This is a genomic window from Allobosea sp. 05T438 (assembly GCF_056396025.1).
In genome coordinates, this window is sequence record NZ_JBFTKQ010000005.1 from 110,957 (window position 1) to 166,959 (window position 56,003).

A 56,003-nucleotide genomic window follows, 5' to 3' on the forward strand; every position below is an offset into this window, starting at 1 on the left:
AAGCGCCGCCGCCGCGACCGAAAAAGCCGAGAATTTCAAGCCGATGCTGGCGAGGCCGAAATAGACGAGGAAGATCTGGACGAGCAGCGGCGTGTTGCGGATCGTCTCGACATAGCCGGCGCAAAGCCCGGCAATGAAGCGGTTGCTGCTGCCGCGGCCGATGGCGCAGAATGTGCCGATCGCGCCTCCGATCAGGATCGCCATGAAGGCGAGCTGCAGCGTCATCACCGCACCGTCGAGGAAGAGCGGCCAGCGCTCCAGAACGACGGAGAAGTCGAGGTCGAGACCCATCGCCGCCGTCAGGCCCGGTTCGTCATGCGGTCATAGACGCGGAAGAGCGCCTGATTGCCGTTGCCGCCCTCACCATGGGCGCGGGCCTCGATATACTGGCTGGTGACGAGCGCAGTGCCCGGCAGTGGCACCGAGAGCGCCTGCGCCTGCTCCTGCACGAGGCGCAGATCCTTCAGCATCAGGTCGATGCGGAAGCCCGCCCCGGCATCGCCGGCGATCATGGCAGGGCCGAGCTTCTCGAGCATCCAGGACGCCGCCGAGCCTCCGAGCAGCACGCTGCGCATCTGCTCGAGATCGACGCCCGAGGCGCGGCCGAGCGCGATCGCCTCGCAGACCGCCTGGATGTTGATGCCGCAGATCAGCTGGTTGCAGAGCTTCACCGCCTGGCCGGCCCCCGGAGCGCCGACATGGGTAATGGTCGTGCCCATGCCGCGGAAGAAGGGTTCGGCCCTGGCGAAGGCGGCGGCGTCACCGCCCGCCATGATCGTCAGCGTCGCGTTCTTGGCGCCGATCGGGCCGCCGGAGACCGGCGCATCGATGAAGTCGGTGCTCGCAGCCTTGAGGTCGGCATGGATCCTGCGGACGGCGACCGGCGAGATCGTGCTCATGTCGACGATCAGGCGGCCGCGCGGCGGCGAGGCCAGGAGACCACCCTCGCCATAGACGACATCCTCGACCTGCGGCGTGTCCGGCAGCATGGTGATCGCGATATCGGCCTCGGCCGCAGCCTCGGCCGGGCTCTTCGCCGGCTTTGCGCCTTCCGCCGCCAGCGTCGCAACCGCATCCTCAACGATATCGAAGACGGTGACCTTGTGCCCAGCCTTCAGAAGATTGCGCGCCATCTCCCGGCCCATCGTGCCGAGGCCGATGAAGCCGACGCTGCCCGTCTGGTTCTGTCCCATGCTCTGTTCTCTCGGCATTGTCTCTGGAAACCGGAGCCTCAGGCCCCCTGCGCGCTGCGCGTCTCGGGCCGGTCGCCTTCGCCGGTGACGGCGCGGCGGCGGTACTCGTCGCCGATCGCGAAATGGCGCCGCAGCGTCACCTCGGCACGATCCGGATCGCGCCCGACGATGGTGTCGAAGACGCGCTTGTGGTCGTCGATCAGGTAGCTCTTCATCGAGCCGAACTGCTGGACGAGCTCGCGGCGGCTGCGATGCGAGCGCGCGAGCAGCGTGGACATCGATTCATGCAGCACTGCGAGCGTCGGCGAGCGCGACGCCAGCACGATGGCGCGGTGGAACTCGAAATCGGCCGCACCACCCGCATCCGCATCGTCGATCGTCTCGCCTATGCGGACGAGCGCGCGCTGCAGCCGCTCGAAATCGGCAATGGTGGCCCGCTCGCAGGCCAGGCGCACGGCCTGGCACTCAATCGCGATGCGGGCCTCCATCACGTCGTCGATGAGGTCGGCCTGCTGTGCCAGGGCGAGCGTGAAGAAGTCCTTCAGCATCGAGGCGTCCGGCCGCTTCACGATGGTGCCGACGCGCTCGCGGATCTCGACGATGCCGAGCATGTGCAGCGCGCGCAGCGCCTCGCGCACGATCGGCCGGCTCACCCCGAGCTGGGCGGCCAGTTCGCGTTCGGCCATGAGCCGCTCGCCCTGCTTCAGCGTGCCGTCGAGCAGCCGCTCCCGCAGATAGGCGAAGACGCGCTCGAACCCCGACGCGCTGTCGGTACCTTGAGCATCCATCCCTGAAACCATTCTTCTTCGTTCTGGTAAGACCAGTACGATGACCAGATTGAAAGGTCAATCGGGGGGCGCAATGACGAAAGGGGCGCCCGGCGAGCAGTGCTGCAAAGCTCAGCGCACCGGCGTTCGCGAAGCCTTCATCCTCAGCCGGGCCGGCCCGCTCCGGGCGCTGCTCGCGCTGGCCGTGATGGGCCTCTCGCTCACGGCGCGGTCGCGGGTCGTCTCGCCCCCCTCCGCATCCGGCGCTGAAACGGCTTCCGTCCGATGGTCCGGGCGTGGCATGCAGGGCGCGGCGTTTCCGCCCTTCACCGCCTGCTCGAGATTCCGCCATGTCCCAGACCTCCATCTCCTTCGGCCTGATCGGCGCCGGCATCATGGGCGAGCGCATGCTGCGCGCGGCGCTGGACCAGCCGGCGACGGCCCTGCGCGTCTGCGGCATCTGGGACCCTTCCGCCGAAGCCATGGAGCGGATCGCCACTGCCCTGCCCGCAGTGGCGCAGCAGCCGGACGCCGCTGCCCTGATCGCGGCGAGCGATTGCGTCTACATCGCCTCGCCGCCCTCCTCCCATCTCGCCCACGCCCGCGCGGCGCTCGCCGCCGGCAAGGCTGTGTTTTGCGAGAAGCCGCTTGCCGTCGATCTCGCGGATGCGCGCGCCTTCGTCGCGGAGGCAGGAGAACGCGGCGCGGTGAACTTCCCCTTTGCCTCCTCGCCCGCCGTGGCACGCTTGCGGGACTGGATCGCCTCCGGCGTGGTCGGCACGCCCGAGCGCGTCACGATCGAGGTCGCTTTCGCGAACTGGCCGCGCTCCTGGCAGGTTGATGCCGCCGGCTGGCTCGACGGCCCCGCGCAGGGCGGCTTCACCCGCGAGGTCGTCTCGCATTTCCTGTTTCTGACCCGGCGCATCGCCGGCCCCTTCGCCGACCTTGCCGCCAAGGCCAGCTTCCCCGAAGCCGGCAAGAGCGAACGCCGCATCGAGGCGACGCTGACCGCAGGCGCCCTGCCCGTCACCCTGACCGGCAGCGTCGGCACGACCGCCAAGGACGACCACAACGTCTGGACACTGGAAGGCGACAAGGGCGCGGTGCGGCTCTGCGACTGGTCGCATGCCGAGCGCCGTCGTCCCGACGGCAGCTGGGAGCGCGACCCGGAGGCGCTCTCCCAGAACGAGGCTCGGCCGCTGGCGCTGCGCCGCCAGCTCGAAGGCGTGGCGAAGCTCACGCGCGGGAAGCCGCACCACCTTGCAACGCTGCGCGAAGCGTTCGATGTGCAGGAAATCGTCGAAACGATCCTGAAGAGCGCCTGACGCGCCCATCGGACGGTGGCGGCGCCCCGGCCTCATTCCGGGCGCCGCCTGAACTGGCATAAATTTGCGGCGGAAGGGCCAGGAATCCGGTCCGCGAGATGATTTTACTCCCTGACCCTGAGAATACAGAAAAACACCCTATCTGATGTGAATTGAGCTGCAGCCCGCTCGTAGCGTAAAATCCCTGTTCGAAAGACCGAACGGGGATGGGTATTGCTGTGGCGATTCTGGACGTCATCGATCGACAGGGCCTGAGCCATCACAATGGGTCGTCGCCGACGCTCGCGGAGGCCACGTGATGGCCGCCACGACGAAACGCGTCCCGCTGCCGGCAATCCTGCTCGCCAACGACCTTCTCGACGGCGATGTCGTCTTCGCCGCAGCCGGCGATGCCGGAGCCCTCATCTGGACGCGCGATCCAGCGCCGGCCCTCGTCGCCGCCGACGAGGCCGCGGCGGAGCGGCTGGAGGCCTTCGCTGCCGCCGAGCTGCGCGGCAACAAGGTCGTCGACGCCTATCTCGTTGACGTCGCCATCGAGAGCGGCAGCCCCGTACCGCGCCATTTCCGCGAGCGCTTCAAGACGCTCGGCCCCAGCAATCGTCCCGATCTCGGCAAGCAGGCCGGTGAAGGCATCGCCTCCGCGCCGAAGGGCTGATCCATGTATCGTTACGACGAATTCGACGAGCGTTTCGTCCGGGAGCGGGTGGCGCAGTTCACCGACCAGGTCGCGCGCCGGCTCGACGGCTCTCTGACCGAGGACGAGTTCAAGCCACTGCGGCTCAAGAACGGCGTCTATCTCCAGCTCCACGCCTATATGCTGCGGATCGCCGTTCCCTACGGCACGCTGAACTCGCGGCAGCTGCGCCAGTTGGCCCTGATCGGCGAGCGCTATGACCGGGGCTACGGCCATTTCACCACGCGCCAGAATCTGCAGTTCAACTGGCCGAAGCTGCGCGACATCCCGGCGATCCTCGGCCTGCTCGCCGATGTCGAGATGCATTGCATCCAGACCTCGGGCAACTGCATCCGCAACGTCACCGCCGACCACTTCGCCGGCGTGGCGCAGGACGAGATCGAGGATCCGCGCCCGACCGCCGAGCTGATCCGGCAATGGTCCTCGGCCCATCCCGAGTTCAGCTACCTGCCGCGCAAGTTCAAGATCGCTGTGACCGGCGCCGAACACGACCGGGCCGTGACCAAGGCACACGACATCGGGCTCAGGCTCCGTCGCCACCCCGATACACATGAGGTCTGCTACGAGGTCAGCGTCGGCGGCGGGCTCGGCCGCACGCCGATGATCGGCAAGGTGGTGCGCGACTACCTGCCGAAGCAGGACCTGCTCGCCTATCTCGAAGCGGTCATGCGGGTCTACAATCTCGAAGGCCGGCGCGACAACAAGTACAAGGCCCGCGTCAAGATCCTCGTCCACGAGATCGGTGCCGAGGAGTTCACCCGCCGCGTCGAAGCCGAGTTCGCCGAGCTCAACGGTCCTTCGATCAATGCAGATCCCGACGAAGTCGCGCGGATCGCCGCCTATTTCGCACCGCCGCGCTACGAGGCGCTGCCGTCCGTCAGCAACACGCTGGAGGCGGCCAAAGCCGCGAACCCGGCCTTCGCCCGCTGGGTCGAGGTCAACACCCACAAGCACAAGGCGCCCGGATATACGGCGCTGACGATCTCCCTGAAGCCGCTCGGCCAGGCGCCGGGCGACGCGAGCAGCGAGCAGATGCGCCTCGTCGCCGATCTGGCCGAGCGCTACTCCTTCGACGAGCTGCGCGTTACCCATGCGCAGAACCTCGTGCTGCCGCATGTGCGCCAGCGCGACCTCCCCGCTATCTGGCAGAGGCTCGGGGAAGCGGGTCTCGCAGAAGCCAATATCGGCCTCGTCACCGACATCATCTCCTGCCCCGGCCTCGACTACTGCGCGCTGGCGACGGCCCGCTCGATCCCGATCGCGCAGGCGATCCAGCAGCGTTTCGCCGATGCAGCGCGCCAGCGCGAGATCGGCCCGCTCGGCATCAAGATCTCCGGCTGCATCAACGCCTGCGGCCACCACCATGTCGGCCATATCGGCATTCTCGGCCTGGAGAAGCGCGGCATCGAATCCTATCAAATCACGCTCGGCGGCGACGCCACCGAGAACGCCGCGATCGGTGAGATCCTCGGTCCAGGCCTCGCTGCCGAGGAAGTGCCGGACGCGATCGAGCGGATCGTCGCCGTCTATCTGACCGAGCGAAGCGAGGGCGAAAGCTTCATCGACAATGTCCGCCGTATCGGCCTTGCGCCGTTCAAGGCCGCGTTCCAGGAGACCGCCCGTGCCGCTGCTTGACCGGAATGGAAGTCGGGAAGATCGCTGGACCCGCAGCGAAGGCGCCGCGATCGGCAACATCCCGGCCGCGCTCGTGCCGTGGGAGGCTCTGGCTGAGGCGCTCGAGGCGCGAACGCCCGATCAGCAGATCGGCGTGATCCTGCCCAACTCCGTCCCCTTCGCCGCGCTCGCGCCGTTCCTGCCACGACTTGCGCTGGTCGCCATCGCCTTTCCCGCCTATTCGGACGGTCGCGGTTTCAGCCTTGCCCGCCAGATCCGGCGCGCCGGCTTCGAAGCTGAAGTCCGCGCCAGCGGCCCCCTGATCGCCGACCAGTTCGCCTATGCCCTTTCCTGCGGCTTCGACACCATCGAGCTGCCTGAGGCGAGCGCAGCCCGCCAACCCGCGCCGCAATGGCTGCATGCTCGGGAATCGTTCAGCGCCACCTATCAGCGTGGCTATGGCGAGGCCGGGCGCAACATCCTCGACCAGCGCCGGGCGGCGGCAGCCGCGGCCCCCATCGCGGCGGAGTGAGCATGACGATCTCGACCGCCGCGCACAGCTCCGTCGAACGCCCCGGCGGCGCCGCGGGCATCAACGAGGACGGCCTGAACGCCGAGTTCGAGGCCATGCTGCCCCGCCAGTCTGCGAGCGAGGCACGCGGGCGCTGGTTCGATCTTTGCTTTCGCCTTATCATCCTAGCACTGGCCGCGTTGTGGCTGCTGACTCCACCGGCGGGCGGCGAGCACAGTGCGGCAGATCAGAAGGCCGCAGCGACCACGCAATGATCGACAGACAGCCCGAAACCACCGCGGCGCGCATCGAGCCGCTGGCGACGCTGCCGCTCTTCCACAAGCTGGACAGGCGCAAGGTTGTGCTCGCTGGCGCGACCGAAGGCGCGCTGTGGAAGGCTGAGCTGCTCGCCGCGACCGGAGCGGAGCTTCATGTCTTCGCCGATGGCGAGGCTGGGCTGTTCGCGGGACTTTCGCAGGGCGAGACCGGCGGTCGCGTCCATCTGCACGACCGGCCCTGGCAGGCTGGCGACCTCGTTGACGCCGCGATCGCCGTGGCCGATCTCGACGATGCCCATGCGGTCCGCGCCTTCGTGGCCGCAGCCCGGCAGGCGGGCGTCCCGGTCAACATCGTCGACAAGCCGGAATACTGCGATTTCGCCTTCGGCGCGCTGGTCAACCGCTCCCCGCTGATCGTCGCCGTGTCCACGGATGGCGCCGCGCCGGTTTTTGGCCAGGCGATCCGCACCAAGATCGAGGCTCTGCTGCCGGCAGGGCTGAAGAATTGGGCGCAGGCCGCAGCCGACTGGCGCCCGTCGGTCCAGGCTCGCGAACTTCCCTTCGCGCTGCGGCGCGCCTTCTGGGAGCTCTTCGCCGGTAGGGCGATGGCCGAACCGGGGCGCGCCCCTAGCAAGCAGGACGAGGCGGAACTCTTCGCGCGGCTCGCACTGATCGAGGCCGCGCATGACGGCAAGGGCCGAGTCACACTGGTCGGTGCTGGCCCGGGCGATCCCGAGCTGCTGACGCTGAAGGCGATCCGCGCCCTGCAGAGCGCCGACATCATCCTCTACGACGATCTCGTCTCGCCCGGCGTGCTCGAGCTGGCGCGGCGTGAGGCCAAACGCATGCTGGTCGGCAAGACCGGCTACGGCCCCTCGGTGAAGCAGGGCGACATCAACGCGCTGATCGTCTCGCTGGCGTCACAGGGCAAGCATGTCGTGCGGCTGAAGGGCGGCGACCCCGGCATCTTCGGACGCGCCGGCGAGGAGATCGAAGCCTGCCAGGCTGCCGGTGTTCCCGTCGCGATCGTGCCGGGCATCTCGGCCGCGCAAGGCGCGGCCGCCTCGCTCGGCCTGTCGCTGACCCATCGCGACCATGCGCGGCGCCTGCAATTCGTCACTGGCCATTCGCGCAAGGGCGAGTTGCCTGATGATCTCGACTGGCGCGCCATGGCCGATCCTGCCGCCTCGACCGTGATCTACATGGCGCGTGCCACCTTGCCCGGCTTCCGCGAGCGCGCCATCGCCGCCGGGCTCAACCCGGAAACGCCGGCCGTCGCCGTGCTCTCCGCCACCCGCCCGGACGAAACGCGCGTCGCTGCGACCATCGCGACCCTGCCGGAGCGGCTAGGCGAACTACCGGCGAGCGGCCCCGTTCTGGTCCTGCTCGGCCACGCCTTCGGCCCGGCTCTGGCCGACGCCAATCCGGCAGCTGACCGCCGCCGTGCCTGATAGCGGCCCGGCCTCATCGCCGGGCGGGAACGTCATCGCCGGAGAAGCGTTTTCTCCTCCGGCGCCCAAGTTTGGAAGGCGCACATTGCGCTAGGTCATTGAGAAAAAACCGACAATTCAGTACGTTTCGTTTGTTTTTCAGAACGGATCGAAGCTTGAACCGAGCCTCGCCGTGAACGCAACGGAGCCCTGACATGACGCGACCCGTTTACAGCCGCCTCCTCCGGGCCGGGCTTGTTCTGGGAGCCTTCACCCTCTGCTTCGGCGTCGTTGCCGGAGCCCGCGCCCAGACCGAGCTCCTGAACGTTTCCTACGACCCCACCCGCGAACTGTATCGTGACATCAACGCGGCCTTCATTGCCGAGTGGAACGCGAAGAACCCCGACAAGAAGATCAGCACGATCCGCCAGTCGCATGGCGGCTCCGGCGCACAGGCTCGCACCGTCATCGACGGGCTCGATGCCGATGTCGTGACGCTGGCGCTCGCCGGCGACATCGACGCCATCGCCGAGCGCTCGAAGAAGCTGCCGCTCGACTGGCAGGCGCGTCTGCCGCATAACTCTTCGCCCTACACCTCGACGATCGTCTTCCTCGTCCGCAAGGGCAATCCGAAGGCGATCAAGGACTGGGGCGATCTGGTGAAGCCGGGCGTGCAGATCATCACGCCGAACCCAAAGACCTCGGGCGGTGCACGCTGGAACTATCTCGCCGCCTGGGCCTATGCCGAGAAGGCCTTCAACAAGGACGAGGGGAAGGTGCGCGACTATATCGGCAAGCTCCTCGCCAATGTCCCGGTGCTCGACACCGGCGCGCGCGGCGCGACCACGACCTTCACCCAGCGCGGCATCGGCGACGTCTTCCTGTCCTGGGAGAACGAGGCTTTCCTCGCTCTGAAGGAATTCGGCGCCGACAAGTTCGACATCGTGGTGCCCAGCCTGTCGATCCTGGCCGAGCCGCCGGTCGCCCTTGTCGACGCCAATGTCGACGCCAAGAAGACCCGCGGGCAGGCGCAGGCCTATCTCGAGTTCCTCTATACGCCGAAGGCGCAGGCGATCATCGCCAGGAACTTCTATCGCCCGCGCAACCCGGAAGCCGCCGACAGCAAGGACGTCGCCAACTTCCCGAAGATCGAGCTGGTGACCATCGATGGCGTCTTCGGCGGGTGGAAGAAGGCGCAGCCGACCCATTTCGGCGATGGCGGCACCTTCGACCAGCTCTACAAGCCGGCGCGCTGACGCCATGGCGGCGGCGACGACGAGCTTCCGCTGGCGCGAGCCCAGCATCCTGCCGGGCTTCGGCCTGGCGCTCGGCGTCACCGTCGCCGCGTTGTCGCTGATCGTGCTGATCCCGCTGGCGGCCCTCTTCCTGAAGGCCGCCAGCGCGGGCCCCTCCGACATCTGGGCGGTGGCGACCTCCCCGCGCACGCTTGCGGCGCTCAAGCTTTCCTTCACGGCCGCGCTGTTCGCGGCGCTCGTCAACGCCGTGTTCGGCCTGATCCTGGCCTGGGTGCTGGTGCGCTACGAGTTTCCGGGCCGGCGCCTGATCGACGCGGCCGTCGACCTGCCCTTCGCCCTGCCGACCGCGGTGGCCGGCATCTCGCTGGCGGCGATCTATGCGCCGAACGGCTGGGTCGGGTCGCTGCTGGCGCCGCTGGCCTTCCGCGTCGCCATCCCCTTCACCGATCTCTCCTTCGGCTTCGACGGCAAGGTCGCCTATACGCCGCTCGGCGTGATGGTGGCGCTGATCTTCATCGGCCTGCCCTTCGTGGTGCGCACCGTGCAACCGGTGCTGGAGGAGTTGCAGAGCGATGTCGAGGAGGCCGCGGCGCTGCTCGGTGCCAGCCGCTTCAGGACGATATTCCGGGTGATCCTGCCGCAGGTCGCGCCGGCGCTGCTGACCGGCTTCGTGCTCTCCTTCGCAAGGGCCGTCGGCGAATACGGCTCGGTGATCTTCATCGCCGGCAACGTGCCGATGGTGTCGGAAATCGCGCCCCTCCTGATCGTGATCCGGCTCGAGCAGTTCGACTATGCCGGAGCGGCCGTGGTGGCGACGACGATGCTGCTGATCTCCTTCGCACTGATCCTCGTAGGCAACCTGATCCAGGCCCGCGCCCGCAGGAGGTTCGGCGATGTCTGACGCCATTCTGCCCTCGGCCGTCGCGGCGCAGCCACCTCGCAGCGCCAGCCGCGCACGCGGCGAAAGCCTCGGCGTGCAGATCGTGCTGATCGCGATCTCGCTCGCCTTCCTGCTGCTCTTCCTGCTGCTGCCGCTCGTGACCGTCTTCATCGAGGCCGGCGCCAAAGGCTGGGAAGCGTATCGCGCCGCGATCACGGAGCCCGATGCGCTGTCGGCGATCCGGCTGACGTTGCTCGTTGCGGCGATCGCGGTCCCGTTCAACATCGTCGTCGGCATCGCCGCTGCCTGGACCATCGCCAAGTTCGAATTCACAGGCAAGAACCTGCTGATCAGCCTGATCGACCTGCCCTTCTCGGTCTCGCCTGTGATCTCCGGCCTCGTCTTCGTGCTGCTTTTCGGCGCGCAGGGCTATTTCGGCCCTTGGCTGCAGGCGCACGATCTCAAGATTGTCTTCGCCCTGCCGGGCCTGATCCTGGCGACGGTCTTCGTCACTTTTCCTTTCGTGGCGCGCGAGCTGATCCCGCATATGCAGTCGCTCGGTTCGGCCGATGAGGAGGCGGCGCTGACGCTCGGCGCCTCACCCTGGCGCGTCTTCTTCATGGTGACGCTGCCGAACGTGAAGTGGAGCCTGTTCTACGGCGTCCTGCTCTGCAACGCTCGCGCCATGGGCGAATTCGGCGCGGTCGCGGTCGTCTCGGGCAAGATCCGCGGCGTGACCAACACCATGCCGCTGCACATCGAAATCCTCTATAATGAGTACATGGGAGCGGCCGCCTTCGCGGTGGCTTCGCTGCTGGCGGGCCTGGCCCTCGTCACCCTCGTGCTCAAGACCCTGCTGGAATGGCGCTACGGCGATGCGATCGCCGCCAGCCGCCGCCACTGACCCCGCGGACGAAGGAGCTGGGCCATGTCGGTCGCCGTCACCATCGAGACCATCGAGAAGCGCTTCGAGAACTTCCCGGCGCTGCGCGGCGTCTCGCTCGACATCCAGCCGGGAGAGCTCGTCGCGCTGCTCGGCCCTTCGGGCTCGGGCAAGACCACGCTGCTGCGCCTGATCGCCGGGTTGGAACAGGCCGATCGAGGCCGCGTCCTCTTCGGCGAGACCGACACGCGCGACCTCTCCCTGCGCGACCGCCGCATCGGCTTCGTCTTCCAGCAATATGCACTGTTCAAGACGATGAACGTCGCCGAGAACATCGCCTTCGGGCTGAGGTCCCGGCCGCGCCGCGAACGCCCGAGCAACGATGAGATTCGCAGGCGCGTCAGTGTCTTGCTCGAACTCGTTCAGCTTCCGGGTCTGGAGAAGCGCTATCCGAGCCAGCTTTCCGGCGGCCAGCGCCAGCGCGTGGCGCTGGCGCGAGCGCTCGCGATCGAGCCGCGGGTGCTGCTGCTCGACGAACCCTTCGGGGCCCTCGACGCCAAGGTCCGCAAGGACCTGCGCGCCTGGCTGCGCGAGCTGCACGGCCGCACAGGCCATACCACCGTCTTCGTGACGCACGACCAGGAAGAGGCGCTGGAGCTCGCCGACCGGGTCGCCATCCTCAATGACGGGCGCATCGAGCAGGTCGGCTCAGCCGACGACGTCTACGACCATCCGGCGACGCCCTTCATCTGCGAATTCCTCGGCGAGGTGAACAAGCTGCCGGTCAAGGTCGTCGGCAGCCAGGCCTTCTTCGGCGACCGGCCGGTGCTGGGCGGATTGTCGCAGAACCAGGGTGGCCCGGCCTCGCTCTATGTCCGCCCGCAGCATCTGCGCATCGTCGACGAGACGCCGCTGGCGCTGCCCGGCGTGGTCGAGCATCTGCGCCGCAACGGGCCGCTGCGCCGGGCTGAAGTGGCGGTCGAGGGGCTGAAGAAGCGTCTCGACGTCGATCTCGCCAGCCAGGTCGCGCCGGCGATCGGCGAGCGAATCCGCCTGCGCATCGCCCACGGCAATCTATTCGCGGCGGCGTGAGGGGGATCGCCGTCATGCTCGGGCTTGACCCGAGCATCTCAGGACGGAGGGGCGCCTCTTCCTGCAAGAGATTCTCGGGTCTGCGCTTCGCTTCGCCCGAGAATGACGCCCGGCATCGCGGCAGCGTCATGAAGCCGCCCTCGCCTCGGCCAACCCGTCAGGCTATGCCTGTCGCATAGCGGATCACGCCGACAGGAGATCGCGATGAAAGCACGCGCGAAATGGGTGGAAGGCATGGCCTTCATGGGCGAGGCCGGCAGCGGCCATGCCGTGATGATGGACGGCGCGCCTGAATATGGCGGGCGCAACATCGGCATCCGGCCGATGGAGATGCTGCTGATCGGGCTTGCCGGCTGCACCGGCTTCGACGTCGTCAGCATTCTCAAGAAGGGCCGCGAGTCGGTCACTGGCTGCGAGGTCGAGGTCGAGGCCGAACGTGCCACGACCGACCCCAAGGTCTTCACCAAGATCCACCTCGCCTACCGCATCACCGGCAAGGGCCTGTCGCACGCCAAGGCGGAGCGTGCCGTCACATTGTCGAAGGAGAAATACTGTTCGGCTTCGATCATGCTCGGGGCGACCGCCGAGATGACCTACAGCCTCGAAGTGATCGACGAACTACACAAGGAGGCTGCTGAATGAGCAGGGGCGAACTCGCAGGGCTGATCTCGCCGGAGGCGCTGGCCGCGCGGCTCGGAGACCAAAATCTTGTCGTCATCGACATCCGTACCGCCGCCGATGGCGGAAAGGCCGCCTTCGAGGCCGGGCATATCCCCGGCGCGGTCCATTCCGACTACGCGGCCGCTGGCTGGCGGGCGAAGATCGGCAACGCGCCGGGCATGCTGCCGCCGCTCGACCATCTCGCGGCGCTCGCGGGAGGACTCGGCATCAAGCCGCATGACGACGTCGTCATCGTTCCGGCCGGCACCGCCGCCACCGATTTCGCCGCGGCGGCGCGGGTCTACTGGACTCTGAAGCTCATCGGCCACGGCCAGCAGGCGATCCTCGACGGCGGCTTCAAGGGCTGGACCGCCGATCTGCAGCGGCCGGTCGAACGCGGCGCTTCCGCGCCGAAGAGCACGGCCTCCTATCCCGTCGTGGCGCAGCAGCGCCTGCGCAGCACGACCGACGCCACCCTCGTCGCGTCGCGCAGCAAGCAGGCGAGCCTCGTCGATGCGCGCGGGCCGAGCTATTTCGAAGGGCGCGAGAAAGCTGCCGAGGCGACCCGCGCCGGCCATATCCCCGGCGCCATCCAGCGGGACTATGCCGGCGCCTTCGAGCCCGGCAGCGGCAAGCTCAAGGCGCCGGGCGAACTGGAGAAGCTGTTCTCGACCGTGCCGAAGGGGCCGGTCGTGTCCTACTGCAATACCGGCCATTCCGCTGCGGCGAACTGGTTCGTGCTGTCGGAAGTCCTCGGGCGCGACGAGGTCGCACTCTACGACGGTTCGATGACCGACTGGACGCAGGACCCCGAGCGCCCGGTGGCCACCGGCAAGGCGGCATGACGCGCTTTCGATTGCAAAACTGGTTGAAAAGGTTCAAAGGAAGCGCCGATCGCGTGCTGTGACGCGCGGCGCTTCCTGACATTTTTGACCGAGCCACCAGCCGATGAACGCCGTCGCGCCGAAAATCTCCTTCGTTTCGTTGGGCTGCCCGAAGGCGCTCGTCGATTCCGAGCGGATCATCACCTCGTTGCGCTCCGAGGGCTATGAGCTCTCCAAAAGCCATGCGGGCGCCGACCTCGTCATCGTCAACACCTGCGGCTTCCTCGATTCCGCCAAGGCCGAGTCGCTCGAGGCGATCGGCTCGGCGATGGCCGAGAACGGCAAGGTCATCGTCACCGGCTGCATGGGCGCCGAGCCGGAACAGATCCGCGACGCTTTCCCCAACGTGCTCGCGATCACCGGCCCGCAGGCCTATGAAAGCGTCGTCTCGGCCGTGCATCAGGCGGTGCCGCCGAAGCACGACCCCTTCGTCGACCTCGTGCCCGACCAGGGCGTGAAGCTGACGCCGCGGCACTACGCCTATCTCAAGATTTCAGAGGGCTGCAACAATCGCTGCACCTTCTGCATCATCCCGAAGCTGCGCGGCGATCTCGTCTCCCGGCCGATCGGCGACGTGCTGCGCGAGGCCGAGAAGCTGGCCAAGGCCGGCGTCAAGGAATTGCTGGTGATCTCGCAGGACACCAGCGCCTACGGGCTCGACATCAAATACGCGCCCTCGATGTTCAAGGATCGCGAGATCCGCACCCGCTTCTTCGAGCTCGCCCGCGAACTCGGCCAGATGGGGATGTGGGTGCGCCTGCACTATGTTTATCCCTACCCGCATGTCGATGAGGTGATCCCGCTGATGCAGGAGGGGCTCGTGCTGCCCTATCTCGACATCCCCTTCCAGCACGCCTCGCCGAATGTCCTGAAGGCGATGAAGCGCCCGGCCCATCAGGACCGCACGCTCGACCGCATCCGGAAGTGGCGCGACATCTGCCCGGACCTCGCGATACGCTCCACCTTCATCGTCGGCTTCCCCGGCGAGACCGAGGAGGACGTGCAGTTCCTGCTCGACTGGCTGAAGGAAGCGAAACTGGAGCGCGTCGGCTGCTTCAAATACGAGCCGGTGAAGGGCGCGCCCGCCAACGACCTCGGCCTCAACCTCGTCCCCGAGGAGGAGAAGGAGGCTCGCTGGCACCGCTTCATGAAGGCCCAGGCCGAGATCTCCGCCCGCATCGTCAGGGGCCGCGTCGGCAAGCGCATCCCGGTGATCATCGACGAGGCCGGGCCGACCGTCGCCAAGGGCCGCTCCAAATGGGACGCACCCGAAATCGACGGGAATGTCTTTGTCGCGAGCCGGCGTCCCCTGCGGCCCGGCGACATCGTCACGGTGAAGATCGAGCGCGCCGACGCCTACGATCTTCATGGCGTCGCCGTCTGAGCCCGACCACCCTCAGTTGAAGGTGCAGAGGCGGCGGATGGTGCGGCCGTTGCGGTCGCGCGCCGTGCCGAGACTGCTGCAGGCGTCGGTGGACGCCACGGTCTCGACCTGCGCCACCTGCCGGGGAGGCTCGCTGCAGACCCCGGCCTTGCAGCCGGTCTCGGCATAGCGCAGTCGGACCGGGCCGGGGACGCGCACGCGTCCCTTGTCGACGCCCTGCAGGATTGCATTGGTGTGGGTGGCGGCTGCTTCACCGATCCCTTTGGCCTGCTGAGCCAGCGCGACGCCCGAAAGGGCGACGACAGCGAAGAGGAACGCGGCGGCCTGAAACTTGGACGACATGAGCGTCGGGGTCCTGAATGGTCGCCAGCATGCGCTGGCACCGATTCGTCGCGGCACCCTGTGTCCCGGTTCACGCTTCGCATAAAAAACGCGCCCGGATGGCCGGGCGCATTGCTCCCACTTGGCGTCATTCCGGGGCTTGCCCCGGGAATCTCATGCCGAAAAGTCTCTGGTTTCCGTCATGCTCGGGGCAAGCCCGAGCATGACGGCCTTGGTCGAGCCCGATCAGGGAATCAGAACGGTCGAACCCGTCGTGCCGCGCGATTCCAGCAGGCGATGGGCTTCGGCCGCGTCCTTCAGCGGGAAGGTCGCGTTGACCGGTACCTTGACCTTGCCGCTCGTGACGGCGTCGAACAGGTTCTTCGCCATCGCGATCATGGTCTCGCGCTTGGCCGTGTGGGTGTTGAGCGTCGGCCGGGTGACATAGAGCGAGCCCTTGCTGGCGAGGATGCCGAGATTGAAGGCCTCCACCGGGCCCGAGGCATTGCCGAAGCTCGCCAGCAGGCCGAAGGGCTTCAGCGTATCCAGCGACTTCATGAAGGTGTCCTTGCCGACGCCGTCATAGACCACGTCGCAGAGCTTGCCGCCGGTGATCTCCTTCACCCGCGCCGCAAAATCCTCCTCGCGGTAGTTGATGACGTGGTCGGCGCCATGCGCCTTCGCCAGCTCCGCCTTCTCCTTCGAGCCGACGGTGCCGATCACGGTCGCACCCAGCGCCTTGCCCCATTGGCAGAGGATGAGGCCGGTCGCGCCGGCCGCGGCATGGACAAGGATCGTGTCGCCCGGCTTCACCTTGTAGGTCCGGTGCAGCAGATACTCGGCGGTGAGGCCCTTCAGCATCATGCTGGCGGCGGCCTCGTAGGAGATTCCTTCGGGCAGCGCGACGACAGAAGCCGCCGGCACGATGCGCTCCTCGGCATAGGCGCCGAGCGCCGAGACGACCGCGACGCGATCGCCGGCCTTGAATTCCGCAACGTTCGGGCCGACAGCGAGTACCTCGCCCGCGCTCTCATTGCCGAGCACGAACGGCAGTTGCGGTGCCGGATAGAGGCCCGAGCGGAAATAGGTGTCGATGAAGTTGAGGCCGATCGCCCGGTTCCGGATCAGGATTTCGCCGGGCCCCGGCTGCGGCAGGGTGATCTCTTCGAACTGAAGGACTTCCGGACCGCCGGTCTTGTGGGCGCGAATGGCTTTGACCATGAAATTCATCTCCCTCGGATGGATGGCCGACCATAGTTCATCGCACAGGAAAGCAGCATCCTTGCCGAACGCAGAACGCACCTTGCGACTTTGCGGACCGTGGCCAAGTCGCGGCTCATCGGATAGCGAAGAGCTATGAGCACGCACACCGCCGATCCGGTCGACATCGCCATCGTGGGCGCGGGCGCCGTCGGCCTCGCAGCCGCGCTGGCGTTGAGCCGCGAGGGGCGCAGCGTCGCCCTGCTCGGCCCCGTCGCGACGCCCCGCGACGGACGCACCGTCGCTCTGCTCGACGGCTCCTGGCGCCTGCTGGGCGAGCTCGGCGTCCAGGATGCCCTGCTGGCCAAGGCCGCTCCGCTCACGGTGATGCGCCTCGTCGACGACACCGGCAGCCTGTTCCGCCAGCCGCCGGTCGAGTTCCGCGCCTCCGAGATCGGGCTCGAAGCCTTCGGCTGGAATATCGAGAATGCCGACCTGACCACGATGCTGGCCGAAAAGGCCGGCAAGCTCCACGGCCTGCGGATGATCCCCGGCCTTGTGCGCGCCATCGAGCCGGAGGCCGGCGGAAGCCGCCTCTCCGGAGATGATTTTGCCGTGCAGGCCCGGCTCGTCATCGGCGCCGACGGCCGCAATTCGCAGGTGCGTACCGCGGCCGGAATCGCGAGCCGGGACTGGCGCTATCCACAGGTGGCGCTGACGGCGATCTTCGAGCACCGCCGCGACCATCGCGAGGCCTCGACCGAATTCCATACGCGCCAGGGGCCCTGCACGCTCGTCCCCCTGCCCGGGCGCCGCTCCTCGCTGGTCTGGCTGCTCGAGCCTGCGGAGGCGGAGAGCATCGCCGCGCTCGACGACGCAGCCTTCGCGCTGCGGGTCGAAAAGCAGGTGCAGTCGCTGCTCGGCGCCATGACCGTGAAAGGGCCGCGCGGCAAGGTTCCGATGGGAGGGCTTTCGGTCGATCGTTTCGGCGCCGGCCGCATGGCGCTGATCGGCGAGGCCGCACATGTCTTCCCGCCGATCGGCGCGCAGGGGCTCAATCTCGGCCTGCGCGACGTCGCGGCGCTGCGCGATGCGCTCGAAGGCGCTTCGGACCCCGGCGGCGAGGCCGTGATCGCAGCTTACGACGCCGCGCGGCAGACCGATGTCCGGCTGCGGACCGGCGCGGTCGATGCGCTCAACCGCACGCTGCTGACCGATCTGCTGCCTGCCGACCTGATGCGCGGCGCGGGATTGCTGGCGCTCTCGCGGATCGGCCCCCTGCGGCGCTTCGTGATGCGGCAGGGGCTGGCGGGCGGCGCGGAGCGCTGAAAACTGAGCGTCATGCTCGGGCTTGACCCGAGCATCTCCTGCCGGAGGAGGCTCCTGCTTTTTTTCGGCCAGAGATTCTCGGGTCTACGCTTCGCTTCGCCCGAGAATGACGGCCTGCAACACCCTACTCGTGTCAGCGCCGCTGGCCGCGACCTTCCGCAACCCCTCGGCCCGCTCCCGAAACATTGGTGCCAGCGGGAGCGGCGTCGAGACCAGGCGTCGGCCGCCCGGCTCCTCAACCTGCGCATCGAGCAGGCCGCGGACCGTCATCTGCGGATCGGAGACCGCCTCTTCCAGCGTGCGCACCACGGTGCAGCAGCAATCCAACGGCTCGACCACGGTGCGCCAGTAGTCGGCGCTTTCCCTCGCGATGATCTCCGCAATCGCGGCGCGGGTCGCTTCCGGATCGCGACGGTCGTCGCGCAACCGCTCGTCGAGACCGATCCCGTCGCAGAAACTCTGCCAGAACTTGGGCTCGAGCGCCCCGACCGCGAGAAACCAGCCATCGGCCGTGGCGTAGAGCCCATAGCGCGGGCTCGCCCCGGTCAGGAGCCCCTCGCCGCCATCCGGGAAGGAGCCGGTCACCTGGCCCTGCGCCAGCCCGTACCAGGCGAAGGTCGGCATGGCATCGGCCATGGCGATATCGAGATGGCAGCCCTCGCCGGTGCGCTCGCGCTGGCGCAGCGCCAGCAGGATGTTGAGCACGGCCGGCATGGTGCCGCCGGCAATGTCGGCGACGAGCGGCGGCGGCAAGGGCGGCGCCTCGCCGCGCTTGAGCGACTGGCCGAGCAGGCCGCCGAGCGCCTGGTAGTTGATGTCGTGCCCGGCGTCCTGCGCGCGCGGGCCGTCCTGGCCGTAGCCGCTGATCGAGCAGTAGATCAGCCGCGGATTATGGGATTTCAGCGCTTCATAGCCGAAGCCGAGCCGCTCCATCACGCCCGGCCGGAACTGCTCGATCAGGATATCGGCCTTTGCGATCAGCGGGGTAAGCCGCGCCAACGCGTCCGGCGCCTTCAGGTCGATCTCGACGCTCTCCTTGCCGCGATTGAGCACCGCGAAGGGCGCCGCCGTCTCACCGAAGCGCGGGGGGAATCCGCGCATATCCTCGCCGCCCGGCCGCTCGATCTTGATCACGCGCGCCCCAGCTTCGGAAAGGAAGAGGCTCGCCAGCGGGCCGGGCAGAAGCGTCGAGAAATCGAGGACCAGCAGATCGTCCAGCGGCAGCATCCGGCACCTTGTTGCTTGGGGCCTGCTTGGGAGTTTCCTCAGCCCTCATCCTGAGGAGCCGTGTCGTCAGACACGGCGTCTCGAAGGATGCTCCAGGAGGCTCCGGAGACATCTGGAACATCCTTCGAGACGGCCCTTCGGGCCTCCTCAGGATGAGGGCTCACTTTTCCAAACGGGCTCTCAATGGAAGAGATCGGCTGCTATCCTGCCCGTCTTCACCAGCCACAGGAAGCCCGGCAGCGTGATCATCGACACGACAGTGCCGACGAGGATGCAGGCCGAGGCGCGCTCGATGCCAACGCGATACTGCGTCGCGATCACGAAGATGTTCAGGGCGGGCGGCAGCGCCGCCATGATGATCGCGGCATAGATCCAGTGCGCCGGGATGCCGCCGAGCGCCGACAGCAGCACCCAGACCAGCAGCGGGTGCAGCAGTAGCTTGATCACGACCAGCCCGGGAACCTCGCCCGGCATGGTCTTCATCGGCCTCAGCGCCACCGTGACGCCCAGCAGGAAGAGCGCGCAGGGCGCGGCCGCCTGCGAGAGCCACAGCACCATCCGGTCGACCGCGACAGGTAGCTCGACCTTGAAATAGCTGGCCGCGACGCCGGCCAAGGTCGCGATATTGAACGGATGCGTCAGCACCCGCCAAATCACCTCGCGCGTGGTGGCGAGCACGCTCTTCTTCTCGACACCCGCCAGTGCCATCAGGAAAGGCACCAGCGAGAACAGCAGGATATTGTCGAAGACGAAGATCAGCACGACCGGGGCGCTGGCGCTGGGGCCGAGCGCCGCAAGGATCAGCGGCGGGCCCATATAGCCGATGTTGGAATAGGCCCCGGCAACGCCCTGCATCACCGCCTGCGGCATGTCGCCCTTGTTGTGCTTCAGCCCGAGCGCGAATGACAGGCAGAAGGCGCAGAATGTCGCCGTGGTCGTGCCGGCGATGAATTTCCAATTGGCGAGCTCGCTCAGCGGCTTGTCGGCGATCAGCCGATAGAACAGCGGCGGCAGCGCGACATAGATCAGGAAGAACTGCAGCCAGACGAGCCCCGCCTCCGGCAGCTGCTTGTAGCGGCCGATGGCGAAGCCGAGCAGGATCAGCCCGAAGAAGGGCGCGACCAGATTGAAGATGTTGAGAAGGTCGGCCATCCACAAGCAGTCGGTTCGGGGCTAGAACGCCCGCCGAGGTCGAGCCGCCCGCGGACACCTGCATCTAGCGCATGGGGCAGCGCCAGCAAGGCCATTCCAAGCGTAGACCTCTTCGCCAAGCGCAGAGGAGAGACTTCATGCCTAGGACTTAAAGCTTTCTCGTACTTAGAGGCAAATATTCCTAGTATTTAATACCTAAAACCCCATCGAAAGAACCATGGACGCGCGAAGTCGCCTCCGCCACATTCGCTGCATCGCAGCATGGAGCGCCCGATGACAACAAAAACACCGCGCCAGTTCTTTCGCCCGCTCGCGATCGGCGCACCGGAGCCTTATCGGGAGCTTCCGCTCAGGCTCGAGCGCATGATCCATTTCGTGCCGCCCCATCTGGAGAAGGTCCGCGCCAAGGTCGGCGAGCTCGCCCCCCAGGTCGACATCGTGCTCGGCAATCTGGAGGACGCTATCCCGGTCGAGGCCAAGCAGGCCGCCCGCGACGGTTTCATCGCCATGGGCAAGGCCGTGGATTTCGGCAAGACTGGCCTGTGGACCCGCGTCAATGCGCTGAACTCGCCCTGGTTCCTCGATGACATCACCGCGATCATGGCCGAGATCGGCGGCCAGCTCGACGTCGTGATGGTGCCGAAGGTCGAGGGTCCCTGGGACATCCACTATGTCGATCAGCTCCTCGCCCAGTTCGAGGCGCGCCACGCCCTGCCGAAGCCGATCCTGATCCACGCGATTCTGGAAACCGCCGAGGGCGTGAAGAATGTCGATGCGATCGCGACCGCCTCGCCGCGCATGCACGGCATGAGCCTCGGCCCGGCCGACCTCGCCGCCTCGCGTGCCATGAAGACCACGCGCGTCGGCGGCGGGCATCCGGAGTACAAGGTGATTGCCGACCCCTCCCCCGATGGCGGGCCGCGCGCCGTCGCGCAGCAGGATCTCTGGCACTATACGCTCGCCAAGATGGTCGACGCCTGCGCTGCTGCGGGGATCAAACCCTTCTACGGCCCCTTCGGCGATTTCGCCGATGGCGCAGCTTGCGAGGCGCAGTTCCGCAACGCCTTCCTGCTCGGCTGCGCCGGCGCCTGGACGCTGCATCCCTCGCAGATCGACATCGCCAAGCGCGTGTTCAGCCCCGACCCGGCCGAGGTCGCCTTCGCCAAGCGCATTCTGGAGGCGATGCCGGACGGCTCCGGCGCCGTGATGATCGATGGCAAAATGCAGGACGATGCCACCTGGAAGCAGGCCAAGGTGATCGTCGACCTCGCCCGGCAGGTCGCAGCACGCGACCCCGACCTCGCGCAACGCTACGGAATGTGATTGGACAATACGGCGAGGTCGATTGATTTCGACGCATTTACGACGCATTGCTCTCGCAAGGGCGGCGAGAACGTAAGCCGGCGACGGATCGGCCGGCTCAGTATGGATGAGTCATGGAAGCGCGTTCGGCCAAATTCCGGATCGGGCAAGTGGTCAAGCACCGCATCTACCCCTTCCGCGGCGTGATCTTCGACGTCGACCCGGTCTTCTCCAACACCGAGGAATGGTGGGAGGCGATCCCGGAGAACATGCGCCCGTCGAAGGACCAGCCCTTCTACCATCTCTTCGCCGAAAACGAGGAGACGGAATACGTCGCCTATGTCTCGGAGCAGAACCTCGTCAGCGACGATTCCGGCGCGCCCATACGGCATCCGCGCGCCAAGGAGTTCTTCCGGCGCGACCGGAAGGGACGCTACCGGATCGACCATGCCGAGCTGCACTGAGGCCGCGGCTGCCTGTGCCGGGACGCACAGGCCATCACAATGATCAATGAAAAAGGGCCGGCTCCATCGAGCCGGCCCTTTCCGTTTGGTTCGTGCTCAGCCGATCAGGGCTTGGGCGGGGTCGCCGGAGCAGCACCCGGAGCCGGCGCCGCGCCGGGCGCCGGAGCGGCATTGGCGCCGCCGGCGCCGAGGCGCTGACGCAGCTCTTCCTGGCGCTTGGCCAGCTCGTCCTGAAGCTGCTTCTGCTGATCCTCGAGCACCTTCGGATCGATCGGCGCGCCGTCGAAGCCCTTGGCGAAATCGGCGAGCGGAACGGCGAAGGTCACCTCGCGGGCGCCCTGGTTCTGGACGCTGATGTTGAGCGTGGTGCCCTTCTTCATCGCGTTGATGAAGTCCTCCTTGACCTGCGCCTCGGCGAAGCAGCCGTTCGGGAAGCAGATCGCATAGCGGCCGCCCGTCGGCTGGGCGTTGTCGACGCCGAAGCGGATGCCAGGCTGCAGCATCAGGCCGAGCGGCATCAGGAAGCGGACGATCTTGTTCGGGTCACCCTTCACGTCATAGACCGCGGCCGCCAGCACCGGCTGACCCTGATCCGAGACGAAATCGCGGGTGGTGTAGCAGATTTCCTTATTGGCGGCCTGGTCCTTGCCGCAGACCTTGGTCCAGCTCGTCTGGGACGGCTCGGGCTTGACCTGGACGACGGCCGGGCCGCTGGCAGCGGCGGGCTGCTGCCCGGGGGCAGCCGGCTGCTGAGCCGGCGGGGCTGCAGGGCGGGCCGGGGCGGCGGGGCGCTGCGCCTGCGCGAAAGCCGCGACGGGCGCGAAGCCGACCGCCGCGCTGAGAACCAGCCCTAGAGCAGACGATGACAGGCGAAACGAAGCGGACATTCTCTGTCTTTCCTTATCAGGCGAATTCGGGGATCACGACTTCGCAAGCCGCGCGTCACCACCGACGGCCCAATCGCATGACGGCGCCGGCCATAGCAAGCCGTGCACATCAAGGGTGATTGAGGCGTTTGAATGACACCCGGACTCGGCTTTAGCGACTTCGCGCGCTGGATTCCAGCCCGAATAGCTAAGTGACGGCCGGCAGCCCATGCTATTCTTACGTAGGGAATCAGGTCTTACGATGGATTTTTGTCGATCGCCCTTGGCGATGAGCCGCCGCAGGGTCAACGCTATGCTCGCCTTGAGCCCGCTCGCCCTGTTGGCGCGCGGCGGCTCGGCCTTGGCTGATTCGGCCCCCGTGCAGCACGCCATAGCGATGCACGGCCAGCCTGCCCTGCCCCCTGGTTTCGCCCATCTGCCCTATGCCGATCCGAAGGCTCCGCGCGGCGGACGGATCATCTTCGGCCTCCAGGGCACCTTCGACAGCCTGAACCCCCTGATCGTTCTCGGCGTCGCGCCCGATGCCGTGCCGAAATATGTGCAGCAGAGCCTGCTCTTCCGCTCGGCCGACGAGCCTTTCACCGCCTATGGCCTGCTGGCCTCGCAGGTGGAGCTCGACGCTGATCGCAGGAAGCTCGCCTTCGAGATCGACCCTCGCGCAACCTTCGCGGACGGCACGCCCGTCACCGCCGCGGACGTGCTCTTCACCGTCGAGATGCTGAAGACGAAGGGCAAGCCCTTCCACCGCTCCAGCCTCGCGCGCATCACCAAGGCATCGGCACCCTCGCCGAAGCGGGTCGAGTTCGAGCTCGGCGACGGCTCCAACCGCGAATTGCCGCTGGTGATCGGCGCGCTGCCGATCTTCGCCAGGCACGCGACGAATGCCGAGACATTTGGCGATACGAGCTTCAAGCCCGCGCTCGGCTCCGGCCCCTATGCCGTCGGCGAGGTCCGGCCCGGCGAATCGCTGACGCTCAAGAGGCGGAAGGATTTCTGGGCCGAGGACCATCCGCTGACCCGCGGCCTCTTCAATGCCGATGAAATCCGCTACGATTTCTACCGGGATTCCAACGCCCTGTTCGAGGCGTTCAAGGCCGGGCTCTACGATGTAAGACTCGAAGGCGATCCGACGCGCTGGATGACCGGCTACGATATCCCCGCGGTGCATGACGGGCGCATCGTTCGCCAGACCCTGCATTTCGACACGCCAAAGGGCATGACGGGGCTCGTCTTCAACACACGCCGCCCGGTGTTCTCCGACGTCCGGGCGCGCGAGGCGCTCGGCCTGCTGTTCGATTTCGAATGGGTCAACCGCAACCTGTTCCACGGCGTCTATCGGCGCGCCGGCAGCTTCTTTTCCGATTCACCCCTGTCCGCCCTCGGCGTCCCCGCCGATGGCCGCGAGAAGGCCTTGCTCGCCGCTTTCCCAGATGCAGTGCGCGAGGATATCCTTTCAGGCACGTGGAAACCCTCGGAAACCGATGGATCGGGCCGGGACCGCGAGCAGGCGCGCAGGGCGCTCGACCTGCTCAAGGGCGCCGGCTATGCGCTCCAGGACGGAGCCTTGCGCAACGGCAAGGGCGAACCCTTCGCCTTCGAGATCACCGTCACCAGCCGCCCACAGGAACGGCTGGCGCTGAACTACGCGCAGTCGCTCGGCCGCCTGGGGATCACCGCCACTGTCCGGCTGATCGACGACGTCCAGTACTGGCGGCGGCTCTCTGCCTTCGACTTCGACATGATCCAGTGGACCTGGCCGGCCTCCGCCTCGCCCGGCAACGAGCAGATCGGGCGCTGGGGCGCGGCGAACGCCGAGCGCAAGGGGTCGCTCAACTACGCAGGGGTGAGATCGCCCGCCGTCGATGCGGTGCTGCAGGCCCTGCTCGGCGCCCGCGAGCGCGAAGATTTCGTCGCCGCTGTGCGGGCGCTCGACCGGCTGCTGCTGTCCGGCTTCTACGTCGTGCCGCTCTACTACCTGCCCGACACCTGGCTCGCCCTTGCGCGGGACGTGGTGATGGCAGGGCGCCAGCCGGCCTATTTCCTCTCCAGTGAAACGCTGGCGCGCCTTCCGGCCACGCCCGCTCCTGCGAATTGAAGGGCCGTCGATGCGAGCAGAACAGGACGAGGCTTCCGCCCTGCTCGACGGGCTCGATATCGATACGCTGCTGAAGGCCCTGACGCGCAGGCGCGGCTATGAGGCCGCCCTGCGCGACCCGCCGGGGCGGCGCGGCTGGAGCGATGTCAGCCCGGCCTCGATCAATTTCCTGCAGCTCGATCAGCGCATCGACCAGCTCGCAAGGCTTCTTGCCGCCAACAAGGGACAGCCGGGCGCGAGCGTCGCGATCCTGGCGCCTTTGGGACCCGAGGCGGTCGTTTCCGTGCTCGCCAGCCTGCGTGCCGGCCTCTCCCCGCTGATGCTGCCGCTGCACGGCAACGAGCTTGAACTGCTGCGCCTCATCGAGGCTTCAGGCGCGGTCATGGCGCTCGGCGTCAGTCGCGTCGGGCCATTGCGGCCGCTGTTGATGCTGCGCAATCTCGCGATGCGCGCCTTCAGCACCCGCTTTGTCGGCGGCTTCGGTCCGGACGTGCCCGATGGCGTCGCGCCGCTCGACACCCTCCTGGCCAATGCGAGCCTGCATCCCCTGCCCGGGCCGGTCGAGCGCCCTTGGCTGCAGGTCGCCGATGCCGTCTCGCTTCAAGGCCCGCAGCGGATCTCCGAGCGGGAGATTCTCGGCAAGGCGCTCGAGATCTCGCGGGCGCTGAAGCCGATGACCTCCTCGCGGATCGTCAGCACCCTGGTCGGAGGCGATCTCGCGGCGCTCGCCAGCGGGCCGGGCATGGCGATGCTCACCGGCGTCGAATTGCTGCCGCTCGGCCTGTTCCACCTCGGCGATCTCCAGGCCTGCATCGAAGGCGGGCGCAGCGTCCATCTCGTGCTGCCGGGCAATATGGAGCCGGCACTGGCCCATTCGCGACTGGCGGGCCATCCGGCGCTCGCCAGCCTTGTTTTCGTGCAGCGGACCGGCAGTCAGCTCTCCTATCCGGCAATTGATCGCCCCGATCTCGCCATCGTCGACATCGCGGTGCATAGTGCTTCGGACATCACCGTCACCAGGCGCCAGACGCCCACGGGCTGAACAGCGCGATGACGATGATGGGGCGCGCATTCTGCGGAGTGTTCACCATGCTTTCCGTCGGTCTTGTCTTGCTTTCGCTCTCCGCGAGCCCGGCACTTGCCGTGGCCGACAAGGTTCCGCGCTTCGATATCAACGCCTCCTGTGGCAGCGCCGATAAATCGGCCACGGGTATCGGCCGCCCCGCCAGCGCCTGCCGCGACGACGAGGAAAAGGCCCGCACCGCGCTGGAAGCGCGCTGGTCGGAATACCCCGCCCAGGCCCGGACGACCTGCACCGAAGGCGCGAGCCTCGGCGGGCCGCCGAGCTATGTCCAGCTCATCACCTGTCTGGAGTTGGCGAAGAAGTAGACTTGCCGCCGGAGAGCGCCGCGGCGCGCAGCAGCGCGTAGAGCACCAGCGCATTGAGCAGATGCCAGAGCCAATGCGTTCCGAGCGGCACAGCGCTGCAAAGCAGCCCGTCGATACTGCGCATCGCCAGCGAAACGGCGAAAACCACGCCGGCCAAGGCCAGAAGCTTGCGCTGGCCGCTCAGGGCCGGATCGCGCGGCATGGCGAGCGCGATGCCGACAAGCCCGAGCAGGAAGGCCGCATAGCCGGCGGAGCCTGCCACCATCGCCGGCAGAACCGCACGCCCCGCCCAGGAGAGAACGAGCGCGAGGCCGAAGAACGCAAGCGTCCCGATCGCCGTGATCAACCCGGATGCACCGAGAAACCGGCTGAGCGCGAATGCGAAATAACCGAAGGCGAAGAGCTGGATCGGCACGACATCGGCCAGCACCGTCCAGCGATTCGGCATGGTATGGAACAGGAAGGAGCCGGCTCCGATCGCGAAGACCAGCAGGATGAATGTGAGCGCGATGCCGTCGCGCCCTTCCTGCCGGCGCCATAGCCGAAAGGCCATCAGCGCCGCCGCCAGAAAGGCGACGTTCGTCACCGCATTGACGGGCTCGGCCCAGAAGCTCGCATCGAGTCTTTCGCAATAGCCGAACCGCATCGATCCGCCCGTCCCTTGCCCGCCTCAGCGAACCCCGCCGTTGCGACAGCGTCATGTCGCGTGCCGACTGTTGCCTTGCCGCAGCCGGTCCGCAAAGCTCACGCGCTCATGCCGGGGAACACCAATATGCGCAGCCTTCGCCTTTCATTGTCCGCAAGCCTCCTGCTCGCAGCCGGAGCCACTGCCCCGGCGTTTGCCAACCCCCAGACCTGCGCGAACCTCTGGACCGCCCGTAACGAGATCTACAAGGCGCAGGGCTACTGCTTCCGCACGCAGCGCGCGATCGCGGCATTCGGCAACGCGGGTTGCCAGTACGACAATATCGAGGACGTGCCGCTTTCCGCCAATGACCGCCGCGTGATCGCCGACATCGTCCGGCAGGAACGGGCGCTGCGCTGCCCGCGCTGACCCAAAATCGTTCACGGCGATTGCCTGTGGAAGGCAGGGCTGCCCTGCGTCCAGCGGGGGCGAGGCCGTGCTAGAAGCCCCGGTCGCGCGCCTGCGCCCGACCAAACAAGGCGATTCACGACCGGCATGACGACAGCGATCGAGATGGGAACGACAAGGACCGGCGAGCCCGGTCTCATCGATCTCGCCGAATTGCTGGCGACGCGCCTGCTCGTCCAGGGCAATTCGGGCTCGGGCAAGTCGCACCTGCTGCGCCGCCTGCTGGAGCAGAGCGCCCCGCTCGTCCAGCAGGCCATCATCGACCCGGAGGGCGATTTCGTCTCGCTCGCCGACCAGTTCGGCCATGTCGTTGTCGATGCCGAGTGCGGCGAGGCGGAGCTGCAGCGCGTCGCGCTGCGCGTGCGCCAGCACCGCGTCTCGGTGGTCCTGAACCTCGAAAACCTCGAGGCGGACGAGCAGCTGCGCGCCACGGCAGCCTTCCTCGGCGGGCTCTTCGACGTCGACCGCTCGCTCTGGTTCCCGATGCTGATCGTCGTCGACGAAGCCCAGCTCTTCGCCCCGGTGATGGCGGGCGAGGCCTCGGACGAGGCGCGCCGACTCTCGCTCGGCGCCATGACCAATCTGATGTGCCGCGGCCGCAAGCGCGGCCTTGCCGGCGTCATCGCGACGCAGCGCCTAGCCAAGCTCGCGAAGAACGTCGCGGCGGAAGCCTCGAACTTCCTGATGGGTCGCACCTTCCTCGACATCGACATGCAGCGCGCCGCCGACCTGCTTGGCATGGACCGGCGCCAGGCCGAAATGTTCCGCGATCTCGAACGCGGCCAGTTCGTGGCGCTCGGCCCTGCCCTGTCAAAGCGCCCGCTGCCGATCAGGATCGGCACCGTCAGCTCCGTCGATCGCGGCAGCGCGCCGGGGTTGATGCCGCTGCCCGAACAGGCGCCGGCGGAAGCAGGCAAGCTGATCTTCACGCCCGGCGAGGACGAGCCGCCGCCGATGGCGCGGCCGGTCCGCCCGGCGCCGCGCCCACGCCCGGACCCGAACGAGGTGCTGCGCCGGATCGAGACTTACCGCCCGGCTCCGCAGACCGAGCCCGAGCCCGAGATCGAGCTGGAGCCGGAAGAGCGCGAAGCGATCATGGTCGAGATTCTGCGCGAGCTGATGGCCGACCCTGAAGCACGCTCGCGCCAGGTCGCGGTGCTCTATCAGGATTTCACCGTGCGCTGCCGGATGCGCCGGCTCGGCCGGACGAATCTGAGCCTGGAGGAGTTCCGCCGCAGGCTCGCCGTGGCGCGGGCCGGCGTTAGCGACAGCGTCGCGACCAGCGAGGGCTGGCAGGCGGCAGTCGTGGCCTCGGGCACGCTGCCGGAAGACCTGCAGGGGCTCTTCCTCTACATCGCCCGCACCGCCATCGAGGGCAGGCCCTGCCCCAGCGATGCCGAGCTCGCCGAAGTCTATGGCAGCCACTCGCCCAGCCGGGCGCGGCGCCTGCTCGGCTATATCGAAGAGCGCGGCCTGATCGTCTGTCATGTCGACTTCCGCGGCCTGCGAACGCTCGCCCTGCCTGCGCTCGGCGTCGAGACCGCGCCGGGCCAGGCTCAGCCGCGCACGGCCGGGATGCCGCGCAGCGCCCGCGGATAGAAGCCAGCGCCGCGCGCTCGGTGACTTCAACTCACGAATGCTGTTCCAGCCGGCCGACTAATCACGCCGGCTTCGCACCACCATGTTCTGACCTCCACAGGAGATCTGGATCATGGAATATCGGCGTTTGGGCCATTCGGGGCTGAAGGTTCCCGCCCTGAGTTTCGGCGCGGGCACCTTCGGCGGACAGGGGCCGCTCTTCAGCGCCTGGGGCAACACGGACGCCAAGGAAGCGCACCGCCTCGTCGATATCTGCCTCGATGCCGGGCTGAACCTCTTCGACACAGCCGACGTCTACTCGAACGGGGCGTCCGAGGAAGTCCTCGGCGAGGCGATCAAGGGCCGCCGCGACAAGGTGCTGATCTCGACCAAGACGACGCTGCCGATGGGCGACGGCCCGAACGATGCCGGCTCCTCGCGCAGCCGCCTGATCAAGGCGACCGAGGACGCGCTGCGCCGGCTCGGCACCGACTATATCGACCTGCTGCAGTTGCATGCCTTTGACGCCGGCACGCCGGTCGAGGAGGTTCTCTCGACGCTCGATGCGCTCGTCCGGGCGGGCAAGCTTCGCTATGTCGGCGTCTCCAACTTCTCCGGCTGGCAGCTGATGAAGTCTCTGGCCGCCGCCGAGCGTCATGGCTGGCCCCGCTATGTCGCGCATCAGGTCTACTACTCGCTCGTCGGGCGCGACTACGAATGGGAGCTGATGCCGCTCGGCCTCGACCAGAGCGTCGGCGCGCTGGTCTGGAGCCCGCTCGGCTGGGGCCGCCTCACTGGCAAGATCCGGCGCGGCCAGCCTCTTCCGGCCGGGAGCCGGCTGCACGAGACAGCCGAGTTCGGCCCGCCGGTCGAGGACGAGCAGCTCTACGCCATCGTCGACGTGCTCGATGCCATCGCGCAGGAGACCGGCAAGAGCGTACCGCAGGTCGCGATCAACTGGCTGCTGCAGCGCCCGACGGTCTCCTCGGTCATCATCGGCGCCCGCAACGAGCAGCAGCTGCGGGACAATCTCGGAGCCGTCGGCTGGAACCTGACGGCCGAGCAGGTTGTGCGGCTCGATGCCGCGAGCGTCCGTACGGCGCCCTACCCGTACTTCCCCTATCGGCGGCAGGAGGGTTTCGGCCGTCTCAATCCGCCGCTGGTCTGAGCCGTTATTGCGAGGAGCAGGGCGACGAAGCAATCCAGGGGGCCGCAGGACGGACCACGTCAGCCGGATCCCCCCTGGATTGCCTTGCTTCGCTCGCAATGACGGGCTGCTCCGTGCGAGCGCGCTTCGGGAGATGACCGCCGCGCAAAACTTGACCACCCCGCCCCCGAACGTGCATGACCTGTGGCCGTATTCACGGGTCCGGCCATGCGCGTTCTGTTGATCGACAACTACGACAGCTTCACCTGGAACCTGGTCCACCTCATCGGTGGCCTGGGGGCCGAAGTCGATGTCTGGCGCAACGACGCGCTGTCGGTCGAAGAAGCGCTGGGCGGCGAGCATGATGCGATCGTGCTCTCGCCCGGCCCCTGCACGCCAAACGAGGCCGGAATCTGCCTCGATGTCGTCCGGCAAGGCGCCGCCCGCAAGCCAATTTTCGGCGTGTGCCTCGGACTGCAGGCGATGGGGCAGGCCTTCGGCGGCGACGTCGTGCGGGCGCCCGTGCCGATGCACGGCAAGGTCTCGCCGATCAGGCACAGGGCACGCGGCCTGTTCCGCGGCATCAACGGGCCGCTGCAGGCGACGCGCTATCACTCCCTCGTGGTCGATCGCGATTCCTGCCCGACTGTCTTCGACATCGAGGCCGAAACCGATGACGGCCTGATCATGGCGCTCTCGCACCGGGAGCTGCCGGTCCACGGCGTCCAGTTTCATCCGGAGAGCATCGCCTCCGAGCATGGCGCGACGATCCTGCGGAATTTCCTCGATCTCGCCCAGCGATGGCGCAGCGAGCACGAAGCCGCCGCCCTGACCCCATCAGCCTGATTTCCGCAGAGTTTCCATGGACGACTTCAAACCCTTCATCGCCAAGGTCGCGACCGGAGCGACACTCTCGCGCGAGGAGGCGCGGGACGCCTTCGACACGATCCTCTCCGGCGAGGTCACCAACGCGCAGTCCGCCGCCTTCCTGATGGCGCTGCGCGTCCGCGGCGAGACGATCGACGAGATCGCCGGCGCCGTCGGCGCGATGCGCGGCAAGATGCTGCCGGTGAAGGCGCCGGCCGAGGCGATCGACATCGTCGGCACCGGCGGCGATTCGTCCGGCTCCTACAACGTCTCGACGCTGGCTTCGATCATCACGGCAGCCTGCGGCGTGCCCGTCGCCAAGCACGGCAACCGCGCGGCTTCCTCGCGCTCCGGCGCGGCCGACGTGCTCACCGCACTCGGCGTCAAGGTCGGCCTCGATTCGGCCGGGACGGAGCGCTGCATCGCCGAGGCCGGTGTCGGCTTCATGTTCGCGCCGACGCATCACGCCTCGATGCGCCATGTCGCGCCGGTGCGTACCGAGCTCGGCACGCGCACGATCTTCAACCTGCTCGGCCCGCTCTCGAACCCGGCCGGGGTGAAGCGCCAGCTGATCGGGGCCTTCTCCGAAACCTGGCTGGAGCCGATGGTCAAGGTGCTGGCCTCGCTCGGCTCGACTCGCGTATGGGCCGTGCACGGCTCCGACGGGCTCGACGAGATCACCACGACCGGGCCGACCCGCGTCGTCTCGCTGGAGAACGGCAACGTCGAAAGCTTCACCATCAGCCCCTCCGATGTCGGCCTCGAGCCGGCCAGGCCGGAGGAGCTGCGTGGCGGCACGCCCGAGCAGAATGCGGCCGCGCTGAACGCCGTGCTCGCCGGCGAGAGGACCGGCTTCCGCGATATCGCCGCCTTCAATGCCGCGGCAGCACTGCTCGTCGCCGGCAAGGCTGCGAACCTGAAGGACGGCTTCGCCCAGGCGACGGCCGCCCTCGACTCTGGCAAGGCCAAGGCGACGCTGGGCGCCCTCATCAAAGCCTCGAACGCGTGAGGGCGGCATGACCGACATCCTCGCCAAGATCGAAGCCTACAAGCGCCAGGAGATCGCGGCCGCCAAGGCCGCCGTGCCGCTGGCCGAGATCGAACGCCGCGTCCGTGCCGCCGGCAAGCCGCGCGGATTCGCCGATGCTCTCGCCGCCAAGCTCGCGGACGGCAAGCCGGCCCTGATCGCCGAGATCAAGAAGGCGAGCCCGTCCAAGGGGCTGATCCGCGCCGATTTCGACCCGCCTTCGCTCGCCCGTGCCTATGCCGCCGGCGGCGCGGCCTGCCTCTCCGTGCTGACCGATGCGCCCTCCTTCCAGGGTCAGCCGGAATTCCTGACGCAGGCGCGCGAGGCCTCCGGCCTGCCCGCCCTGCGCAAGGATTTCCTCTACGAGCCCTATCAGGTCTACGAAGCCCGCAGCTGGGGCGCCGACTGCATCCTGATCATCATGGCTGGTGTCGACGACGACACCGCCAGGGCGCTCAACGAAACCGCGCGCGAACTCGGCATGGACGTGCTCGTCGAGGTTCATGACGACGCCGAGCTCGACCGGGCGCTCAAGCTCGAGAGCCGCCTGCTCGGCATCAACAACCGCGATCTGCGCAGCTTCCACGTCGATCTCGCGGTGACCGAGCGGCTGGCGCCGCGCGTCCCCTCCGACCGCATCGTCATCGGCGAGAGCGGCATCTTCGCCCATGCCGACATCGCCCGCCTCAACAAGGCCGGCGTCAACAGCTTCCTCGTCGGCGAGAGCCTGATGCGGCAGGCGGATGTCACGGCCGCGACGCGGTCGCTGCTGACCGGCACGGCGCAAGAGAGCGCGGCGTGAGCCGGCTCAGCCACCTCGACGCCCAGGGCCAGGCGCATATGGTCGATGTCGGCGACAAGGCCGAGACGACCCGCATCGCCGTCGCCGAAGGGAGCGTCGTGATGGCGCCCGGGACGATCGCGATCGTGCGCGACGGCAACGCCAGGAAGGGCGACGTGCTCGGCACGGCGCGCCTCGCCGGAATCATGGCCGCCAAGCGCACACATGAGCTGATCCCGCTCTGCCACCCCCTGCTGCTCAGCAAGATCGGGGTCGATCTCACGATCGACGAGGCATTGCCGGGCGTGCGCGTGCGCGCCGAAGTGAAGATGAAAGGCCAGACCGGCGTCGAGATGGAGGCGCTCACAGCCGTCTCGGTCGCCTGCCTGACCGTCTACGACATGGTCAAGGCGGTCGACAGGGCGATGCGGATCGAGAACATCCGGCTCATGCACAAATCCGGCGGCCAGTCCGGCGACTACGACGCAAAGGCTTCGCAGGAAGGAAGTCGAGCATGATGTCATCCGAAAACCGGTCCCCACTATTCGCTGCCGCGGACCTGCGGTTCGGCATCCTGCTCTGATGGCGCTCACCCCGGTCCCCGTCGCGCGCAAGGCGCTGCTCGACAGCATTCCAGGGCCGACCGGGGCCGAAACCCTGCCGCTCGCGCAATGCGCCTGGCGGGTGCTTGCCGGTGAGGTCAAGGCGCTCCGGACCCAGCCGCCCTTCGCCAATTCCGCCATGGACGGCTATGCCGTGCGCGGCGACGACATGGCGGCGGGCATCTCGCTCGCGGTGATCGGCGAATCCGCCGCTGGCCGGGCCTTCGAGGGCTCGGTCGGGCCGGGACAGGCCGTGCGCATCTTCACGGGCGCGCCAATGCCTGATGGCGCCGATACCGTCCTGATGCAGGAGGATGCCGACGGCGTCGACAGCCCGGCGATCCGCGTGCGGGTGCCGCCCGCCAAGGGCAAGTTCCTGCGCGCAGCCGGGCTGGATTTCCGCGAAGGCGACGTCCTGCTGCCCGCCGGGCGCGTGCTCGACAGCGCTGCGCTGGGCCTCGCCGCCGCGATGGGACATCCGACCTTGCCCGTCCGGCGCAAGCCGCGCGTCGCGATCCTTGCCACTGGCGACGAGTTGGTGGCTCCGGGCGAGCCGGTCGGGCGCGACCAGATCGTCGCCTCGAACTCCTTCTCGCTCGCTGCACTGGTCGAGAAGGCCGGCGGTGCCGTTCTCGATCTCGGCATCGCCCGCGACGACCACGCCGACCTCGCGGCCAAGATCGGCCAGGCGCGGGACGCCGACGCCGACGTCCTCGTCACGCTCGGCGGGGCCTCGGTCGGCGCGCATGACCTCGTGCAGGAGGCGCTGACGCGGGCCGGCATGTCGCTCGGCTTCTGGAAGATCGCGATGCGGCCGGGCAAACCCATGATGACCGGCCGACTCGGCCGCATGGTCGTGGTCGGCTTGCCCGGAAACCCGGTCTCCTCGATCGTCTGCGGCCATCTCTTTGTCCTGCCGCTGATCGAGGCTCTGCTCGGCATTGGGGAGGCCGACCGCGACCGCAGCATCCCCGCCCGCCTCGGCCGTGACATGCCGGCCAATGACGAGCGCGAGGACTATCTGCGCTCGGAGCTCGCACTGACGCCGGATGGCTGGGTGGCGACGCCCTTCGACCGGCAGGATTCCTCGATGCTCGGCACGCTGGCACGGGCGCAGGCATTGACGATCCGGCCTGCCCATGCCGCGCCGGCAAAAAAAGGCGACATCTGCCGCATCCTGCCGCTGCGCTAGATCACCGCTCATCCTGTCGGACGCGATCGTAGCGATCTGTATAGGGTTATCGCATCGGATCTGCCCGAAAAGTGGATTCCACTGTTCGCTTCGATGCCGGAGCCCGCTTGCGGAACACAAGTGGAACGCGTATGGTGTTCCTGCTTTGTTTCGAATCTAGCCTTCGAGAAGGCCGGCGGGGATCATGCTGACACGCAAGCAACACGAACTCCTGCGCTTCATTCAGGAACGCTTGCGTGAGAGCGGGGTGCCGCCCTCCTTCGACGAGATGAAGGATGCGCTCGATCTGCGCTCCAAGTCGGGCATCCACCGGCTGATCATGGCGCTAGAGGAGCGCGGCTTCATCCGTCGCCTGCCCAACCGGGCGCGTGCGCTCGAGATCATCAAGATGCCCGACGGGCTCGGCGCCCCGCAGCAGCGGCAGCGTTTCAACCCTGCGGTCGTCCAGGGCGGCCTCGGCTCGCAGCCGAATCTCACCAAGCCACGCCCTGCGTCCGATGAGGACAGCCGCTCCTCCATCGCGATCCCGGTCATGGGCCGCATCGCCGCCGGCACGCCGATCTCGGCGATCCAGAACCGTAGCCACACCGTCTCGCTGCCGCCCGACATGCTCGGCTCCGGCGAGCATTACGCGCTGGAAGTGCGTGGTGACTCGATGGTCGAAGCCGGCATCCTCGACGGCGACACCGTCATCATCCGCAAGCAGGATTCGGCCAATACCGGCGACATCGTCGTGGCGCTGATCGATGATGAGGAAGCGACGCTGAAGCGGCTGCGCAAGCGCGGCTCCTCGATCGCGCTCGAAGCCGCGAACCCTGCCTATGAGACGCGCGTGCTCGGGCCGGACCGGGTCAAGATCCAGGGCCGCCTCGTCAATCTGATGCGGCGCTACTGAAGGCGCTCGACCTCGGCTTCGCCGTCGGCGGAAGCCGGTGTCACACTCGGAGGCGCTGTCGAGGCTTGCGCAGGGCGCTGCTCACGGCGGCGGCTCCAAGGGCGGTCGGCAGCGTTCTGCTCCGAGACATGGCTGCTCCACCCCGATCCTGTTCGATAGAGCGAAGTCGCGCCGTCGCGCGATAACGCCATTCGCTCGATCAGCCGTGCCTTGCAGGTTCCGCTCCAGGGGATGGCGGTGACGACGAGGTCAGCCCGCATGCAGTCCTCGATAAGCGCCAACCTGTCGCGCGTGTAGGAAACGGTGCGCTGATCCGGCGTCCGTGCGACGCAGCCGAGCGCATCGCAGCTAATGCCGGCCCGCAGCGTCGGATCGTCCGGCGAACGGCGATCGCCATCAGCAGCGAGCCATTGCTGCAGCACGAAACGGCTCGGCTTGCCCGCAATCGCGAGGCGGCCATCCGGGCCCCGCACCGCCAGCCCCGAACCGTCGCGTTCGATCAGGATTTCCGGCCGCTCCGGCTTGCCGGCGATGGCCACGCCGAGCAGGAGCGGCAGCGCCGCCAGCCAGCGCCAGGGCGTGGTCCAGAGCGTCAGCCACAGCAGCGCCAGCACGAAGCAGGTCAGCACCGCCGGCCCGAAGGCTGCGATCATCACCGTGGAATGGTCGATGCTTGCGACCCAGTGCGCCACCTTGAGCACGACATCGGAAGCCAGCCCCATCAGCGCCCAGGCGGGCCAGTCCAGTCCGAAGGGGTAAGCCAGCACGCCGAAGACGGCCGCCGGCATGACGAAGAGCGAGACGAAGGGCAGCGCCATCGCATTGCCGAGCAGGCCGAAGGGATTGAAGGTCTGAAAATGATAGGCGCCGAAGGGCGCTGTCGCGGCCGTTGCCAGCAACGTGGTGACGACGATGCCGAGTGCCGCGGCCCAGACCGGCCCAAGCGGCCACGGCAAGCTGGGCGGCGGCTGGGAGCGCTTTCGGCTCTCCCAGCGTTCGGCAAAGGCGATCAATGCCGCGACGGCTCCGAAGGACATCTGGAAGCTCGGCCCGAGCAAGGCCTCCGGCTCGCGCAGGAGCACGATCATGGCCGCAAGCGCGAGATTGCGCATGCTCAGCGCCGCACGATCGACAAGGATCGCGCCGAGCATCACCAGCGTCATGATCAGCGAGCGCTCGGTCGCGACATCGCTGCCCGAGAAGATGCAGTAGGCGGTCGCGCCGAACATCGCTGCGGCCGCTGCGATCTTCTTGATCGGCCAGCGCAGCGCGGCGGTCTGGGAGAGCGCCAGCAGGGCGCGCACCAGCCAGAAGATCGTCCCGGCGGCGAGCACCATGTGCAGGCCGGAGATCGAAACGATGTGGTAGATGCCGGCGGCGCGCAGGTCGTTGTTCGTTGCCTCGGTGATCAGCCCGCGCTTTCCCGTAACGAGGGCGGCGGCGACCGCTCCACCCTGTCCGCCACCGCCTTCCGCGATGCGTTGGGTCAAGGCATTGCGCGCCCTGTCGATGGCGACATCGACGGCAAGACGCGTCGGCATCGGATGCGGCGATGGCACCAGGGCAATCTTGCCCGCGATGCTGCCGACTGCGCCAATGCCCCGGAAGAAGGCATCGCGACCGAAATCGTAGCCGCCGGCCCGTGCCGGCCCGGGCGGAGGCAGCAGCCGCGCCGTCGCGACGACATGATCGCCCGGCGCCACGGAACCGGCGCGGATATTGACGCGCACGCGCCTTGGGCGCTCGGCTGCCGGCATCCCGGCGAATTCCGTTACCAGCAGGACGATACGGGCGCCGCTGTCGCGTGCCTCGACGCTCTCGACGAAACCCGTCACCTTGCCGATTCGTTGACGCTCCAGCATCGGCGCCGCGACATCCGCCGTACGCCAGGCACCGGCGGCAAAACCCGCGAAGGCGGCGGCCACCGCCAGGGAGGCCATCGAGGCTAGCCGACGGGTTCGCAGCACGAACGCGAAGATCGCACTGAGCGCGAAGCCAGCCAGAGGCGCCCATAAAGCCGGCTCACGGTCGGCCKCGAAATAGAACAGGATGCCGGCACCCGTCGCCACGGGCAGCCACAGGAACGGACGGCGGCGCTCGGCCTCGAGTTCGAGCGCCTGACCGAACCGGGCCTGCCAGTCTTGCAGCCAGACTTCGAAGCGAACGGAGGTCAGCCAGCTTGGCAGCAGGCGCAGAGGCAAGGCCTCGGCTCGCGCGCCGCGCGGCTTGTCCTGCCCCGGCGGCCCCGGCTGCATTCTCCGCCCCTCCCCGCCGGCGCTGCGATTTGACCGCTTAACCTTTCCGGCCAAGCCATGTTACAGGGCGCGCGCCGGTTGTCATGTCATGACCTGCGCCATTTCCCTGTCTTGCCCCGGACGGCTCCCGCCGCCCGGTCGGAGTTGCCTTCCATGAGCAATGCCGTCGTCACGCGCTTTGCGCCCTCGCCCACCGGATTCCTGCATATCGGCGGAGCCCGCACAGCGCTGTTCAACTGGCTCTATGCCCGCCGCCAAGGCGGCAAGATGCTGCTGCGCATCGAAGACACCGACCGCGAACGCTCGACCGATGCCGCCATCGCAGCGATCCTCGACGGGCTGGAATGGCTCGGCCTCGATTGGGACGGGCAGACCGTCTATCAGTTCCAGCGCGCGGCGCGCCACCGCGAGGTGGCCGAGCAGATGCTCGCCGCCGGAAAGGCCTATTACTGCTACGCCAGCCCGGCCGAGCTCGAGGAGATGCGCGAAAAGGCACGAGCCGAGGGCAAGCCGCTGCGCTATGACGGCCGCTGGCGCGACCGCGACCCGTCGACCGCGCCGGACGGCGTCAAGCCCGTCATCCGCCTCAAGGCACCCCAGACCGGCGAGACGGTGGTGAACGACGAGGTGCAGGGCCGGGTCGTCTGGCAGAACGAGAATCTCGACGACCTCGTGCTGCTGCGCTCGGACGGCACGCCGACCTATATGCTCGCCGTCGTGGTCGACGACCACGACATGGGCGTGACCCATGTCATCCGCGGCGACGACCATCTCACCAACGCCGCCCGCCAGACCCAGATCTACGACGCGCTCGGCTGGGATGTGCCGAGCATGTCGCATATCCCGCTGATCCACGGGCCGGACGGCGCCAAGCTCTCGAAGCGCCACGGCGCGCTCGGCATCGATGCCTATCGCTCGATGGGCTACCTGCCGGCGGCCCTGCGCAACTATCTGGTGCGGCTGGGCTGGAGCCATGGCGACCAGGAGGTCTTCTCCACGCAGGAAATGATCGACGCCTTCAACCTCTCATCGATCGGCCGTTCACCGGCCCGCTTCGACTACGCCAAGCTCGAGAACCTCAACGGGCTCTACATGCGCCAGTCGAGCGACCGCGAACTCCTCGATGCGCTCAAGGTCATCCTGCCGGAGATCGGCCCGGCGCGCGGTATCGGCCAGACGCTGTCGCCGGAGCTAGAAGCGAAGTTCCTAGCAGCCATGCCCGGCCTCAAGGAGCGCGCCAAGACGCTGGTCGAGTTGCTCGACAGCGCCTTCTATCTCTATGCCCAGCGCCCGCTGCAGCTCGACGACAAGGCCAAGAGCCTGCTCGACGAAGCCGCGCGGCAGCGCCTGCCGAAGATCGCCGAGAAACTCGCCGCGGTCAGCGATTGGGCGCCTGCGCCGCTGGAGGCGGCCGTGCGCGCCTATGTCGAGGAGAGCGGCATCAAGCTCGGCCAGGCGGCGCAGCCGCTGCGCGCCGCGCTGACCGGCCGCGCCATGTCGCCCGGACTCTTCGACGTGATGGCCGTGCTCGGTCGCGACGAGACGCTGGCGCGGCTCGCCTACCAGGCCTGAGCTGTCGTAAATGGGGCATCGCCGCTGCCGGGCGGTGCCCCTCTTTCAGCTTTCAAGCTTGCGCACGCCGCCTCGCGGTGGCGGCGTGCTCGCTGCTCGCGCAGATATGATCCAGGCGCGGTTCCAATCGCCTTTCGGCTTGGTTGAATGCACTGGGCAAATGGTCTAGTGACGCGCAAGTGCGTTGCGCGGCCACACCGTGGCGGGGCACGAATATTGCTTGTATATCAGCCACATGGGTCTCCTTCCACCTCCCCTTCCGACATCATCCCGTCACATCGCGGGCCTCGGATGGGAAAAGGCTGGCGCGGAAGCGCCGGCGGATAGGCGAAACAGGTGCTGAACAGCAGCGAGCCTTGAAAGGATCGGTATCGATGAGCGGAAACACGAGCCAGCTCCAGGTCGGCGACAAGACCGTCGACATGGCGATCAAGCAAGGGTCGGTCGGCCCTGCCGTCATCGACATCGGCAAGCTCTACGCCCAGACGGGCATGTTCACCTACGACCCCGGCTTCACCTCGACGGCGAGCTGCGAGTCGCAGATCACCTATATCGACGGCGACCAGGGCGTGCTGCTCTATCGCGGCTATCCGATCGAGCAGCTCGCCGAGCACGGCGACTTCCTCGAGACATGCTATCTGCTGCTCTACGGGGAACTGCCGACCGCCGCGCAGAAGGCGGATTTCGACTACCGCGTCACGCGCCACACCATGGTGCATGAGCAGATGGCCCGCTTCTTCCAGGGCTTCCGCCGCGATGCCCACCCGATGGCTGTCATGGTCGGCTCCATCGGCGCGATGTCGGCCTTCTATCACGACTCCACCGACATCTCAGACCCGCATCAGCGCATGATCGCCTCGATGCGCATGATCGCGAAGGTGCCGACGCTGGCGGCGATGGCGTTCAAGTACACCGTTGGCCAGCCCTTCGTGTATCCGCTGAACTCGCTGGACTACACCTCGAACTTCCTGCGCATGTGCTTTGCGGTCCCGGCCGAGGAGTACAAGGTCAATCCGGTGCTGTCGCGCGCGCTCGACCGCATCTTCATCCTGCACGCCGACCACGAGCAGAACGCCTCGACCTCGACCGTGCGCCTCGCCGGATCCTCGGGCGCCAACCCCTTCGCCTGCATCGCGGCCGGCACGGCCTGCCTGTGGGGGCCCGCCCATGGCGGCGCCAATGAGGCGGCGCTCAAGATGCTCGAGGAGATCGGGACCGTCGACAACATCCCGAAATACATCGCCAAGGCCAAGGACAAGAACGATCCGTTCCGCCTGATGGGCTTCGGCCACCGGGTTTACAAGAACTACGACCCGCGCGCCAAGATCATGCAGAAGACCACGCATGAGGTGCTGAACGAACTCGGCATCAAGGACGACCCGTTGCTGGACGTCGCCATCGAGCTGGAGCGAATCGCGCTGCACGACGAGTACTTCATCGAGAAGAAGCTCTATCCGAACATCGACTTCTATTCGGGCATCACGCTGAAGGCGATGGGCTTCCCGACCTCGATGTTCACCGTGCTCTTCGCCGTCGCCCGCACCGTCGGCTGGATCGCGCAGTGGAAGGAGATGATCGAGGATCCGTCCCAGAAGATCGGCCGCCCGCGCCAGCTCTATACCGGCGCGCCGCAGCGCGATTACACGCCGATCGGCCGTCGCTGATCCCGGCGCAGCACGAACGCCAGCAAGGGCGCGGTGGTCTCCACCGCGTCCTTATTGTTTCGGAAGATTGATCAAAGCCGTGTGGGTGATCCGCGAGCGCGTCTGGGTAGAGTCGCGTCTTCCAACGGAGATCCGTGCATGACCGAAAACCATCTTCTCGACCGCCGCGCCTTCCTGATCGGCACCGGAGCCGCGAGCCTCGCCGCCACGCAGGCGCAGGCCCAGGCCGCTTACCCGTCCCGTCCGATCACGCTGGTCGTACCCTTCGCCGCCGGCGGCTCGACCGATATCGTCGCCCGCCTCGTCGGCCAGAAGATGAGCGAGCTGCTCGGTCAGAACGTGGTGATCGAGAACCGCGCCGGGGCCGGCGGCAATGTCGGCTCCACCGCCGTCGCCCGCGCCGCGCCGGACGGCTACACCCTCCTCCTCGGCACCATCTCGACCCATGCCCTCAACCCGGCGATCCTGAAGACCGTCACCTTCGACGCGGTGAAGGACTTCACCCCGATCTCGCTGCTCGCGATCGTTCCCAACGTGATGGTGGTGAACCCCAACTTCCCGGCCAAGACCGTGAAGGAAGTGCTGCAGGTGCTGAAGGACAATCCGGGCAAGTACTCTTATGCCTCCTCCGGCGTCGGCACGCCGCTGCACCTCTCCGGCGAGCTGTTCAAATCGCTCGGCGGCGTCCAGATGAACCATGTGCCCTATCGTGGCGCCGGCCCGGCGCTGAACGACGTCGTCTCGGGTGCGGTGCCGATCATGTTCGACAACCTGCCCTCTTCGGCCGGCTTCATCCGTAATGGCCAGCTTCGGGCGATCGGCGTCACCACCAAGGAGCGCGTTGCGTCCTTCCCGGACGTGCCGACCATCGCCGAGAGCGGCCTGCCGGGCTACGAGACCTATACCTGGAATGCGCTTTTCGGCCCGGCCAACCTGCCCCGCCCGATCGTCGAGAAGATCAACCAGGCCGCCAACCAGGCGCTCAAGGACGAGAACGTGAAGAAGAAGCTCAACGACGTCAGCGCCGACATCGTCGGATCCACGCCGGAGCAGCTCGGCGAGCACGTCAAGACCGAACTGGCCAAATGGGCTCCGATCGCCAAGGCGTCCGGCGCGGTCGTCGAATAAGCCGGCTTACAAACTCAAGCCTCGCGGCGAGCCTGCGAGGTGACCAACGCCAACGCCGCCTCGACGGCGTTGGCGGCCGGACTGGGCCCCGCCGAGCGCATGATGGTCTCAACCTCGGCGAAGGCGTCCAGCTGCGCCTGCCGTTCGGGCCCCTCGGCGAGCGCCGCCAGCAAATGCCGGCCCAAGGCCTCCGCCGTCGCATCATCCTGGATGAACTCCGGGACGACGTTCCGACCAAGGATCAGGTTCGGCAGGATCACGCTCGGCAGCTTGATGAGCCGCCGGGCCAGCACGGCCTCCCAGCCTGCCCCGCGATAGGCTGCTACCGTCGGCACGCCAGACAAGGCCAACTCGAGCGTCACGGTACCGGAGGCGGCCAGGGCCACGCGGGCTTCTCGGAAGGCGGCGAGCTTGGCGGCCTCGCCGCTGACGATCTCCGGCGCGACCGACCAGCGCGCCGCGGCCTCAGCGATCATCGGTTGGAGCCGCGCGACGGCCGGCAAAACGAAGCGCGCCCTGGGAACAGCCGCCGCGACCCGTGCGACCGCCTCGCCAAAAACCGGCATCAGATGATGGATTTCCGAGCGCCGGCTGCCGGGCAAGACCAGTACCTGCGGCTGCGCCGCATCATCCCGGGCACCTTGCTCGGCCAGGTTCGGCCGCAATTCGGCGAGACGCTCCATCAACGGATGGCCGACATAGATCGTCTGAGGACCGTGCAGCCGTGCGAGAGCAGCCGGTTCGAACGGCAGCAGCGCCAGGATACGATCGACATGCGGCGCCATGCGACGTGCCCGGCCGGAGCGCCAGGCCCAGACGCTCGGGCAAACCCAGTGCGCGATTGGGATATGAGGGGCCCGAGCCCGAACTTTCTTCGCCACGCGCAGGCAAAAATCCGGACTGTCGATCGTCAGCAGCAGATCGGGCTGAAAATCGGCAATCCCACGGGCAGCATCCTCCATCCGCCGCAGTAGCAGCGGCAGGCGCGCGATCACCGGGCCGAAGCCCATCACCGCGATGTCGGCTTGCGGAAAGAACGGCAACAGTCCCGCTTGCGGCAGACCATGATCGCCGACCCCGCGCAGCTCGATGGGGCGATCGCCCAACCGCTCGTGCAGGGCCGCCAGGAAGCGCAGCGCGAGCGCATCGCCTGAGGCCTCGCCCGCAATGATGGCGAGCTTGAAGGGTCGCATCAGGCGATGCCTTCGATGAACAGGCCGAGCTGATCCGCCTGCCGCCCAAGCGCCGCGCGGTCGCCGACCAACACCTCGCCCGCCTTGAGCCCGATGCCCGACAGGCCGGCGTCGGCGATGTTACGCAGGGTCTCCGGGCCGATGGCCGGCATATCGACGCGGAGATCCTGCCCCATCTTCGGGGCCTTCACGAGAACGCCATCGCCCTTGCCGATCTTGAGGCGTCCCCGCGCCACGAGATCGGCCACGCGCTTGATCATCGCGTCAGTGCCCTCGGCAGCTTCGATCGCGATGACCCGGTGGTCGGCAAGGATCGCCGCCTGGCCGACATCGAACGGCGACAGCGCCGCCAGCAGCGAGAACCCGCGCTCGAGCAGGGCCTGCTGCACGGGCGCAGCCTGCCTGCGGCCGAGCGCCCCGCGAGGCGCGGTCAGCTCCGGTGCGATGTCCGCCGGGCCGTGGACGCGGAAGCCCTGCTCCTCGAAGAAGCGGACGACACCACGCAAGAGATGGTCGTCGCCGCCCTGGAAGGCGCGGGCGAAGTAAGACAGATATTTCAAGGTCGAGGCTTCAGGCCGCAGCGCCCCGAAGCTGGGTCGCGGCAGGCTTCCCAGCATGACGATGTCGACGATGCTGCGTCGGCGCAGCTCGCCGAGCAGGCTGCCGAGCTGGCCGAGACGGTAACTCTGCACATCGGCATCGCCGAAAGCAGCTGGGTCGGCCGCGCCCTCCAGTGCCGCGATGAAGGGACGCTCGCCATGGTCGGCGAGGTTGCGGGCCAATCGGAGCGGGTACTCGCCGGCACCCGCGATCAGCACGAGCGGGCCGCGTGCGGCTCCMGCGGCGCTCACCGCTCCGTCGGAGCGACGTCGCGCGGCATGCAGAGCGCCTTGTCGCCACCTTCCCTGATGAAGTCCAGGATCTCGTGGACCAGAGGGTGCGAAGCGAACTCGGCCGCGACGTCCTCGACCCGTTCGGTCAAGGTTCCTTCATCGGCGAACAGCAGGCGGTAGGCGCGGCGCAGCTCGTGGATCTGCTCGCGCGTGAAGCCCCGGCGCTTGAGGCCGACGAGATTCAACCCGACGAGGTGGGCGGGGTTGTCGCGGATGGTGCCGAAGGGAATGACATCGCTCAACACCCCGGCGCCACCGCCGATGAAGGCATGATCGCCGATACGGATGAATTGCTGCAAACCGGCGCCGCCACCGACGATGACGAAGTTGCCGATCGTGACATGGCCGGCACACATCACGTTGTTGGAGAAGATGACGTTGCTGCCGAGACGGCTGTCATGGCCGACATGCGAGTTGGCCAGGAAGAAGCAGCGGTCACCGACGGAGGTCACCATCCCGCCGCCTTCCGTCCCCGGATTCATCGTAACGCCCTCACGGATCTGGCAATCCGCGCCGATGGTCAGCGTCGAGGGTTCTCCCCGGTACTTCACGTCCTGCGGCGGATGACCGATCGAGGCGAAGGGATAGATCCGCGTGCGCGGACCGATCGTGGTGCGGCCGGCGACGGAGACGTGGCTGACAAGTTCCACGCCCTCCCCCAGCACGACATCCGGCCCGACCGTGCAGAACGGTCCGATCCGGACCCCCGCACCGAACTGCGCCTTGGGGTCGACCACCGACATGGGATGGATGGAGGGGCTCATCGGGAGCTGGTCCTGATCTCGCAACACCGTGGCCTCAGACGACCATCGCCGAAATTTCGGCCTCGGCCACGAGCACGCCTTCCACCCGCGCCTCGCCGCGATAGAACCAGATGTTGCGCTTGCGGGCGAGCTTGGTGAGATGGAAGCGCAGCGTGTCGCCCGGGATGACCGGCTTGCGGAACTTGGCCTTGTCGATCGTCGTGAACAGGACCGTCTTGACCTCCTGCTCACCGACAGCCCGAGCATTGACAACCAGCACGCCGGCGGTCTGCGCCATGGCCTCGATCATCAGCACGCCCGGAAAAACCGGGCGCTCCGGGAAGTGGCCGGTGAACTGCGGCTCGTTGACGGTGACGTTCTTGATACCCACGCCGGAATCGTCGCCGTTGATCTCTACAACGCGGTCGACCAGCAGGAAAGGATAGCGGTGGGGGATGCTGGCCATGATCTTCTGGATGTCGATCACACCCAGCGTCGTCGTCGCCTCGCTCATCGTCTGTCTTCTCCTGGGCCCCGTCCCTGAGCGGCGGCTCGCATTCTCTTCAACATGGTCGACTGCGAAAACCGTTTCCGCAATCGGCAGCAATTCCAAAGCGTTCCGCCCGTTTGCCGGAAACAGGGCAGCTTCGGCAACAGAAATTTCTCAGCACTGCGAAAGAAAGAACCCGAGCTTGTGCGCCGCTATCCGGCAGCCTGGCTTCATTCCTCGGGCGTTTGGGATTTCCGGCCGCGCTTCGCAACCAGCGTCTTGAGCAAGGCACTCTCCCGCGCCCATGCCAGCGCCGGCTGAGCCGGATAGCCGCCATACCGCGAGCCGCGCGGAACATCGCCGGCGACACCGCTCTGAGCGGCGATCTGGGCACCAGCCCCGACCGTGAGATGTCCAGCCAGGCCGACCTGCCCGCCCAGCACGACGAAGTCCTCGAGCGTGGAGGAGCCGGCGAGGCCGGTCTGAGCACAGATCACACAATGGCGGCCGATGACGCAGTTGTGCCCGATCTGTACGAGGTTATCGATCTTCGTACCTTCGCCGATCACCGTATCGCGACTGGCGCCGCGGTCGATGCAGCTGTTGGCGCCGATCTCGACGTCATCCTGGATGATGACGCGGCCGACCTGCGGCACCTTCATATGCCCTTTCGGGCTCATGGCGAAGCCGAAGCCATCCTGCCCGATGCGGGCGCCCGGATGGATGATCACGCGGTTGCCGATCAGTGCGGACTGGATCGTGCTGCCTGCTCCGATCGAGCAATTGCGCCCGATCCGAACCTGCGGACCGATCACCGCATGCGACGCAACGACAGTGCCCGCCCCGACTTCCGCGCCGGGGCCGATGACGGCCCCCGGGTCGATCGTCACGCCGGGCTCGATAACCGCCGTGGCATGAACGATGGCGCCGGGCGCCACGCCTTGGGAAGCGAACACGGACTCCGGCCGCAAGGCCGTGGGAAAGCACCGCGCCAGAACCTTGGCGAAGGCATGATACGGCGCAGGCGAAACCAACGCGACCGTGCCCGCAGGAACGCGGTCGGCGAAGCGCGGCGAAACCAGGCACAGGCCCGCTTTCGTTGCCGCCAGCGCCTCGGTGTACTTGGGATTGTCCATATAGGCCACGTCGGACGGGCCGGCCATTTCCAGGGCCGCCGCCCCCTCGACGCGACGCGACGCGTCGGCGCCTGCGGGCAATTGCGAGCCCGAAATGCCTGCGACCTCGCTGAAATCGAGCGAGGTCGCGAAAGGAAAGAAGATGGGATCTGCCATGACTGGGTCCGGAGCGGGGCGCTGGGCCCCGCCGCGTCAGAAGCGGGTGCCGCCCGAGAAGCGGAAGGCCTGGAGACGATCGCCGCCGTACTTGCCGGCCAATCCGGTAGCCGGGTTCACGCCGTACTGACCGTCGTCCTTGGTCAGAGCATAGGCGTAGTCGAACCGGATCGGGCCAAGCGGCGACTGCCAGAGCAAGCTGACGCCGACCGACGAACGCAGGACGTTCTTGTCGCGAATACAAGCGATGTTGCTCTGCGCACCGCCGGTGACGACGTTGAACTGACGCGCCTCCGAACCCGCCGGGCAGTTGAAGACAACCGCCTTCGAACCGCCGTCGTAATTGAACAGCGTGCCGGCGTCGGCGAAGACCGCGCCCCGCAGACCGATATCGCGCGGCAGGCCGAAGATCGGGAACTGCACTTCGACGGTGCCGCCGAAATAGGTCGTGCCACCCACGGCGTTCGCGGTCGGGTCGTTCAGCACGTCGCGCGGCCCGATGCCGGACGGCGCGAAACCGCGAACCAGTGTCGGTCCGAGGAAGTAGTGGTCGACCATGCGCAGGTTGCCGCTGGTCGCCTGAACGTGGCCGCCCTGAACGCGGACGAAGCCGACGACGTCGTCGAAGATCTCGCGATAGTAGCGCGCATCGGCCGCGACACGGAGGAACTTGGAGTCGCCACCGAGGCCGGCGAATTCCGGCTTCAGCTCCGCGATGAAGCCGTTGCGCGGGCTCTGCACGCTGTCGAGCGAGTTGTAGTTGAAGTTCAGGCCGACGAGCGAAGTCAGGGTGTCGCCCTGCGCTTCCTTGACCGCCACCGTCGCTTCGCCGTTGGTCACGCAGTTGTAGATATCGGTGGGGCCGCCCGTCGGCGTAATGCCGGGGATCGGGTAGGTACAATCGTTATAGGGACGATTTGCCTCGTTCGGAATGGTGATATTGGTMTGGTAGAGCGAGTAGCGCGGCGTGATCGAGAACTCTTCCGTGATCGGGAAGGTGAAACGCACCTGACCACCGGTCACGCGGCTCTCGAAACGGCCGGTGTTGTAGTTGTCATTGTACTTCGAGAACAGATCGATACCGGCCGCCACGCGATAGCCCAGGAAATAGGGCTCGGTGAACGAGAAATCGATGCCCTGCGTGCGCTGGCCGACCGTGCCCGCGATGCGAACGAACTGACCGCGGCCGAGGAAGTTCGACTCCGACAGCGAGATTTCGCCGATGACACCGTCCGAGGTCGAATAACCGCCGGCGATCGAGAACGAACCGGTCGCCTTGTCCTCGACGTCGATGTTGAGGATGACACGATCCGGCGCCGAGCCGGGCTCGTTGGTGATCCGGACCTTGTTGAAGAAGCCGAGATTGTTGAGACGGCGCTCAGCGCGGTCGATCATCACCTTGTTGTAGGCGTCGCCCTCGCCGAGATCGAGCTCACGGCGAACCACATAGTCGCGGGTACGGGTGTTGCCGCGCACGTTGATGCGCTCCACATAGACCCGCGGCCCCTCGTCGACGACGTAGGTGATGCCGATCGTGCGGCCGGACGCGTCGCGATCGCCGCGCGGGCGGACCTGAGCGAAAGCATGGCCGCGACGAGCAACCTCGGTCGTCAGCGCAACCAGCGACTTCTCGACCGCCTCGGCATTGTAGGTATCGCCTGCCGACGTAGCGACGTAGCGCTGAAGCGCCGCCTGATCGACATCGCGCAGCGCGGAATCGACGGCAACGTTGCCGACCTTGTATTGCGGACCTTCCTCGATCTGGATGTCGACGACCCAACCGCCAGCCGCATCGTCGAAGCGAGCCGTGTTGTTGACGACCTGGAAGTCGGCAAAGCCGTTCTTCAGGTAGAAACGCCGAATGAGATCGAGGTCGGAGCTGATCCGGTCCGGATCGTAAACGTCGGAGGTCTTGATCCAGCTCAGGAAATTCGACTCGGTGGAGCTCATCAGGCCGCGCAGCCGGCTCGCCGAGTATGCCTCGTTGCCGCTGAAATTGATCGACTTGATGCCGGTCTTGCCGCTCTCGTTGATGGTGAAGACCACGTCCTGGCGACCATTCGGCAGCGGCGCGATACGGCCGCTGACCGAGGACAGGCCATAGCCGGCGCGGCGATAGGCCTCGCGCAGGCGCTGGATGTCGGAATCGATGAGCGCCTGGCTGAGCGGACCACCGGCGCGCGACTGCACCAGCGGCGCAAGCTGATCGCTCTTCAGGCGACGGTTACCCTCGAAAGCGACACGGTTGACCGTGCCGTTCTGCTCCTGGACCGTCACGACGGTCTGCGAACCGCGGCGGCTGACCTGAACATTGCTGAACAGGCCAGTGGCAAGAAGGCTCTCGCGAATCTCCTGGGGGTTCTCGCGCCCGGCGGCATAGGAGCGAATGGTCTCCGCATCGACGCGCCGATTGCCGTGGACGACCACAGCCTGCGCAAACGCCACACCACCACTCACGGCCAGCATCAAAGCCGAAAGTCCGATCGATCGAGAGAGCCGCAGTTTGGTCGGCCGGCTCTGTTGGGTCGACGTCATCGGGTCGCCTATTCCATATCTCTGGTCACCACCCCAAACGGGGACCGCCGTCAGACGACGGCAGCACGGGGACATTGCGGTTCAATCGCTTCTACAAAGTTTCCGGCAGGGTGCAAACCGGGATCATCGTTAACAAAAGATTTTTAACGACCTCGTTGCGGACGAGCCACGCGGCTTGCCGCGATTTTGCCCCAAAGCGCCACGGCGCCCGGATTTCAGAGCATTCCACGCACGTGGACAATGTCGTTCCAGGTCACGAACAACATCAGCATCAGCACCAGCGCAAGCCCCAGCCGGAAGCCGATCTCCTGCGCGCGGGGGCTCAGCGGGCGGCCGCGCAGCGCCTCGTACAGGTAAAACATCAGGTGGCCGCCATCGAGCATCGGCACCGGCAGAAGATTCATCAGCCCGATCGAAACGGACAGGATCGCCGCGAGATTGAGCAGTCCGAGCAAGCCGCCACTGGAAGCAACCAGGCCGGAAACCTGTGCGATCCGAATCGGCCCCGAGAGCTGGTCGGTGGATTCGCGCCCCTTCAGCAGCTTCGCGATATAGTCGTAGGTGCGGGTGACGACGAACCAGGTCTCGGCACCGCCCATCCGCAGGGAATCGATCGCGCCGAAGCGCTGCGTCGTCCAATCCTCGGGCTTCGGCGACGCCCTGACTCCGATGACGCCGATCCGCTGCGTCCCGACCGGCGTCTTGAGCTCGGACAGAGCCGGCGTGACCGGCAGATCCAGCGCACTGCCGTTGCGGTCCACTGTGACCGTCAGGCGCTCCTCCGGCCGGGAGGAGATGATGCGCTGCATTTCGGAGAAGCTGTCGACCTTGTGCCCGTCGATCGCAATGACGATGTCGCCGGCCTTGAGCCCGGCGCTCTCCGCAGCACTCCCCGCCACGACGGCATCGACGCGCGGGATCAGGACCTGCTTGCCGAACAGGAAGACCGTGCCCGCGAAGATCAGAATCGCCAGCAGGAAATTGGCGATCGGGCCGGCGGCGACAATGGCTGCGCGTTCGGCGATCGATTGTGCCGGAAGCGAACGGGCGCGCTCCTCCGGCGTCATTCGCCGGACGGCCGCGTCATCGGGGGCGCTCGCGGCATCGGCATCGCCCGAGAATTTCACATAGCCGCCGAGCGGAATCAGCGCGAAGCGCCAGCGCGTACCGTGGCGATCCGTGAAGCCGAACAACTCCCGCCCGAAACCGATAGAGAAAGTCTGCACGTCGACGCCGCACCAGCGGCCGACGAGAAAGTGCCCGAGCTCGTGAACGAAGACGACAAGCGTGAGAACGAACAGGAACGGCAGCAGATAGCCGAGCGCGAAATGCCCAGCATTCCAGAGTGACGCCGCAAATTCCATCGAGCTCTCCCGTTCCTCGTCCTTAGGTGGCAGTGAACGGCGCTTGCGACAAGAGCGAGGCGGCTCGGCGCCTGGAATCTTGGTCAACGGCCAGCGCGGCCGCGATATCGCGCGGGGCTTCTCTTGTCACAGGCATGGCCGCGCAGACCGCCTCGACGAGCGCGGGGATTCCGGTAAAGCGCAGCCGCCCGGCCAGAAACGCTGCGACGGCCACTTCATTTGCGGCGTTCAGCACAGCGGGCATGGCGCCCCCTTCGCGCAATGCGGCGATCGCAAGGCCAAGCGCCGGAAACCGGTCGAGATCCGGTCTCTCGAAACTCAGCGGTGCCGAGGTCGCCAAATCGAGGAACCGCGCCGGCGGCGCATCGAGGCGGCCATCGATGCCGAGACAATGGGCCGCAGCAACCCGCATATCCGGCAAGGCCATGCCCGCACTCACCGAGCCGTCCCGGAAAGTAACCAGCCCGTGGACGATCTGCTGGGGATGGACGAGCACGTCGAGCTGATCGGCTTCCAGCCCGAACAGGAAGCGGGCCTCGATCAGCTCGAGCCCCTTGTTCATCATGCTCGCGGAATCGACGGTGATCTTCGCGCCCATCGCATAATTTGGGTGCTTCAGCGCCTGCTCGGGTCCGGCCGCTGCGATCCGCTCCGCGCTCCAGGTCCGGAAAGGACCGCCGGACGCAGTCAGGGTCATGCTGTGGACCGCGGAGAGAGGCTCCGCCCCGAGAACCTGGAACAGCGCGTTGTGCTCGGAGTCGAGCGGCAACAAGCGGGCAGCGACCTGGGCCGCCCGGATCATGACGGCCTCGCCGGCACAAACGAGGCTCTCCTTGTTGGCGAGCGCGATCGTTCGACCGGGCAAGAGCGCAGCGAAAGTCGCCTCCAGCCCCGCCGCTCCTGAAATCGCGCTGACGACGATATCGGCAGGGCGCGCTACCGCCTCCAGCACGGCCGTTCGCCCTGCCCCGCTCGCAATACCCGTGCCCGTCAGCGCCTCCCGCAATGCCGGCCCGCCGGCCTCATCAGCCAATGCGGCGAAGGAAGCTCCCGTTTCGATCGCGACTTGCGCCAGCGCGGCCGCATCCTGCCCGCCGACAATCGTTCGGATCGCCAGCCGTTCCGGGTTTTCCGAGACGATGTCGCGGACCGAACGTCCGACGGAGCCGGTCGCTCCGAGAAGGGTCACAGTACGAAGCGGCATCGGCTCAGATGTTGAGATGGATCGCGAAAAGCGCAAGCCCGGCCAGTACGAGGACAGCCCAGTAGCCGTCGAGCCGGTCCAGAAAACCGCCATGCCCGGGGATCAGCTTGCTTGAATCCTTGGCATCGAAGCGGCGCTTCAGCGCGGACTCGAACAGATCGCCCGCCTGGCTGACAATCGATCCGGCCAGCGATGCGGCAATGACCGGGCCGGCTGCAGTCAGCCCTTCGAACACTGGCGACAGCCGCCAGACCAGATAACCCCCGATCGTCCCGGCCACCGCGCCTCCGATCGCACCGGACCAGGTCTTCTTCGGACTGACGCTCGGCATCAGCTTGGGACCGCCGAGGCTGCGCCCCGTAAAATAGGCGGCGATGTCCGTGAACCAGACCACCGCGAAGCTCCACAGGATAAGAGCAAGCCCGATGCCCGGCAGATCGCGCATGGCCGGCGTGACCAGCGCAAAGGCGAGCGCATAGGCGAGCCCGCAGAACTCCAGCGCGAGGCGAGAGCGCACGAAAGGCGTGGCCAGCGCACCCAGCAGCGCCGCCGCGGCCGCCGCGCCCGCCAGCGCAGCCGGGCTCGCAGGAGAGAAGGCCAGGGCGAGGCCGGCAACGACCACGCCGATGCCGGCCGGAACCGCATTGCCGCGGCTGACGATGGCCAGCCATTCATAGGCCACGACGCCGGCCACCAGGGTCCAGATCAGGCGAAACGGCCAGCCACCCCAGATCGTCACGAGCAGGATCAGCGCGGCGAGCACGAGCGCCGAGACGACCCGGAGCTTCAGCTCGCCCGGGCCCGGTCGCGGCGCAGCTGGAACAGGCTCATTCACGCGACGCCCACGCTGCGGCCGGCGGGAGCGGACACACCGCCGAAGCGGCGCTCGCGCTGCCGGTATTGCGCCAGAGCGTCCTCGAACACGGCGCGATCGAAATCCGGCCACAGCACCGGCACGAAGACGAACTCGGCATAGGCGGCCTGCCACAGCAGGAAGTTGGAGATGCGCGTCTCGCCCGAGGTGCGGATCACCAGCTCGGGATCCGGCAGGTCATGGGTATCGAGATGGCCGCCAATCGCAGCTTCGTCAATCGCGGCCGGGTCGATGCGCCCCGCCACCGCATCGGCGGCAAGGCGCCGCGCCACGCGCACGATCTCGTCGCGCGAGCCGTAGTTGAAGGCGATGACCAGAACCAGGCCGGTATTGGCGCGGGTGCTGGTCTCGGCATGCTCGACGAGCCGGCGCAGATCGGCGGCAAGGTTCTCGCGATTGCCGATGATGCGGACCCTGACATTGGCCGCCGACAGCTCCGCCAGATCCTTTTCGACGAAATGCTTGAGCAGCCCCATCAGGAAGGTAACTTCCGCATAGGGACGGCGCCAGTTCTCGGTCGAGAAGCTGTAGAGGGTCAGGACCGAGAGGCCGAGATCGCTGGCGTTGCGGACGGTGCGACGCAGCGCCTCAAGCCCGCGGCGATGGCCCTCCTGACGCGGCAGGCCGCGCATCTGCGCCCAGCGGCCATTGCCGTCCATGATGATGGCGACATGGGCCGGGTTGGGCACATCTGCCTCACGCTGACCGGATGACATGCGGATGTGCCTCGCTCGGCCGGAAGGGCGCAGGACAGATCCTGCGCTGGGGATCAGACGTGCAGGATTTCCTTTTCCTTCGCCGCGAGCGCCTGATCGATCTCGGCGATGTGCTGGTCCGTCGCCTTCTGGACAAGGTCGGAATTGCGGGCGGCATCGTCCTTGGTCATGTCGCCGTCCTTCTCCAGCTTCTTGACGACATCGATGCCGTCGCGGCGGACATGGCGCACCGAGACCTTGGCCTCCTCGGCATATTTATGCGCGACCTTGACCATCTCCTTGCGGCGCTGCTCGTTCAGCTCGGGGATGCGGATGCGCAGCACCTGGCCTTCCGTCTGCGGGTTGAGGCCGAGATCGGATTCGCGCACCGCCTTGTCGACGGCGTTGACCATCGAGCGGTCCCAGACCTGGACGCTGAGCAGGCGCGGCTCCGGCACAGAGACCGTGGCGAGCTGGCTGAGCGGGGTGCGGGCGCCATAGGCCTCGACCTGGATCGGGTCGAGCATGTTGGCAGAGGCGCGGCCGGAGCGCAGCGAGGCGAGGTCGCCCTTGAAGGACTGCACCGCACCGGCCATGCGGCGCTTGATGTCGGCGAGGTCGAACGTCGTCTGGGCCATTTCAATCGGGACCTTGCAGATAATCCAAAATCGGCGCGACCATGGCGGCGAGGCCGCGCAGGGTCAAGAATTACATGCTCGAACAGCATGTTCCCCCACGCCGGGCAAGGGGAAAGCGGCGGATCGAGCTGAATCGCGGTGAAGCGGCAGGACGGGCTGGTCCGCCGCCTCGGGATACATAGATCAGTCTAGAGGCTCGCAGCGCCGCAAGCCAGCACCGCCGGCAAAGAACCACGGAGAAAAACGTGCCCCGCCTGAACCGCATCGTCGAGACCGCGCTCTATGTCGACGACCTCGACCGCGCCCGCGACTTCTATGAAGGCAAGCTCGGCCTCGCGCCCCTGCTCAAGACGAAGACCCTGTTCGCCTATGATGTCGGTGGCGCGAGCGTGCTGCTGCTGTTCCTGCGCGGAGCATCGTTGCAGACCCAGAGCTTCGACAACGGGAGCATTCCGCCGCATGACGGCAGCGGCGCGCTGCACATCGCCTTCGCCATCGATGCCGAGGAGCTGGCCGCCTGGGAGGCGAAGCTGGATCAGCTCGGCATCGTGGTCGAGGGACGCATGCAATGGGAACGCGGCAGCAAGAGCCTCTATTTCCGCGACCCGGACGGGCACATGCTAGAACTGGCGACTCCCGGTCTCTGGCGGTCCTACTGAACGAGGAGGCCTCCGCTCAGGGCGTTACGTAGGTCGCCCTGCCCTCGCCGCGCAGCACGGCCGCGAGCGCCCCCGTCTCGGCAATCGAGAAGACGACGATGGTCAGGCTCGCATCGCGAGCGAGCGCGAAGGCGGCCGTGTCCATCACCTTGAGGTCGCGCCTGATCGCATCCTCATGGGTCAGCGTGTCGTAGCGGGTCGCAGCCGGATCCTTCTTCGGATCGGCACTGTAGACGCCGTCGACCTGCGTCGCCTTGAGCAGATGGCTGCAGCCGAGCTCCGCCGCGCGCAGGGCCGCGCCTGTGTCGGTGGTGAAGTACGGGTTGCCGGTGCCGCCGCCGAGGATAACGACCTTGCCATTGCTGAGATGGTCGAGCGCGCGCTTGCGGGCGTAGCTCTCGCAGAGCGACGGCATCGGCACCGCCGACATCGCGCGGGCCGGCGCGCCGGCGGCTTCGATCGCGTGCTCCAGAGCCAGCGCATTCATGACAGTGCCGAGCATGCCGATCGAATCGGCAGTCGTCCGATCGAGCCCCTTGTTGAGGCCCTGCACGCCGCGGAAGAAGTTGCCGCCACCGACGACGATGCCGATCTCGACACCCTCCCGCGAGGCGTGGGCGATGTCGGCGGCGAGCGCCGTCAGCGTGTGGCCATCGAGGCCGGAACCCTGCGGCCCCGCAAGGGCTTCGCCGGAGAGCTTCACGAGAACACGTTGGGGTCTCATCGATATCTCTCCGTCAGTTCTGGGCTGGCCGCGATTCGATGCGACCCCCTTCCTACAAAAAAGGCCGCGCAACGCGCGGCCTTTTTCGCATTCGTTCCCAGGCTTGTCAGCCCGTGGTGCCGCCGGCGGCTGCGACTTCGGCCGCGAAGTCCTGCTCTTCCTTCTCGATGCCCTCGCCAAGCGCGAAGCGGGCGAAGCCGGTGAGCTTGACCGGAGCGCCGACCTTGCCCTCGATCTCCTTGAGGACCTGCGAGACCGACTTCGAGCCGTCATGGATATAGGCCTGCTCCAGCAGGCAGTATTCCTTGGCGTAGCTCTTCAGGCCGCTCTCGGTGATCTTCTCGAGCACGTGAGCAGGCTTTCCGGCGTTCTTCTCGGCCAGGATCGCCTTCTCGCGCTCCAGAACCTCCGGGGCGACGGAAGCGAGGTCGAGCGCAACCGGGTTGGTCGCCGCGACATGCATGGCGAGCTGGCGGCCGAGCGTGGCGAGCTCATCCGAATTGCCGGTCGACTCCAGCGCGACGATAACGCCGATCTTGCCGAGGCCGTCGGCGATCGCGCCGTGGACATAGGAGCCGATCACGCCCGCGGAAACCTTGAGCGAGGAAACGCGGCGCAGCGTCATGTTCTCGCCGATGGTGGCGATGGCATTGGCGATCGCGTCCTGCACGGAGCCGCCGC

At 67.2% G+C, this 56,003-nt stretch carries 55 protein-coding genes (2 of these 55 running past the window's edge); 32 read left to right on the forward strand and 23 right to left on the reverse strand.

Features of this window, described 5'->3' with window-relative positions; all coding sequences use genetic code 11:
- The 3 genes in view from AC1DIN_RS13100 to AC1DIN_RS13110 are tightly spaced (at most 20 nt apart) and all read right to left on the reverse strand, a layout consistent with a single transcriptional unit that may run on beyond the window.
- Positions 1-291, reverse strand: partial view of an amino acid ABC transporter permease gene (locus AC1DIN_RS13100; protein ID WP_476765154.1) — the 5' end (the start) only. It extends 393 nt beyond the left edge of the window; only the first 291 of its 684 coding nucleotides appear in the window; its start codon is at positions 289-291; its stop codon lies off the left edge, out of view.
- 8 nt (positions 292-299) lie between these two features.
- Positions 300-1,211 carry an NAD(P)-dependent oxidoreductase gene (locus AC1DIN_RS13105; protein WP_476810132.1) on the reverse strand — a complete coding sequence of 304 codons (912 nt, stop codon included), beginning with the start codon at positions 1,209-1,211 and terminating at the stop codon, positions 300-302.
- Between the two features lie 20 nt (positions 1,212-1,231).
- Positions 1,232-1,981: a FadR/GntR family transcriptional regulator gene (locus AC1DIN_RS13110; protein ID WP_441470511.1), complete on the reverse strand. Its 750-nt coding sequence runs from the start codon at positions 1,979-1,981 to the stop codon at positions 1,232-1,234.
- A 329-nt stretch (positions 1,982-2,310) separates the two neighbouring features.
- Between AC1DIN_RS13110 and AC1DIN_RS13115 the strand changes: the two genes are divergently transcribed.
- The 13 genes from AC1DIN_RS13115 to rimO all read left to right on the forward strand — a co-directional run bounded on the left by AC1DIN_RS13115 (position 2,311) and on the right by rimO (position 14,851).
- Positions 2,311-3,285, forward strand: a complete 975-nt coding sequence (locus AC1DIN_RS13115; RefSeq protein ID WP_476810133.1) for a Gfo/Idh/MocA family protein — start codon at positions 2,311-2,313, stop codon at positions 3,283-3,285.
- Between the two features lie 298 nt (positions 3,286-3,583).
- Positions 3,584-3,940: a DUF2849 domain-containing protein gene (locus AC1DIN_RS13120; protein WP_476810134.1), complete on the forward strand. Its 357-nt coding sequence runs from the start codon at positions 3,584-3,586 to the stop codon at positions 3,938-3,940.
- Between the two features lie 3 nt (positions 3,941-3,943).
- The gene (locus AC1DIN_RS13125; RefSeq protein WP_476810135.1) at positions 3,944-5,614 is read left to right on the forward strand and encodes a nitrite/sulfite reductase; all 1,671 of its coding nucleotides are present in this window, start codon (positions 3,944-3,946) and stop codon (positions 5,612-5,614) included.
- On the forward strand, positions 5,601-6,125 hold the full coding sequence (locus AC1DIN_RS13130; protein ID WP_441470515.1) for a DUF934 domain-containing protein: 525 nt from the start codon (positions 5,601-5,603) through the stop codon (positions 6,123-6,125). The genes AC1DIN_RS13125 and AC1DIN_RS13130 overlap by 14 nt, the downstream gene beginning before the upstream one ends.
- 2 nt (positions 6,126-6,127) lie before the next feature.
- Complete coding sequence (locus AC1DIN_RS13135) at positions 6,128-6,379, forward strand: hypothetical protein (RefSeq protein WP_476810136.1); 252 nt, start codon at positions 6,128-6,130, stop codon at positions 6,377-6,379.
- Complete coding sequence (gene cysG / locus AC1DIN_RS13140) at positions 6,376-7,833, forward strand: siroheme synthase CysG (RefSeq protein WP_476810137.1); 1,458 nt, start codon at positions 6,376-6,378, stop codon at positions 7,831-7,833. The genes AC1DIN_RS13135 and cysG overlap by 4 nt, the downstream gene beginning before the upstream one ends.
- A 194-nt stretch (positions 7,834-8,027) precedes the next feature.
- On the forward strand, positions 8,028-9,068 hold the full coding sequence (locus tag AC1DIN_RS13145) for a sulfate ABC transporter substrate-binding protein (RefSeq protein WP_476810138.1): 1,041 nt from the start codon (positions 8,028-8,030) through the stop codon (positions 9,066-9,068).
- 4 nt (positions 9,069-9,072) lie between these two features.
- A complete protein-coding gene (gene cysT, locus AC1DIN_RS13150; RefSeq protein ID WP_476810139.1) occupies positions 9,073-9,969 on the forward strand; it encodes a sulfate ABC transporter permease subunit CysT in 897 nt (298 codons plus the stop codon).
- Entirely contained in the window at positions 9,962-10,852 is an 891-nt protein-coding gene (gene cysW / locus AC1DIN_RS13155; RefSeq protein ID WP_476810140.1) for a sulfate ABC transporter permease subunit CysW, read from the forward strand. The genes cysT and cysW overlap by 8 nt, the downstream gene beginning before the upstream one ends.
- Before the next feature lie 24 nt (positions 10,853-10,876).
- On the forward strand, positions 10,877-11,923 hold the full coding sequence (locus tag AC1DIN_RS13160) for a sulfate/molybdate ABC transporter ATP-binding protein (RefSeq protein ID WP_441470521.1): 1,047 nt from the start codon (positions 10,877-10,879) through the stop codon (positions 11,921-11,923).
- Between the two features lie 204 nt (positions 11,924-12,127).
- Entirely contained in the window at positions 12,128-12,565 is a 438-nt protein-coding gene (locus AC1DIN_RS13165) for an OsmC family protein (protein ID WP_476765146.1), read from the forward strand.
- A complete protein-coding gene (locus AC1DIN_RS13170) occupies positions 12,562-13,428 on the forward strand; it encodes a sulfurtransferase (protein WP_476810141.1) in 867 nt (288 codons plus the stop codon). Before AC1DIN_RS13165 ends, AC1DIN_RS13170 begins: the two co-directional genes overlap by 4 nt.
- Positions 13,429-13,531: 103 nt before the next feature.
- Entirely contained in the window at positions 13,532-14,851 is a 1,320-nt protein-coding gene (gene rimO / locus AC1DIN_RS13175) for a 30S ribosomal protein S12 methylthiotransferase RimO (protein ID WP_476810142.1), read from the forward strand.
- Positions 14,852-14,863: 12 nt separating this feature from the next.
- Here the strand turns inward: rimO and AC1DIN_RS13180 are convergent, their stop codons facing one another.
- The gene (locus AC1DIN_RS13180; RefSeq protein ID WP_476810143.1) at positions 14,864-15,193 is read right to left on the reverse strand and encodes a hypothetical protein; all 330 of its coding nucleotides are present in this window, start codon (positions 15,191-15,193) and stop codon (positions 14,864-14,866) included.
- Positions 15,194-15,418: 225 nt separating this feature from the next.
- Positions 15,419-16,393: a quinone oxidoreductase family protein gene (locus AC1DIN_RS13185; protein WP_476810144.1), complete on the reverse strand. Its 975-nt coding sequence runs from the start codon at positions 16,391-16,393 to the stop codon at positions 15,419-15,421.
- Positions 16,394-16,528: 135 nt separating this feature from the next.
- On the opposite strand from AC1DIN_RS13185, the gene AC1DIN_RS13190 reads away from it, so the two are divergent.
- The gene (locus AC1DIN_RS13190; RefSeq protein WP_476810145.1) at positions 16,529-17,701 is read left to right on the forward strand and encodes a UbiH/UbiF family hydroxylase; all 1,173 of its coding nucleotides are present in this window, start codon (positions 16,529-16,531) and stop codon (positions 17,699-17,701) included.
- 84 nt (positions 17,702-17,785) lie between these two features.
- On the opposite strand, the gene AC1DIN_RS13195 is transcribed toward AC1DIN_RS13190, so the two are convergent.
- Positions 17,786-18,928: a CaiB/BaiF CoA transferase family protein gene (locus AC1DIN_RS13195; RefSeq protein ID WP_476810146.1), complete on the reverse strand. Its 1,143-nt coding sequence runs from the start codon at positions 18,926-18,928 to the stop codon at positions 17,786-17,788.
- Between the two features lie 180 nt (positions 18,929-19,108).
- Complete coding sequence (locus AC1DIN_RS13200; RefSeq protein ID WP_476810147.1) at positions 19,109-20,080, reverse strand: AEC family transporter; 972 nt, start codon at positions 20,078-20,080, stop codon at positions 19,109-19,111.
- A 273-nt stretch (positions 20,081-20,353) separates the two neighbouring features.
- Here AC1DIN_RS13200 and AC1DIN_RS13205 point away from each other — a divergent pair, with 273 nt between their 5' ends.
- Positions 20,354-21,403, forward strand: coding sequence for an HpcH/HpaI aldolase/citrate lyase family protein (locus AC1DIN_RS13205; RefSeq protein WP_476810148.1), 1,050 nt, complete (start codon positions 20,354-20,356; stop codon positions 21,401-21,403).
- 113 nt (positions 21,404-21,516) lie between these two features.
- The gene (gene hspQ / locus AC1DIN_RS13210) at positions 21,517-21,846 is read left to right on the forward strand and encodes a heat shock protein HspQ (protein ID WP_441470531.1); all 330 of its coding nucleotides are present in this window, start codon (positions 21,517-21,519) and stop codon (positions 21,844-21,846) included.
- A gap of 104 nt (positions 21,847-21,950) precedes the next feature.
- Here hspQ and AC1DIN_RS13215 read toward each other — a convergent pair whose 3' ends face one another.
- Positions 21,951-22,733, reverse strand: a complete 783-nt coding sequence (locus AC1DIN_RS13215) for an invasion associated locus B family protein (protein ID WP_441470532.1) — start codon at positions 22,731-22,733, stop codon at positions 21,951-21,953.
- A gap of 268 nt (positions 22,734-23,001) precedes the next feature.
- On the opposite strand from AC1DIN_RS13215, the gene AC1DIN_RS13220 reads away from it, so the two are divergent.
- The 3 genes from AC1DIN_RS13220 to AC1DIN_RS13230 are packed head-to-tail and all read left to right on the forward strand — an operon-like array spanning position 23,002 to position 26,217.
- The gene (locus AC1DIN_RS13220) at positions 23,002-24,828 is read left to right on the forward strand and encodes an extracellular solute-binding protein (protein WP_476810149.1); all 1,827 of its coding nucleotides are present in this window, start codon (positions 23,002-23,004) and stop codon (positions 24,826-24,828) included.
- Positions 24,829-24,838: 10 nt separating this feature from the next.
- Positions 24,839-25,870: an AMP-binding protein gene (locus AC1DIN_RS13225; protein WP_476810150.1), complete on the forward strand. Its 1,032-nt coding sequence runs from the start codon at positions 24,839-24,841 to the stop codon at positions 25,868-25,870.
- Positions 25,871-25,917: 47 nt separating this feature from the next.
- On the forward strand, positions 25,918-26,217 hold the full coding sequence (locus tag AC1DIN_RS13230) for a hypothetical protein (protein ID WP_441470535.1): 300 nt from the start codon (positions 25,918-25,920) through the stop codon (positions 26,215-26,217).
- Here the strand turns inward: AC1DIN_RS13230 and AC1DIN_RS13235 are convergent.
- Positions 26,189-26,863 (reverse strand): ceramidase domain-containing protein, encoded by a 675-nt coding sequence (locus AC1DIN_RS13235; RefSeq protein ID WP_476810151.1) that lies wholly within the window; start codon positions 26,861-26,863, stop codon positions 26,189-26,191. The genes AC1DIN_RS13230 and AC1DIN_RS13235 overlap by 29 nt on opposite strands.
- Before the next feature lie 126 nt (positions 26,864-26,989).
- On the opposite strand from AC1DIN_RS13235, the gene AC1DIN_RS13240 reads away from it, so the two are divergent.
- From AC1DIN_RS13240 to lexA, 9 genes are all read left to right on the forward strand, one after another.
- Entirely contained in the window at positions 26,990-27,271 is a 282-nt protein-coding gene (locus tag AC1DIN_RS13240) for a YARHG domain-containing protein (protein WP_476810152.1), read from the forward strand.
- 126 nt (positions 27,272-27,397) lie between these two features.
- Positions 27,398-28,909, forward strand: a complete 1,512-nt coding sequence (locus AC1DIN_RS13245; protein WP_476810153.1) for a helicase HerA domain-containing protein — start codon at positions 27,398-27,400, stop codon at positions 28,907-28,909.
- 112 nt (positions 28,910-29,021) lie between these two features.
- Positions 29,022-30,056 (forward strand): aldo/keto reductase, encoded by a 1,035-nt coding sequence (locus tag AC1DIN_RS13250; protein WP_476810154.1) that lies wholly within the window; start codon positions 29,022-29,024, stop codon positions 30,054-30,056.
- A gap of 207 nt (positions 30,057-30,263) precedes the next feature.
- Positions 30,264-30,881: an anthranilate synthase component II gene (locus AC1DIN_RS13255; RefSeq protein ID WP_441470540.1), complete on the forward strand. Its 618-nt coding sequence runs from the start codon at positions 30,264-30,266 to the stop codon at positions 30,879-30,881.
- Between the two features lie 16 nt (positions 30,882-30,897).
- Complete coding sequence (gene trpD, locus AC1DIN_RS13260; RefSeq protein WP_476810155.1) at positions 30,898-31,911, forward strand: anthranilate phosphoribosyltransferase; 1,014 nt, start codon at positions 30,898-30,900, stop codon at positions 31,909-31,911.
- Positions 31,912-31,918: 7 nt separating this feature from the next.
- Entirely contained in the window at positions 31,919-32,731 is an 813-nt protein-coding gene (gene trpC, locus AC1DIN_RS13265; protein WP_476810156.1) for an indole-3-glycerol phosphate synthase TrpC, read from the forward strand.
- Complete coding sequence (moaC, locus tag AC1DIN_RS13270) at positions 32,728-33,228, forward strand: cyclic pyranopterin monophosphate synthase MoaC (protein ID WP_476810157.1); 501 nt, start codon at positions 32,728-32,730, stop codon at positions 33,226-33,228. The genes trpC and moaC overlap by 4 nt, the downstream gene beginning before the upstream one ends.
- 64 nt (positions 33,229-33,292) lie before the next feature.
- Positions 33,293-34,504 carry a molybdopterin molybdotransferase MoeA gene (locus AC1DIN_RS13275; protein ID WP_476810158.1) on the forward strand — a complete coding sequence of 404 codons (1,212 nt, stop codon included), beginning with the start codon at positions 33,293-33,295 and terminating at the stop codon, positions 34,502-34,504.
- Between the two features lie 184 nt (positions 34,505-34,688).
- The gene (gene lexA / locus AC1DIN_RS13280) at positions 34,689-35,399 is read left to right on the forward strand and encodes a transcriptional repressor LexA (protein ID WP_476810159.1); all 711 of its coding nucleotides are present in this window, start codon (positions 34,689-34,691) and stop codon (positions 35,397-35,399) included.
- On the opposite strand, the gene AC1DIN_RS13285 is transcribed toward lexA, so the two are convergent.
- Positions 35,393-37,654 (reverse strand): ComEC/Rec2 family competence protein, encoded by a 2,262-nt coding sequence (locus AC1DIN_RS13285; RefSeq protein WP_476810160.1) that lies wholly within the window; start codon positions 37,652-37,654, stop codon positions 35,393-35,395. The genes lexA and AC1DIN_RS13285 overlap by 7 nt on opposite strands.
- Before the next feature lie 153 nt (positions 37,655-37,807).
- Here AC1DIN_RS13285 and gltX point away from each other — a divergent pair, with 153 nt between their 5' ends.
- From gltX to AC1DIN_RS13300, 3 genes are all read left to right on the forward strand, one after another.
- On the forward strand, positions 37,808-39,226 hold the full coding sequence (gene gltX, locus AC1DIN_RS13290) for a glutamate--tRNA ligase (protein ID WP_476810161.1): 1,419 nt from the start codon (positions 37,808-37,810) through the stop codon (positions 39,224-39,226).
- Between the two features lie 374 nt (positions 39,227-39,600).
- Complete coding sequence (gltA, locus tag AC1DIN_RS13295) at positions 39,601-40,890, forward strand: citrate synthase (RefSeq protein ID WP_441470548.1); 1,290 nt, start codon at positions 39,601-39,603, stop codon at positions 40,888-40,890.
- A gap of 138 nt (positions 40,891-41,028) precedes the next feature.
- Positions 41,029-42,018, forward strand: coding sequence for a Bug family tripartite tricarboxylate transporter substrate binding protein (locus AC1DIN_RS13300; RefSeq protein ID WP_476810162.1), 990 nt, complete (start codon positions 41,029-41,031; stop codon positions 42,016-42,018).
- Positions 42,019-42,032: 14 nt separating this feature from the next.
- Here AC1DIN_RS13300 and lpxB read toward each other — a convergent pair whose 3' ends face one another.
- From lpxB to frr, 11 genes are all read right to left on the reverse strand, one after another.
- Positions 42,033-43,211: a lipid-A-disaccharide synthase gene (lpxB, locus tag AC1DIN_RS13305; protein ID WP_476810163.1), complete on the reverse strand. Its 1,179-nt coding sequence runs from the start codon at positions 43,209-43,211 to the stop codon at positions 42,033-42,035.
- Positions 43,211-44,062, reverse strand: coding sequence for an LpxI family protein (locus AC1DIN_RS13310; RefSeq protein WP_476810164.1), 852 nt, complete (start codon positions 44,060-44,062; stop codon positions 43,211-43,213). Before AC1DIN_RS13310 ends, lpxB begins: the two co-directional genes overlap by 1 nt.
- Positions 44,059-44,868, reverse strand: a complete 810-nt coding sequence (gene lpxA, locus AC1DIN_RS13315; protein ID WP_476810165.1) for an acyl-ACP--UDP-N-acetylglucosamine O-acyltransferase — start codon at positions 44,866-44,868, stop codon at positions 44,059-44,061. Before lpxA ends, AC1DIN_RS13310 begins: the two co-directional genes overlap by 4 nt.
- Positions 44,869-44,902: 34 nt before the next feature.
- Positions 44,903-45,361 carry a 3-hydroxyacyl-ACP dehydratase FabZ gene (gene fabZ / locus AC1DIN_RS13320; RefSeq protein ID WP_441470553.1) on the reverse strand — a complete coding sequence of 153 codons (459 nt, stop codon included), beginning with the start codon at positions 45,359-45,361 and terminating at the stop codon, positions 44,903-44,905.
- Positions 45,362-45,567: 206 nt separating this feature from the next.
- On the reverse strand, positions 45,568-46,629 hold the full coding sequence (lpxD, locus tag AC1DIN_RS13325; RefSeq protein WP_441470554.1) for a UDP-3-O-(3-hydroxymyristoyl)glucosamine N-acyltransferase: 1,062 nt from the start codon (positions 46,627-46,629) through the stop codon (positions 45,568-45,570).
- Between the two features lie 36 nt (positions 46,630-46,665).
- Entirely contained in the window at positions 46,666-49,164 is a 2,499-nt protein-coding gene (gene bamA / locus AC1DIN_RS13330) for an outer membrane protein assembly factor BamA (RefSeq protein ID WP_476810166.1), read from the reverse strand.
- Between the two features lie 215 nt (positions 49,165-49,379).
- Positions 49,380-50,528: an RIP metalloprotease RseP gene (gene rseP, locus AC1DIN_RS13335; RefSeq protein WP_441470556.1), complete on the reverse strand. Its 1,149-nt coding sequence runs from the start codon at positions 50,526-50,528 to the stop codon at positions 49,380-49,382.
- Between the two features lie 22 nt (positions 50,529-50,550).
- Positions 50,551-51,732: a 1-deoxy-D-xylulose-5-phosphate reductoisomerase gene (gene dxr / locus AC1DIN_RS13340; protein WP_476810167.1), complete on the reverse strand. Its 1,182-nt coding sequence runs from the start codon at positions 51,730-51,732 to the stop codon at positions 50,551-50,553.
- A gap of 4 nt (positions 51,733-51,736) precedes the next feature.
- Positions 51,737-52,567 (reverse strand): phosphatidate cytidylyltransferase, encoded by an 831-nt coding sequence (locus tag AC1DIN_RS13345; protein WP_441470558.1) that lies wholly within the window; start codon positions 52,565-52,567, stop codon positions 51,737-51,739.
- Positions 52,564-53,322: an isoprenyl transferase gene (locus AC1DIN_RS13350; RefSeq protein WP_476810168.1), complete on the reverse strand. Its 759-nt coding sequence runs from the start codon at positions 53,320-53,322 to the stop codon at positions 52,564-52,566. The genes AC1DIN_RS13345 and AC1DIN_RS13350 overlap by 4 nt, the downstream gene beginning before the upstream one ends.
- A gap of 53 nt (positions 53,323-53,375) precedes the next feature.
- Entirely contained in the window at positions 53,376-53,939 is a 564-nt protein-coding gene (gene frr / locus AC1DIN_RS13355) for a ribosome recycling factor (RefSeq protein ID WP_441470560.1), read from the reverse strand.
- A gap of 245 nt (positions 53,940-54,184) precedes the next feature.
- On the opposite strand from frr, the gene AC1DIN_RS13360 reads away from it, so the two are divergent.
- The gene (locus tag AC1DIN_RS13360) at positions 54,185-54,598 is read left to right on the forward strand and encodes a VOC family protein (protein ID WP_476810169.1); all 414 of its coding nucleotides are present in this window, start codon (positions 54,185-54,187) and stop codon (positions 54,596-54,598) included.
- A 16-nt stretch (positions 54,599-54,614) separates the two neighbouring features.
- Here AC1DIN_RS13360 and pyrH read toward each other — a convergent pair whose 3' ends face one another.
- Together pyrH and tsf are read right to left on the reverse strand one after the other, a co-directional pair.
- Positions 54,615-55,322 carry a UMP kinase gene (pyrH, locus tag AC1DIN_RS13365; protein ID WP_441470562.1) on the reverse strand — a complete coding sequence of 236 codons (708 nt, stop codon included), beginning with the start codon at positions 55,320-55,322 and terminating at the stop codon, positions 54,615-54,617.
- A 106-nt stretch (positions 55,323-55,428) separates the two neighbouring features.
- Positions 55,429-56,003 carry the 3' portion of a translation elongation factor Ts gene (gene tsf / locus AC1DIN_RS13370; RefSeq protein ID WP_476810170.1) on the reverse strand. Its footprint extends 349 nt past the window's final position, so the window shows 575 of its 924 coding nt (coding positions 350-924); its start codon lies beyond the right edge, outside the window; its stop codon occupies positions 55,429-55,431.

Excerpts from the sequence above, each read along its gene's own strand:
- cysG (WP_476810137.1), top strand. The coding sequence starts at position 6,376 with ATGATCGACAGACAGCCCGAAACCACCGCGGCGCGCATCGAGCCGCTG.
- lpxA (WP_476810165.1), bottom strand. The coding sequence starts at position 44,868 with ATGAGCCCCTCCATCCATCCCATGTCGGTGGTCGACCCCAAGGCGCAG.
- AC1DIN_RS13215 (WP_441470532.1), bottom strand. The coding sequence starts at position 22,733 with ATGTCCGCTTCGTTTCGCCTGTCATCGTCTGCTCTAGGGCTGGTTCTC.
- AC1DIN_RS13230 (WP_441470535.1), top strand. The coding sequence starts at position 25,918 with ATGCTTTCCGTCGGTCTTGTCTTGCTTTCGCTCTCCGCGAGCCCGGCA.
- AC1DIN_RS13245 (WP_476810153.1), top strand. The coding sequence starts at position 27,398 with ATGACGACAGCGATCGAGATGGGAACGACAAGGACCGGCGAGCCCGGT.
- trpD (WP_476810155.1), top strand. The coding sequence starts at position 30,898 with ATGGACGACTTCAAACCCTTCATCGCCAAGGTCGCGACCGGAGCGACA.
- AC1DIN_RS13105 (WP_476810132.1), bottom strand. The coding sequence starts at position 1,211 with ATGCCGAGAGAACAGAGCATGGGACAGAACCAGACGGGCAGCGTCGGC.
- lpxD (WP_441470554.1), bottom strand. The coding sequence starts at position 46,629 with ATGGCAGATCCCATCTTCTTTCCTTTCGCGACCTCGCTCGATTTCAGC.
- AC1DIN_RS13300 (WP_476810162.1), top strand. The coding sequence starts at position 41,029 with ATGACCGAAAACCATCTTCTCGACCGCCGCGCCTTCCTGATCGGCACC.
- AC1DIN_RS13235 (WP_476810151.1), bottom strand. The coding sequence starts at position 26,863 with ATGCGGTTCGGCTATTGCGAAAGACTCGATGCGAGCTTCTGGGCCGAG.
- AC1DIN_RS13220 (WP_476810149.1), top strand. The coding sequence starts at position 23,002 with ATGAGCCGCCGCAGGGTCAACGCTATGCTCGCCTTGAGCCCGCTCGCC.
- AC1DIN_RS13190 (WP_476810145.1), top strand. The coding sequence starts at position 16,529 with ATGAGCACGCACACCGCCGATCCGGTCGACATCGCCATCGTGGGCGCG.
- AC1DIN_RS13275 (WP_476810158.1), top strand. The coding sequence starts at position 33,293 with ATGGCGCTCACCCCGGTCCCCGTCGCGCGCAAGGCGCTGCTCGACAGC.
- rimO (WP_476810142.1), top strand. The coding sequence starts at position 13,532 with ATGAACGCCGTCGCGCCGAAAATCTCCTTCGTTTCGTTGGGCTGCCCG.
- AC1DIN_RS13170 (WP_476810141.1), top strand. The coding sequence starts at position 12,562 with ATGAGCAGGGGCGAACTCGCAGGGCTGATCTCGCCGGAGGCGCTGGCC.
- AC1DIN_RS13240 (WP_476810152.1), top strand. The coding sequence starts at position 26,990 with ATGCGCAGCCTTCGCCTTTCATTGTCCGCAAGCCTCCTGCTCGCAGCC.
- trpC (WP_476810156.1), top strand. The coding sequence starts at position 31,919 with ATGACCGACATCCTCGCCAAGATCGAAGCCTACAAGCGCCAGGAGATC.
- rseP (WP_441470556.1), bottom strand. The coding sequence starts at position 50,528 with ATGGAATTTGCGGCGTCACTCTGGAATGCTGGGCATTTCGCGCTCGGC.
- AC1DIN_RS13350 (WP_476810168.1), bottom strand. The coding sequence starts at position 53,322 with ATGTCATCCGGTCAGCGTGAGGCAGATGTGCCCAACCCGGCCCATGTC.
- AC1DIN_RS13180 (WP_476810143.1), bottom strand. The coding sequence starts at position 15,193 with ATGTCGTCCAAGTTTCAGGCCGCCGCGTTCCTCTTCGCTGTCGTCGCC.
- gltA (WP_441470548.1), top strand. The coding sequence starts at position 39,601 with ATGAGCGGAAACACGAGCCAGCTCCAGGTCGGCGACAAGACCGTCGAC.
- cysT (WP_476810139.1), top strand. The coding sequence starts at position 9,073 with ATGGCGGCGGCGACGACGAGCTTCCGCTGGCGCGAGCCCAGCATCCTG.
- lexA (WP_476810159.1), top strand. The coding sequence starts at position 34,689 with ATGCTGACACGCAAGCAACACGAACTCCTGCGCTTCATTCAGGAACGC.
- AC1DIN_RS13145 (WP_476810138.1), top strand. The coding sequence starts at position 8,028 with ATGACGCGACCCGTTTACAGCCGCCTCCTCCGGGCCGGGCTTGTTCTG.
- lpxB (WP_476810163.1), bottom strand. The coding sequence starts at position 43,211 with ATGCGACCCTTCAAGCTCGCCATCATTGCGGGCGAGGCCTCAGGCGAT.
- AC1DIN_RS13250 (WP_476810154.1), top strand. The coding sequence starts at position 29,022 with ATGGAATATCGGCGTTTGGGCCATTCGGGGCTGAAGGTTCCCGCCCTG.
- AC1DIN_RS13110 (WP_441470511.1), bottom strand. The coding sequence starts at position 1,981 with ATGGATGCTCAAGGTACCGACAGCGCGTCGGGGTTCGAGCGCGTCTTC.
- AC1DIN_RS13115 (WP_476810133.1), top strand. The coding sequence starts at position 2,311 with ATGTCCCAGACCTCCATCTCCTTCGGCCTGATCGGCGCCGGCATCATG.
- frr (WP_441470560.1), bottom strand. The coding sequence starts at position 53,939 with ATGGCCCAGACGACGTTCGACCTCGCCGACATCAAGCGCCGCATGGCC.
- AC1DIN_RS13205 (WP_476810148.1), top strand. The coding sequence starts at position 20,354 with ATGACAACAAAAACACCGCGCCAGTTCTTTCGCCCGCTCGCGATCGGC.
- AC1DIN_RS13125 (WP_476810135.1), top strand. The coding sequence starts at position 3,944 with ATGTATCGTTACGACGAATTCGACGAGCGTTTCGTCCGGGAGCGGGTG.
- fabZ (WP_441470553.1), bottom strand. The coding sequence starts at position 45,361 with ATGAGCGAGGCGACGACGACGCTGGGTGTGATCGACATCCAGAAGATC.
- AC1DIN_RS13120 (WP_476810134.1), top strand. The coding sequence starts at position 3,584 with ATGGCCGCCACGACGAAACGCGTCCCGCTGCCGGCAATCCTGCTCGCC.
- AC1DIN_RS13195 (WP_476810146.1), bottom strand. The coding sequence starts at position 18,928 with ATGCTGCCGCTGGACGATCTGCTGGTCCTCGATTTCTCGACGCTTCTG.
- gltX (WP_476810161.1), top strand. The coding sequence starts at position 37,808 with ATGAGCAATGCCGTCGTCACGCGCTTTGCGCCCTCGCCCACCGGATTC.
- AC1DIN_RS13185 (WP_476810144.1), bottom strand. The coding sequence starts at position 16,393 with ATGGTCAAAGCCATTCGCGCCCACAAGACCGGCGGTCCGGAAGTCCTT.
- AC1DIN_RS13160 (WP_441470521.1), top strand. The coding sequence starts at position 10,877 with ATGTCGGTCGCCGTCACCATCGAGACCATCGAGAAGCGCTTCGAGAAC.
- AC1DIN_RS13200 (WP_476810147.1), bottom strand. The coding sequence starts at position 20,080 with ATGGCCGACCTTCTCAACATCTTCAATCTGGTCGCGCCCTTCTTCGGG.
- cysW (WP_476810140.1), top strand. The coding sequence starts at position 9,962 with ATGTCTGACGCCATTCTGCCCTCGGCCGTCGCGGCGCAGCCACCTCGC.
- AC1DIN_RS13225 (WP_476810150.1), top strand. The coding sequence starts at position 24,839 with ATGCGAGCAGAACAGGACGAGGCTTCCGCCCTGCTCGACGGGCTCGAT.
- AC1DIN_RS13255 (WP_441470540.1), top strand. The coding sequence starts at position 30,264 with ATGCGCGTTCTGTTGATCGACAACTACGACAGCTTCACCTGGAACCTG.
- dxr (WP_476810167.1), bottom strand. The coding sequence starts at position 51,732 with ATGCCGCTTCGTACTGTGACCCTTCTCGGAGCGACCGGCTCCGTCGGA.
- pyrH (WP_441470562.1), bottom strand. The coding sequence starts at position 55,322 with ATGAGACCCCAACGTGTTCTCGTGAAGCTCTCCGGCGAAGCCCTTGCG.
- AC1DIN_RS13165 (WP_476765146.1), top strand. The coding sequence starts at position 12,128 with ATGAAAGCACGCGCGAAATGGGTGGAAGGCATGGCCTTCATGGGCGAG.
- hspQ (WP_441470531.1), top strand. The coding sequence starts at position 21,517 with ATGGAAGCGCGTTCGGCCAAATTCCGGATCGGGCAAGTGGTCAAGCAC.
- AC1DIN_RS13135 (WP_476810136.1), top strand. The coding sequence starts at position 6,128 with ATGACGATCTCGACCGCCGCGCACAGCTCCGTCGAACGCCCCGGCGGC.